Origin of the sequence: Blautia sp. HCN-1074, from assembly GCF_037890165.1 — a bacterium.
In the GTDB taxonomy this organism is placed as follows: Bacteria; Bacillota; Clostridia; order Lachnospirales; family Lachnospiraceae; genus Blautia_A.
In genome coordinates, this window is record NZ_JBBKBP010000003.1 from 1 (window position 1) to 57671 (window position 57671).

Sequence of the window (57671 nt, forward strand, 5' to 3'; positions counted from 1 at the left end):
GCATAAACTTTTAACTAAAACAAATCTGCCGTACTGTGACATTTTTCTTTTACCATCACACAGCTAAAGATTATTCAATATTCAATTCAATGTTTCCAGTAAATTCCTCACACTCAATGCCGACATAATTTCCACCATCAGGAAGTGTAATTGTGTCACTATAAGTTCCGGTTGTTTCAAGCAAAGTGACTACTTCATCAGCTCCAGAAATCCAAAATACTTTTGCAGTTCCCTCCGCAACCTCCAAAGTGCAATCAATAGACAAATACTTACCAGCTTCTCGCTTTATAGAAGTTCCTCCAAACAAATACTCTGAATCTGAAAAATTCTCATAATCAGCCGTATAAGTTCCCGTATAATCATCAATCCCTTTTTCTTTTGTTCCTTCCAAAGATAACTTTCCTGTAAGCTCTATGACTCCAGCCGACTGAACGATATTATTATAATGATTGAGAATTTCATCTTTTGAACAGCCAGAAATCATAAAACTTCCCAAAAGGACAAATGCCAATGCTAAAACTATTTTCTTAATAAAATCATCACCAGCCTTTCTTTGGTGCTACCTTTTTGGCCTTTTTCTTTGTTTGGGTTGCTTCTCGCTCTTTCATGCACAAAATCAAGATGGCAGAAATAACGACAGCAAGCACAAGACTGCAAGAACAGCTTCCGATATTCCAGTTGACTGCGGTATCATAGCTGCGGTAGCCTACCATTCCAAGACTTGCGGTAATCGGATAAAGGTTTGCTAATGTCATATTTCCTGCGGCAAACATCCCTCCATATCCATAGACAAAAGCAATGATTACACCGACTAAAAAGCTACCTGTCCTCCGACAAGTAAGAGCGATAATCGGCAGAACCGCAAGATATAAAAAGAAATTAACCGCAGTAATCTGCAAGGCTGCTTTTAGAGCTAAGGAAATCTCAAAGCCTGGAAATCCCACAATCATTTCCGCTATGATTGTAAACAAGCTGCATATCAGCCCGAAAGTAATAGACAATACGCCGCACACAATCAATTTTCCGGTCAGCAGCTTCTTAAAAGAAATCGGCACAGTCAGAATATTTTTCAGTGTGTCATCCGTCTGCTCACGAGAAATCATATATCCAGCAATTAGGCTGATACACATCGGAAAAATCATGGACATATTGTTTTTGATGACCTGTTCTGTAAGATAGGCGAAATCCCAAACGGAACCATCATTCGCCATAGAGGTAAACAAGGTCAGCAGGACGGATAGGAGCATGAGTGCAACGCCCGCCCAAAGGATATGATACCTTTTCAATTTATAAAATTCTGTTTTTACAATGCGAACCATGTTTATTCCCCCCTCTGCTTATATAATCTGTCAATCAGTAAGAACGAAACGAATGCCATGATTCCAAGAATGAATACAACTTGAAATGTTGAAGGAATTAGCCCTGTCATTTGCTCCAAGTCCATTTTTATTCCATGAGCCGCCATATCTCCCGCACTCCAAAATGTAGTCAGTGGCGTGGGCAGAAGCCATAACATGGTTTTAGGCAGTGTGTCAAACAATGCCGTAGCACTCATGTTCAGAACGCTGTAAAAGACACACAGCAAAATGGAAAAAACATAGGTCTTACTGAAAAAGACAACAAGGACAATCAACGGGAGTGTTCCTGCTGTAATGAAGATCCCCGTTTCAACCGCCAAAAACAGCTTATAACCAATTCCATAAACTTCTAATGTTCCAATTCCGCAAAGAATTGTTGCAATAGTAGAAGCCACGCAAAAAACAATTCCAAAGATAAAAAGGACAATGATCTTTGCAAGTACCATTTGCGTGCTGGTTACTGGAATTGTACGCAAATTTTTGAATGTATCGTTGTCGCGTTCCATAAAAAACAGGATGGCGGCAATCACTCCGATAATGCAGGGCAGTAAAAACTGGATACCATATCCCAACACCATGTTAAATAGTCCATCGAAAGCATCTGCCCGATCCGTATATCGCTCCATCATAGAGGGCGTTATCATCAGATAAGTCAGCGGGATTGGAAACAGGAACGCAGCCAGAATAATCAGCGGAATAAATTTCTTCCGTTTCAATTTCAAAAATTCGCATTTGATTAGTTTAAGCAATTCCTTCGCCCCCTGTCACACGCTTGAAGTAATCTTCAAGACTTTCTTCACAGGTATGTGCTTCTGATACCTCCAATCCGTTTTCTACAAAAGCAGTTACAATTTTCCCCACAGGCAGCTCCATATTGTGTAGACGCAGATTGTGGTCGTCTTGTATGGAAAAATGGGTTTCATGGAAATTGCGTTCCAAAATTCTTGCCGCCTGTGCAGTATCAGAGATCGTAAACCGGATATGTTTACTGCTTTTTTGCTCCAACTCAGCAAGGCTTTCTTCTTCCAGCAGTGCACCGTGGTCAATAATTCCAATATCGTCAGCCAGCAAGGAAATCTCCGAAAGAATGTGACTGGAGATTAAAATGGTTTTTCCTCTTGCGTCACAAAGCTCACGGATAAAAGAGCGTACTTCTGCAATACCGATAGGGTCAAGCCCGTTGATAGGCTCGTCCAAAATTAAAAGTTCCGGATCGTGCATGACTGCAAGGGCAATCGCCAACCGCTGCTTCATACCAAGAGAGTATTGCGAAAACAGCTTTTTATCCTTGTAAGGAAGTCCGACTAAATCCAGAGCGTCTTTGATGGCATGGTTGTTTGGTACTCCACGCAGGGTAGCAAAGATACGCAGATTCTCCGTACCGGTCAGATTGGGATAAAAACCAGGGGACTCAATCAAACTTCCAATGCGGGGCAGCAATTTCTTTTCATTTCCCTGCAAAGACTTTCCCCAGATTTTGACCTCACCGGAAGTCGGCTTCGTTAGCCCCAACAGCATTTTCATGGTTGTGGTTTTTCCGGCTCCGTTTCTACCCAACAGACCATAAATTCTCCCACGCTTGACATGGATATTTAAGTCCGCCACACTCTTTTGTGAGCCGTATTGCTTTGTCAGATTTTTTGTTTCAATAATATAATTTGAATCCATATTCAAAACCTCCTGTTCTGTAAGGTATTCTATCACGCCAACCTTGCATTAACCTTGCCACAACCTTGCATTAACCTTGCAATTTGAAATCCGACAAAATAAACAAAAGTTCCCGTCACAAGGACGGGAACCCGCTTAAATCTCCAAGGGAAAACGCAAAGAAAATTCAGTTCCTTTTCCCGGTATACTTTCAACAGCTATGCTTCCGCCCATTTTTTCTACAAGTTGATGGACAATGGAAAGACCAAGACCGCTACCTTTCTCAGACCGACCTTTATCGCACTTATAAAGCCGTTCAAAAATGTGTTTCAAATCTTCTTTCTCAATTCCAACTCCATTATCTGCCAGCAGCAACTCCATGCTGTTTTCCTTCTTCGATAGGGAGATTTTAATTTTGTCCGCATGGCTATGAGCGATGACATTTTGAATGAGATTATTGATGATTCTCATATAGCTGTCTATATCCAATCTTACCCGGACAGGCTGTTCGGAAATATCAATGTCATAATCAACCTGTTTATCCTCAAAAATCGGTATCCAGTCAATCAGGATATTCCTTGTAAACTCTGCGGCCTCAATGCTCTGGATTTCCAAAGCAAACTCGTTGGAATTTAACTTGAACCAGTCAAAAAGCACATCAATATATTCTTTCAGATCGTGGGCTTTCCGGCGAGCAGTTTCAATATAATCATCCCGGTCTTTTCCCGTGACAATACCTTTGTGTGCAGCATCAAGATACCCGATCAGAGTGGTAAGAGGCGTCCGAACATCGTGAGAAAGGCTCGTCATAAGCTGGCGGTTGGTTTCTTCCGTCTGTCGCACAGCAGAAAGCCTGCTTTCATAAGCCACAACGATCTCATTGATTTCATAGGCAAGAGGGGCTGTTAGTTCATTTGTTGCAGACAAAATACGCCGATTGCCATTTCCATTTTTCACATCAACCAATGCATCGGTCATTTCTGCTATTTGTTTTTTTATACGCCGAACGAGAACGATGGAAGTCAATACAGCCACAACAGCAATCACAATGGACAAGAATACGATGATTTCCATGCTGACTACACCTCCTTGTTAAAGCGATAACCGATCCCTTTGACAGTTTGGATGTACTTTGGATTGGAGGGGTTGACTTCTAATTTTTTACGAAGCCGACTGATAATCGCCATAATGTTACTGTCATCATAGAAATATTCTTCACCCCATACTTCTTCATAAATCTGCTGCTTTGTTAAAATCCTTCCTTGATTTTTTACACAATAGAGCAGCAAATCAAATTCCTTTGGTGGAAGTTCAAAAGTGCCGTTTCCCGTAGTAACGGAACGATTTTCAAGGTCAATTTGTAATCCATCAAAATTCAGCTTTTGCACCGTTCCGGCTTGCTGATTAAAGCGAGTGTAACGGCGAATGAGGGACACAATACGGGCAATCAGCTCATCCATATCAAACGGCTTTGTCAGATAATCGTCCGCTCCGGCCCGTAACCCCCGCACCTTAGAAATGCTGTCATTTTTGGATGTGAACATTAAAATTGGCAAACTATGCTCTTTACGGATTTCTTCCAGTGTTTCAAACCCATCCATACCGGGCATCATCACATCCAGTATTACAAGCTGATATTCCTGCTCTTTTAATTTCTGCAAGCCCTCTTTTCCGGTATTACAAAAATCGGCTGCTATATTTTCCGTTTGTACGCTGCGCTTAATTAAGGCACACAGTTCTCTGTCATCATCTATAATCAAAATTCTATTCATGGTACAATTCTCTCCCTTGTTTTGTCCGACCATCCACAGGTTTTTATGCTGATTTTGGTATCAGCCAAACCATTCCCATCTTTACAGGTCCTGGAATACGTCCACCAGAGCAAAAATAATTTATCCAACGAGGTGTTACTCCCCATTTTGCACTAGCTTCTTTTAATATCATATAATCCATATCAATTCCTCCGAATATTATTATAATTCGTTCTTTCGAATAATACAATCATATGCCTTCTACATTGGCACATCCTTCGGGAGTGCATGAAAGGATACTTAGCAAACACTTCCTATGTCATGACACAGACGAAATTTCCCACACTTTCCTAACATCTGTACGATTAAATTTCCATAGGAAAGTCTTCCTGCATTCTTCTGATTTTCTTCAATTTTCCGCTAGAATATCTTGACTTTTCACGCCGTCTGTATCATTAGTTAAATTTTTTCATGTATCTTGTGAATATCTCTTGGGTGTTAAAAAGGAAAAATAAGCAGTGATCTGGAATATTTTCACAGATCACTGCTTAAATTTTTATTAAAGCGATACCCAACTCCCCACACTGTCTGTATGTACATTGGTTTACTTGGATCATCTTCAATCTTTTTTCTAATATTTCTAATGTGGCTCATAACAATATTGTGATCGCCGGAATAAGGCTCTTTCCACACAATGTCATATATCTGTTCCTTACTAAATACTCTGCCCGGATTTCTTGCTAATAAATGCAGAATTTGAAACTCTACACTCGTAACTTTAACTTCTTTTTTTCCTCGATATAGTATTCGTCTTGAAACATCTATTTCCATTCCTTCAAAAACTAATTTTGTGCAAAAATTTTCTTTTATCATCTGCGTTTTATTTTCAAAACCATCTAAAACTGAAATAACTGCATTTAATAGTTCGTCCTCATTTTCCTCAAGAGAAAGTAATAATAACTTAGCTATAATCTGCCCTCCTTCGTCAATTACTTATAATATTCTTCTATGTATATTCCCCCGTCCATCTTTTCGTTTTTTAGTTTGGATTTTATTTTTGGAAATAGGTCAATATACCCATTCCATATAAGAAATTCTATTCCAGCGTTTCTATATATTCTTCCAAACAAATTCCTTGAGAGTATATTGCCGACGCAGCTTCTTTCCCGACGTATCTGTAATGCCAAGGTTCATTTATAACACCTGTTATATCCGTCTTATTTGAAGGATAACGCTTTATAAAACCATATGTATGAGCATTTTCCTCAAGCCAGTTATAAACATCATCTCTTGAACTTTTTGTAGTATCTGCGTTTATATCGACTGCAATACCAAGCTGATGTTCACTTGTTCCAGGAATTGCCACCCATTGCTCTGCAAGTTTTTTCGCTTCGGACTTCGATTTTCCCTCATTTTCATATGCTTCTATTTTTTCGTTCATTAGTTGCTGCTGTTCTTCCTGTGTCCTATATCCCTCTCTAACAAACAAACCATATCCCTGCGCCCTTGCAGCATTAAACATTTCCTGCAACTCCGGGTAAATTCTGGAATCAACCTTTTTTCCATTTGATAATTCTGTAAGCTGTACTTCATAATCAGCAGGAATATAATTCTCACGATTTACAAGAATCAGATTCCAGCCATGATCTTCACTGGCCATATGGTGTGTTATATTTCCAAGAAAAGGCGTTGTTAAAGATGAATGAAGAACCTTTCCTGCCATCACACATAACATTACTGTAAATAACAGGATAAAAAGTTTTTTTACTTTAAATTTTTTTCGTCTTGCATATCGTTTCAATTATTTTATCTCCACCTTTTGGTATACCCTGTACAGTATCGGCTGAAAAATCAAGCATACCACTGCATATACAGGAACAATAACAGTTGCTATTGTGGTTACTTTACTTCCCAATGTTATAAGTCCAGCTTCTTTGATATCCAAATAAATTTCTAATAACTGGTCTGGAAAGAAAGAGCATAATCCAGGCAATGTAATAATTCTGCTTAAAAATGGAAATGCACATAGCACAATGAATGGTACAATAACGGCAGTTGGCGTAGAGTGTGTAAACGCTGATGCCAACATTCCGAGTGTAGCTGCAAATATCGTTCCTATATATCCACCCAGAACAATAAACAGATATGCCTGTAAAAAAGTAATATTATAAACACTTCTCCACAAATCCAACTGGATTGGACAGTTTGCACCGTCTGCACCTAATATAAAAAGTACAATAAACGTATATAGAAATACAAACATCAGATAAAATCCCGTAGCAATACAAAAACCTGCTCCTACCTTTGCGGAAATCCCCTTGCTTCTTCCAAATCGTGCAGAGAAAAAAATGGAATCTGCTTTTGTCTGAAATTCATCTGAAAATATCCCGGATACAAGAAAACCGATCACTAATGCCAGCATCAGAATAAAGGTTGATATATTTTGTAGTAATGCAGCCCAACCGTCCATATATTCATAGTAAAATGGAGTTTTCAGTTCTTTATATTTCTGAATCATAAAATCTTTTTCTGCCTGTGTAAATCTTTCTTCTCCAGATTCAAGCCAATTTTTTAAAGTAGAAATTCTTCTTTCATAGATTGTTCCAACTTCATCATCAGAAATCTGATCCGTTACATAATAATTATAATCTCTGTAATCGCTGAAAGCATAAATAATGACATCCATAATACCTGCTATGCCTTGCTTTTTTGCATATGCCTTATTTTGTTCTGTAATGTCATCCGACAATGCCTCTTTCGAACTGTTAATTGTCCTGTTCTCTTCCAATACCTTGCTTAATGTATCTGCTGTTAAATAACCTGCCCATTGGTTTTTGGCTTCTCTTAAATCTCTTGCAGCCGAAATTCCAACAGAAGAATTTCCATTTTCATCAACATACTCCACTCTGTTAATCGTTAATATACTGGTTATCGCAAGTATTACGAATAACACTATGACAGCAATTCTATTTTTTGATTTAGAAAACACTTTTTTAATTTCATAACGCAGCATTTTCATCACCTGCTTTCTCTCCAAAATAATATAAAAATACATCTTCCAGTGACGCTTCTACACGCATTGCATTCTCAACCGGTTTTTCGTGAGAAATAATTCGCAGCATAACCTGATTTATTTCTGATTTCATATTGGAAATTTTATATTTTTCCATAAAATCAGATACCCTGTTTTTCGGCACAAGACATTCCCATACTGTTTCTGTCATAGAATTTATCAGTTCGTCAATACTTCCTTTATGCAGAATTTCCCCGTCTTTCATCAACCAAATTTCATTCGCAATATACTCGATATCTGAAACGATATGTGTCGATAATAATACCAGTCTGTCTTCTGAAAGTTCGCTAATCAGATTGCGAAATCGGATTCTTTCATTTGGATCAAGTCCTGCTGTTGGTTCATCAAGTATTAAAATCTTAGGATTATTCAACATAGCCTGTGCAATTCCGGCTCTACGCTTCATACCACCAGATAATTTTTTCATTTTTTTATGAGCTACTTTTGAAAGACCAACCTTAGCAATCAACTCTTTCACACGTTTTTTTACGACAACAGGACGGATTCCTTTCAATGCAGCAATATAAAGTAAATAATCCTCTACCGTAAATTCAGGATAAAATCCAAAATCCTGTGGTAAATACCCCAACAGCTTGCGATATTCACTGTCCATGCTGAAAATATCTTTTCCATTACAGCATATCGTTCCGCTTGTTGGCTTTAAAAGGGTACACAACATTCTCATTAGAGTTGTTTTACCTGCTCCATTTACACCTAAAAGACCATATACCCCATTTGTCATAGTAAGATTTATATGATTGACTGCTGTAAAATCTCCAAATTCTTTTGTTAAACCATCAAGCTCTAATTTCATCAAATGACACCTCCAAATATTGATTACAATTCTTTAAAATACGATATATCGCAAAAGCAATAAAAAGTATTGTTACACCCAGCAGTGCTGACCAGATGGGAACAGTAACCATGATATATACATTTTCATTTAAAACAATAAAAAGCCATACTGCACTCCATATCACACACAGAACAATCGCAACTGTTTCACTGAAAGCGTGTTTACTGCATAAAATTCCAAAACAGATACAGGCCGTTACACAAAGCGGAAAAAGAAATTGGACAACTAATTCTGATAATTCATAATGCAAACCTGCTGAAGCGACTTCTAAAAATACAGTTATGAAAAAAATATCTGTAATACCAAATAACAGCATACGTGTAGCATATACCTGTTTTAATGAATAATAGGAAGCAGCTTCTATTTCCATACATTCACATGATCTGTTTTTCCACAGTTCCGGAATAATAAGGATTACAAATAGCGTGGCTACAACACCCATACTTCTTTTTAGATATATTTCATCATGAATAGAACTTAAAGCAATCCATAATGCCACTAAAATCATAAATTGAAGAACCCACCACCTTTTTTGTATCACACGAAGCTGTGTCCACAAAAAGTCATGATAAGAAAGCATTCGTTCTTGCTCTGCCATAAAAAAGGCATTTTTAGATTTACAAATTGTTTCCTGTATTTTTTCTTCGCTAGCTTCCACTTGTATGCTTTCCCTATATTTTTTTATCTTTTCTTTTTGATTCATCGAATTCCTCCTTCCCGAGAAGTTCCCTCAACTGTTTCCTTGCTTTTTGCAAACGATACTTTACCAGTGGAAGTCCAATTTGCAATGTATCAGAAATTTCTGTTAATTTTAGTTCTTGAAAATAATAAAGAGTAAGTACTTCTCTTGATTCATCTGGAAGTTGTTCTAAAACCTGTTCGATCAAAACTCTATTCAAAATTTGTTCTGTTTGATTTTCTTCCACAAGCTCAATTTCTTCCAGAAGCATTTCCTTTGTTTTCTTCAAATAATCTTTGCATAGGTTACCTGCTATCGTATATAAATAATTCAGTGTTTTCCCTTTATAATGATAGTCGGGTAATTTTGAAAAAAAACGTATAAAGGTTTCCTGCGTGAAATCCTCCGCATATGTTTGATCAAAACAATGATGATAACAGTAGCTTAAAATTTCTTGATAATACTTGTGGACAAACAAATCAAAAGCATTATCATCACCTTGCTTCATTTTTCTAATTAGTAGAAAATCATTATACACAAAATCCTCCTTTCTCATTATTAGAAGTTCAAAATATTTATTCCGTTCTATAAGGCATAACGATTGAGATATGCAAAAAGATAGTCCAAATAAAAATTTTATAAATTATGCACTCAACCTCAAGCATATTTTATTATTATAACTGTCTGAGTCACCAGCCTCAACTATACCACTACTTCTCAATACCTTTTTCCTCTGATTTTCTATGAAGTTAAATTTTTCATGTATCTTGAGAATATCTCCTGCGGAAAAAGCAAAAAATAAACAGTAATCTGGATTATTTTCACAGACCACTGCTTAAATTTTTATTAAAGCGATACCCAACTCCCCACACTGTCTGTATGTACATTGGTTTACTTGGATCATCTTCTATTTTCTCACGTAGGTTACGAATATGGCTCATGACAATGTTATGATTGCCAAAATAAGGTTCTTTCCAAACACGATTGTATATCTACTCCTTACTGAATACTATTCCGGCATTTTGTGCTAACAACAATAAGATTTCAAACTCTGTGTAAGTCAACTCAATCTCATTATCTTCCCGAACCACAATCCGCTTATATTCATCAATGCGAAGTCCATCAAATATCAGTTTTCGTTTATTGACAATCTGCTGTCGTAAGACTTCTGTTTCCTCATTCAAACATGATAAAATATTGTTGATAATATGTTCTTCGTTATCTTCAAAGGACAAAATCAGCAACTTCCCAAAAGCACCACCTTCCTTTATGCTTTCCTTTCTATGATTGTAAACACACTACACCACTTAATTCAAAGAAATCGGATAAAGTTGAAAATCAGCGAAGCAGCATTTATTAATTACTCCGCTGATTTACTGCTATTCTTCCCGTATGGCAGGCAAAATTTCCGCTTTCTTTAATTCAACTTTGGCATATGCTACAAAAATCAGATAAATACCTCCCATAACAGCAACAAGCGCTATGAGGAACAGCCACGGCAATTTCAACGAAATACAATGGTTTACTGCATCCAAGCGTTGACATGCTGCGATGCTGATAAGTCCTCCAAATGCAAGAGAAACCAACAGGGAGCCACCAAGGTAACTACCAATCTCTCGGTCTAACATTGATTTTAGCTGCTTCTGCGTTGCTCCAACGGCCTTCAGCAGGCCAAACTCTCGTTTCCTGTTCTGAAAATCAACCATAAGCATATTCATAAGACTGATACTTCCAAAGACAAACAGAATAGCAGAGGCCATATACAGAGCATTTATAGAAGCTCTATATTGATGCTGAATATTTTTTATCGTTTGCTCAATCATATTTACTTCTATTTTTCCATTTTCATCCGCAATCTCCTGAACTGCGGTCAAAACTTCGTCAAGATGTCCGTCTGAATTTTTGACTGCCAGAATACCCGTCTGCTCTGTTATTCCTGTCAGTTTCTTTGCTGTATCATAAGTCATAATGAAGTAGGGGCTTCCAGGAACGACTGGGCTATTCTCCATAATCAAATTTTATTCAAAAAACATTCTATATTTGAACTACTCTTTTCCTTTTTTTGTGTAAATTGGCTTATATATAAAGCAATCATTTTTAGAGCAAGTTTCGCAATGTAGCACAATAACCCCTTTCCGGGTTCTTAGCGACTTGCAACTTGATGGGGATTTCGTTTCCCCATACCCTCGACCACAATCACAGATATGTATATTGGTTTCCATTTACATGGTCACAGTGCGATAATTTTTCATCACTTACTTTCCCTGCAGGCCGCAAAATTTGGATTTTCTTATGAAACCACTACCACGAAGAAAGGAAGTTATCAATGACAAGACCTAAGAAAGAGGAAACTCTTGCAAAAACTAAAGATGTGCATTTACGCATGAATGAAACTGAATATGATCTTCTTGCAGAAAGAGCCAAGGCTAACAGCATGACGGTTTCTGATTTTATCCGAAATGCCTTGGTCAACCAGAAAGTCATCATCAAATACGAAATTACCGCAGATCTTCCCGAAATAAAAAAACTTATTAGCGAGTTTGGTAAAATTGGCAGCAACCTAAATCAGATTGCCCGATATTTTAATCAGGGTGGAATCCTCTCTTCTGAAATGAGAAATGAAATCCGAAAGTCTCTCCGGGATATTTATGAAATGAAATATGAAGTGATGAAAATGGCAGGTGATTTTCGTGGCAGTAATTAAACATATCGCAAACAAAAACTCTGACTATGGAGAATCGGAACGGTATCTTATCTTCCAGCACAACGAGTATACGCAAAAACCGATTCTTGATGAAGAAGGGCATATGATACTGAGAGAAGAATATTATCTGGACGGTCTGAACTGTGATCCATTCTCTTTTGCATCTGAATGTCAGGAACTGAACAGCTACTATCACAAGAACAAAAACTTCAATGAAATAAAATCCCATCACTATATCATCAGCTTCGACCCAAAAGACAGGGATGAATGTGGATTGACCGGTGAACGTGCCCAGCAACTCGGATTGACTTTTGCAAAGAAAAACTTTCCCGGTCATCAGGCTTTAGTCTGTACTCATACCGACGGTCATAACAAAAGTGGAAACATCCATGTGCATATCGTAATTAACAGTCTCCGTAAATATGATATACCACAAGAACCCTATATGGAATTTGACTGTGAAGCAAAAGCCGGTTATAAGCATCATCTAAGTGCTGCCTATCTTGCCCATCTAAAACAGGAAGTCATGGATATGTGCAAAAAAGAAGGGTTGCACCAAGTTGATCTGCTCACTCCTGCTGAAAGAAAAATCACCGAAAAAGAATACTGGGCACAACGCCGGGGACAGGAAAAATTAGATAAGCTGAATCTGAAAATGAAAGAAGATGGAATCACACCGAAAGAAACTCGTTACCAGACAGAAAAACAATTTCTCCGTGACGCTATTGATGATGCTGCAAGTATTGCCCGATCACCAGAAGAATTTTCAAAAATCCTTGACGAAAAATATCACATCATCCTCAAGATCAGTCGAAACCGGTACAGCTATCTTCACCCTGGCAGAAAAAAATTTATCACTGAAAGAACTCTTGGGACCAGATACACAGAAGATTTTCTCTTGAAAGCATTTGAAGAAAACACGAAATCCCGTAGAGAACTGAAAGAAGAAATTCTGGAACAGCAGGCTCCGAATACTTCCACAGATTTACCACCTGTTCCTTTCTCTGATACTTCTGCTATCCCTGCACCATTCATTTTCATAAAATCAAACCTCCGGCTTGTAATAGATCTGCAAACCTGTATTAAAGCCCAGCAGAGCAAAGCCTATGCTCAAAAAGTAAAGCTCACCAATTTGAAGCAGATGGCTCAGACTGTTGCCTACATACAAGAGCATGGATATGATTCTCTTGATGATTTCCATGCAGCACTCAATCAGGCATCAGACCAGACCAGTGCTTCCAGAAAATCTTTAAAAGATACTGAACAACAGCTCAAAGAAGTGAATGAACAGATTCATTTTACCGGACAATATCTGGCATACAAAAATGTGTATGCTGATTATCGTACAAGCCGAAACAAGAAAAAATTTTATGAAGAACATCGAGCAGAACTTTCCCTGTATGACACAGCTCTACGAACACTCAAAGAAAAATCTGGCGGGAATAAATTGCCTTCCATGAAAGCTCTCTATGCTGAAAAGGACCGGCTTGTTGAATTGAGGGATAGACAGCGTGAAGATTTTTCTAATCACCAGGATTATGAACGGGAGCTTCGCACTGTATCTGCAAATATTGATATGATTCTTGGGAAGAATCGTGGGCAGGAGCAACAGATTGAAAAAGAGCAGAATTTATAAACCTTTTCATCTCCAAGCACCCAAATATCATTTTCAAATCTATGCTAATGAATAAATTCCTGTTTGCATCTTTCCTAAAAAGATGTATGATATAGAAAAACACAGGGGACATCATTAAAATGAAGGCACATAAATATTGGTCACTCGGTGCATTGGCATCCATGATCGGAACTTTTTACTGCTTCTCAAGATATGAAATCTGCTCATAAATATTTTGCTTACAGCTCTCTTCTCTGTATGATTATGGCTATCTATTCTGGTCATAAAATGATTTCTGGAAAGTCCTTAAAAAAGAAAGACTCTGTTTCCGAAGAATCTGCTGAATAATCAAAGAAGGAGTTTCTCCATGTGTGGCGAAATAGAAAAATGCTATTAAAAAGTTCACATAAAATACATTGCTTATGTAAATGTACCGGTATTCTCAAACAGTTATAACGAAAATACCTATTGAAAAAGAACTCACAACCATAGTTCATTTCATAAATCAATACAAAAACATTGATGTTTTTCTTATTTACAGTATGATATAATTAAAAAGAAGATGCAGTATTAAAGGGAGAACTGCCCAGACAGCCTGGCCTCAGAAATATGCACCTTCCTCTATAAATATATTATGTGGTATCAACACCTTTTATACATAAATAAAAAGATACAGTAAACAAAATGGTACTACCCAGGTAGCCCGTTTCTTGCTCATGTATCTCAATCTATCTTAATCTTAGTCGATAAATTTTAATTTGTCAAGATAAATTTCAAATAAAAGAAAGGAAAAAAGGTCTCACTTATGTTAGAAAAGAACAAAGCAGATAGCAGAAAATATTTTATTTTCAAAATACGAGATTTGGTACATAATTCTTTCCACACACTTGAAGAAAAGCGAACAGAAAGTTTATTGCAATATATGGGTATCTGTATCAGCACCTATGATGAACTTAGGGCATCCCTTGACCCAACCAAACTAAAACGCTCATACGAAGGATTGTTAGAAGGACTGGATTACCAGATGCAAATACATCCTTTTCATAAGCTTGATTTATACCAAAATGATTTTTCTCACTTACATCAGCTCATAAATCTTGCAAACGAAGCTCGCGATAAAGAACTTCATAACATTCACCGTAGCATTGTAGCTTTAAAAAAGAAATTGGAAGCTGAAAATCTCATAAATTGTTATATTCAATGCTTACTCACAGAAACCACATTCAAAGGCATGGATTATTTAATGGAGGCTCTTATTAGTGATTTATTATATGCAGGACATTCTATGTCTCATATTTTAGATTTTTTCAAAAGACAGCAGCAAGAATTTCTAGAACATAATGATGCTGAAAAAACTATACAGAATCTTAACGAATTTGACAGAAAACCTATACCTTTTTCTATTCATATCTGTTTTAAAATTTCAAGCCAGACGCAGAAGGAACTGGCACTTAATCTTATAAAACAGCAATTTGAAATCCATACTAACCAAGAATTAGGGATACCTCATATAAATAACGATACCTTAATTGCCAGTAAAGAGTATCTAGCTTTAGATGAATTCAAAGCAATCGACTTAGCTCAAAAAGAATTCCAATCCGTTACAGAACTGTTTGATATGTGGCAAAGCACAACCAATTGTATTCGCGATGATTTATGGTATTATTGGAAAGAAGACACGGTTTTTCATAAAATCAGCTTAAACAGCATTGATCCCATAAAAATGCTTAACCATATTGACGCAAACTATAAAAAACAGTTGGAACGTTTTTTACAGTTGCGAAATGATCTTGGCAGCAACAATATTAGAACTTTGGAACGAATACTTTATACTCTTAATTCTGCCAAATCGCTGACTACTCAAAACCGTTTTCTTAACTTTTGGTCATCCCTTGAATATATTTTATATTCATTTCCACGCTTTACAATCATAGAAAAAGCACGCGTTGTTGTTCCAGAAGTTTTTGGATTGTTCTATCTAAAAAATAAACTTAATATATTTTGGGCACGACTTACTTATTGTATGTCTAACAAAAAGGATTATGCTGAGAAATATCCTACTTTACAAAATTTTATAATGAATTGTCAGGTCACTGAAAAAGATTATTCTACCCCAAAAGTAATTGCTTATCTAAGTGATGTAAATAAATATAGTGCTATTTTATCTGAGCTTTCTTTCCATATTGTCCTTGAGCGAGAATGTCGTGAAATAATTATGCTTTTAACTGAGCCAGAAAAAACAAGCAAGGCAATTCAAGAATATTTTGACGGTATTAAGCATGATTTAAATTATATTTATCGTCTCCGAAATCAACTAATTCATTCTACAAAGGATATTGACGATTCCCTGGAGTATATCAGCTTTCGATTGTATCGCTATGTTAACTCTGTACTTTCCACGATATTATACTATCAGGAAAAAAACAATTTATATAGCATTACAGATATATTAATTTCTGTAGATGCCACCTACCAAGACTATAATAAAAAATTATCGCCAGATATCAAAAAGAAAAAGAAGAAATCTTCTTCCGAGATTGCTTCAGAAACCCTTTCTCCTGAAGACATCTATCGCATTGTACGACCAAAATATTTATTCATTGAATAGTATTTTAATATTAAGATTCATCTTTAAAATACATTATCTAAAAAGTGGATGCTACTTTAACTAAAAGTTACAGTAACATCCACTTCTTAAAAACTATTTCTTCTTCCTCTCCATTTCTTCTTCGATTTCCTTCTGTGGCTGTCCTTTTCTCTGACTGGCTATCTTCTTCTGATGATTACGGAGTCGTTTCAGTACCGATCTTCGTGGAGCATTTTTATCTTTTTTCCTTGGAATGTTGTTCATCAGTCCATCAATCATATTGTAGTTGGCTTCTTCTGCCATCTCTGCACTGCGAAGATATTCTCCATTATCCATGACCTTCTGCCAGTTTGCCAGCTCTGGTTTCTTCTTTTGTGTTTCTCCAGATTGTTGCTGTCTGATCTGGGATTGTGCCTGCATTTCCTGTTGTTTTTGCTGTGCCTGCTCTGCCTGTTGCTGCATGAAGTTCTGGATGTTCCGTCTGGCTTCTTCATCAAAGCCATTGTAACAGTCATTCATGACTACGGCACCTTCCTCACTGAGAATCACATAGGCTGCTCTTGTTCCATACTCCTCATGCTCCATCAGAAACCATTTCTTCTCGTTCATCAGGATGTAATCCTGTGCAAGCCATGTTCCTTTCTTTCCTTCGATTTCGTACCCGGTTGTATCAATGGAAAGTCTGGTATCGGAAGAACTTTTGATTGTGAGAAATTCTGGAATGATGATAAAACCATCTTTGTTGACATAGTAAGCTGTGGTTTTTCCATCGTCGGTGATGACGATCACATCACTGCAACCAATGGAATGACCTTTGAAGTTCTTCGGTCGCTGCTTCTGTAAACGGAGTTTAATATCAGCCGGAGTTTCCCCCGGCTGGATTCTTCCAATATACACCTGCTGATAGTTTTCTACCTGGACTGTTCTTCCTTCGCTTTTCAGTTTCTCGTAAGAACGGAAACGGACATCCCGGTACTCTGGGGTATCTTTTACCTGATATACTGCACACTGACTTGTATTCATTCTTCATCCTCCTCTTCCAGTTCCATTTTATATTCTTCCAGATCCATAAGAAAAACCTCATATCCTTCATCGCTCATGCAGAACAGTTTTCTTATGGTATTGCAGACAAGCCCAATCATATCTGCATCGCCTTTCAGAAAAGGAATGATATGATCGATTGCCTCCATCGTGTCATTTCTGTTTCCTTTATCAAACATTGCTGTTACTAAACATTCATCCGCATCAAAGTTCATCGCCAGATCCATCATAATTCCACTTCTCCCTTCTTATGTGTCTTGGATTTCTCCGTTGTCTTATTCTGCTCCTGTGCTTTTGCCCTTGCCTGAAAATCTTTTAAAGACTGCAGCACAGATTTCTTCACTTCACCTTTTGCTCTGCTTGCAGGTTCTGCCTTTTGTGGCTGGCTCCGATTTACAGATACCGGTTCCTGCTCTGCCCTTCTGTCTGCCGCAACCGCAGAAGGTTTCTGTCCACTTCCTATTACTGTTTCTGTCGTATGTTCCGTTTCCTTTACCCTTCCATGCTTTTCATCCAGATACTTTTCCATGTCTGCGATTGCTTTCTGCACCAGAGGGCTTTCTTTATAGTGTGGAATCATATCTATCAGATCACGCCGTATCCGGTCTGCACTCATCAACTCATATTCTCCGGAATAATTTTCATCACCATCTTGCAGATCAAATCCGATTCCTTTAATCCCATGCAGTCTCTCTGCTGGGATACTCTCATATATTTTAATGGCTTCTTCTAAAGTGAGGTTGTTATGGTACTCTCCCATGACCGGAAACTCCATGCACTCTGCGACATAAAAACTGATCGTGGCTTCTGGCTGTTCCTGCTCCGGCTGTTTGTCAAAAATAGAAAATCGCTCTGTATCTTCCAGACGGGAAAGTAAAGAACGGGCAGTTATAACATCGCTGTCTATATCGGATTCCTCGGATACCTCAAGCAGCCAGTCCTTGATAGTTTCTGTTTTCTTATTCAAAATATCCTCCGTGAGTTTTTCCACCTGTTCTTCTCTATTTTCAACTGTATCGTTATACTCATAGGTATCAACGTCATAGCTAAAATTATCCAGGTCCACAGCGAGCTTTTTAATCTCCTGCTGGTCAAGATATTTTTCGGATTCTTTTATATACTCTGCCAGAGTGATTCGCTCCTCTGCAATCGGGTTAATATCCACCTTAATTCCTGCCATCGCTATACCAGATTCATTTAAGGCATTGAAAAAGCTATCTTCTCGAATATCACCTTTATAGGAAAGAACCACATCAAGGTCAGAATCTTCCCGGTAAAGGTCTTGTCTGCTTCTGGAACCATACACTCTTGCAGCAAGCAGCTCTACCTCCTGTTCCATTCCCATATCTTCTAATACTGCCTGTGCATGATACAAGACACCTCTTTCAACATCTGCCCTGCTCAGACTGTTTAATGCCAGTTCATTTCTTCCAATCTCAGAAGTCGCACGAAGTTCCCCCTCCTGCAATAAATCTTTAGAGTGCTGGATCGTCATTTCTTCAAATTCTTTATAATCCACTTTGACACATTCCATATCATCCATTCTTTCACTTTTAAGGATTTCATAAGCAGCTTCCTGAATGGATGCGTCTGGATTATCATAATCACCACCCTGGATTTCATGCAGATCAGAGTCATAAAAAATAAACGAATATCCTTCTTCTGTTGCCTGTATGGTCAGATACCCTTTACTCCTGGTAAACTGCATTGCGATTCCTTCATAGGTTTGCATTGCTTCTTCCCTGCGAAATCCTTCAAAAATACTTGCCGGGCAGTTCTTTTCTAATTGTATCCGCTGCATCTGTTCTTCCTGAACTTCTTCCACATCTGCCATCAGATCTTCGTAATCCACTACTTTTGCATCTTCCAGTGAGTACCCTTTATCTTCTAAAATATCACTGGCAGCTTCATCTACATAGATTGTCGGATTGTCATAGATTCCTCCATCATCCTCCTGATAATCTTCATTATAAAATGTATAGTCATAACCATCTTCTGCGGTCTGGATTGTAAAGTATTGTTTTCCAATCTGATATGCAATCTGTACCTCATTCCAGTCCAGCATGTTTTCCATTTTATTTACCACTTCATATATTTCTGGATTCAGCCACCCTCCGATCTGTTTATACGCATGGGTCAGCCGATCTATCCCGTTTTCACATCGGATAAAATCCATGCTTTCCTGCATCGTTTCCGTATTCTGGATACCAAGCACTTTTTTCTGATGATTTGGCAGACGTAAATATTCCTGCATCGCTTCATCCAGTGATTCATACCGGTTTACTTTTACTACACCCTCTGCATTTACATCTTCCATCACATAAAAATTATCAACGTAATGAATCTCTGGCATTTTTAACTTTATGCCTTCCGGCAGCTGCACCTCACTGACTGCATGAAAATTAAACCGGACATCCGTTCCAGATTCATTTTTTCCTGCCATCGTTTCTTCCCAGGTATCTTTCTGTACTGCCTGTATTTCTTCGATTGTAAGTGTCTGTCCACTCCGCAGGGTTACAACAGAATCTTTCGGGAATTCCGTCAAGTCATAAAGTGTTGTTCCATTTTCCTGCAAATATTCTGAAACTGCTTCCAATGCTCCTGCGTCAAACCCGTTCCATAAGTCCTCCGCTACAAGCTGTCCATTTTCTGCTACGATAATGCCTGCCACATCGGAGCCAAATTCATCCTGTTCCATTAAGAAAAACTTCTCCCCGGCATATTCCTTTTCATCAACCGTATGCCATGTTCCGTTATGTCCTTCTGCTTCATACCCTCTTGTCTCTGCCGTAATCGTCACTTCGTTTTCTCCTATCGCCTGTTCTATCCTCTGCATCCGGATCTCAGCTCTTGCCATGTCGATAAACCCATCTAAAACTGCCGGGTGGCTTTCGATCACATAATCCAGGTTCAGATTTCTGCCCCGGCTGATATTTTCCGGGACTTCGATATGCTCCGCCCAGTCTTTGTTCTGTCTGGAGAATCTTCCATCATGGGAAAGTTCCTGGATGGTATTTGCCATAACAAAATTCATACGTTCTTCCCCAAAGCGTTCCACGACTTCTTTTGCTGCATTCTGCTTTAAGTGCAGCCCGTCAAAATTCTCCCGGATAGCTTCTTCGATTGCTTTCTTGCAGTCCAGGTTTAACTTTCTCGAATCCAGATAAGCATCCACATCCCGTTCTCCCATTGCCTGTTCCAATGTTCCTTTATAAACTGGCGGATATGCCCTGACGGAATTATGTTCCAGTATGTTCATTCTCTGCTGGACAAACTCCGGAAGTTCCTGAAATCCAAAAGAATCTACATAATAGGCTGTGATCTCTGCACCCCTGTTTATCACGATCACATCACTTACCGATAAAGAATGACCACGGAAATCTTCCGGTCGGTCAATGTTAAAGCGTTCAAATATATTTTCTAACGTGATTGTTGGCATCCATGGTGCTGCATAAACCATCCGGTAATCCTTTCCGTCAATGGTATATCCCAGACTCTTTGCGGATTCCATTCCCATAAACTGATAAGTATGCTCATCCCCACTATCCATCTGATAAATGGCAAACCTTCCGCTTTCTCCATGCAGAAGAAGTGTCTCATCAATCTTTTCTGCACTCTGCTGTTCCAGTGCTTCCTGTTTTGTAGCAGATATTTCTCTTTCTTTCTGCACTTCCCATTCTGTTTCTGTGATTCCAAAGATACCGTCATATCCAAGAATTGCATCTTCTGTGTCTACAAGTGTTGATTCTGCCAGCTGTGGATTCTCTTGATTTCCATGTAACACATAAATTTCTGCCCCTCCACGGTACAATTCATATGCACGGTCTTTCGTAAGCGGAAGCATATGGTCTAACTGGATTCCTGCCTCGTGCATTTCTGTAAAACCAACCATGCCATCCGGGAAATTGTCAATCTGTGCCTGTATTTCATTCATAAGGCTTCTCGTATATTCACTTCCCGGTCTGCGGATTGCAGTCATCATACGGTTCACCAGTCCAAGCACTTCGTCTTTATCATCCATCTTATATGCAAAATTCACAATAAGATTTCTCTGGGAATCTGTGAAATCTCCCGTATTGGCAGCTTCTGCTGTTTCAATCAGACGGTGGGCATACTGCATGGCTGTTTCTTCTGCAATTTCCGGCTCTTTCGCTGGGAAGTTCGCCCTTGCTGCCTGGATCACTTCATACACCAGCTTTGAACCGGCTTCATCGTAAGATTCCCTCATATCCCATACCAGGTCATTCAGTCTTTCCACCTGTCCAGGGAAGGTTTCTGCATATTCATTTACAAATGCCTTTTCATTTTCCGAAAAAATATTTCTTGGAAACTCTGCTTTTTGCACCAGCATCTCTGCCTGATCTTTCGGAGAAAGGTCAGAAAAATAAGTAACGCCTGTGTCAGCATCATATTCCACATCATAAAAATCAATCGGATAGTTCTCTCCGTGCCCACTGCTGTCATAGAGTGGTGTGACGGCAGCACCTTTTTCTTCCAGAAAACTTTCCAGTGGTTTCTCATTTTCCTCTATCTCACCACTTTCCAGAAGGCGGACGTATTCCCCCACATTCTGCTCTAACTGTTCCCTGCTCATGTTTTCGATCAGATCATAAGTAAACTCGGAACCCATACTGCCTGAAAGATGCAGAATTAAATCTTCCTTATGAAAAGTATCCCGAACTGGTCTTTCCATTTCCAGCTCGTGCATCTGTGTCTCGATATTCTCAATGACTTCCGCAGACGTTTTCCGGATGGTATCCATAGATGCCCGGAGTGCTTTCATATCCTTGCTTTCACACCAGCTGGCAATATAGGTAAAAGAGTATTCGGAAGTATCCAGACCAAAGTGGTTGCAGACAATATAGGCAATACTTTCTGCTTCCACTTCTTTGGTTATCCGGTCTTTTAAAATCCCTTCCGCATCCATTACCTCCCGGTCATGCAGCAATGCATGGCTTACTTCGTGTACTCCGGTTTTCATGGTCTGGAGATTACTCATATCTTCCTGAATTGCGATATACTTTTCTGTCTGATGATAATACCCCTTTGCTTCCCCTTCTATTTCCATCATGCGGATTGGCACAGGGGAAATGTTCTGCAATGCTTCCATAAACGTGTCATAAAACTGTACACTCCCGGTAAGTTCCGGTACTTCCAACTCTACAATCGGCTCTCCCTCTGTCTGGCTGACATCAAATACCGTTGTCACACGAAACCTTGGAATGACCATCTCCACGATCTCTGTTTCCGGCTGACCGTCATCCCCGATCACCGGCTCTTTTGTTACAGGGTCAATCTTTTCAATCTCCTGTTTCTCACGGATGGGTGCCGGTGCGATGATCTGGATTCCTTTTTCCCCTCTCTTTACATGGCGGTTAAATTTCTTCTGCCACGCCTGATACCCTGCCACCAGAGTAGCCTCCGGTTTCTGCATGGTGATCAGAAGGGTGTTATTAAAACTGTAATTATGGAACTTGGACATGGTATTCAAATATTCCGTATATCGTTCCGAAGTAAAAATCTCCTTTACGCCCTGTTCCAGCCGTTCCGATATTTCCTTTAACTGTTTCTCTATATTATTTGCCATAAACAAACCCTCCATTTTATGTCCCCGCCAGAGAAAACTCTGACGGGAAATCTTTTATAACTCCTGTTCGTGTTTTTTCTTTGCAGTTTTCTGTACAGGTGGCTGTTCCGCTGTATTCTGCTGTGCCTTCTCCTGCTTTAAGCGTTCCAGAATAGATGGCTTATGGATTCTGTCTGCTGTTTCCGGAAGTTCTTTTTCTTCTACAGCATCCCTGCTATCTGTGCTACTTCCTTCTCTGCCAATATCCTCATCTGCCATAATCGTCTCATTGCCCTTTTCATCCATGTTCAGCAACGCATTTAACTCGGATAACCGTTCCATCTTTTCATTCAGCTCTGCTTCTTTCGGGAATGGTTTCTTTACCTCTTCCTGTGCAGTCGCAAGCTGCTGTTGTACGGTTTCCAATTTCTGCTCACTTTCCGTCAGCTTCCTGTCAATGGAAAAAAGGGTGTTATGGATACGCTGCATATTTCCTACCGGGTCTTTTCCGATCTCCAGCTTATAAGAACATTTCCCTTTGACCGTCAGTTCAAATGCATTGGAGAACATATTGTAGGAAGCAGATAACGTAAACCCATGATATTCCCCGACCTTTCCACCGGTGCTAACGGTTTTTAGTCCTGCACAGGCAGCGATCAATGCCTCGCCTGCTTCTTTCTTATCTTCATAAAGGACATTTCCTACTGTCATGGCAAACGTGTCATTATCCTGTAAATCCACGCTTTTTACTACCTGGGAATCTATCTGCATCCCGGCAATCCGCTCTTTCAATGCACTGATCTGTACCGGGAAATTCTTTGCAATATCGGATTCCAGACGGTAAATCTGACTGGTATGGTTTGCCTTTAAGAGTTTCAGTTTACTCACCTGCACATCCAGATCCATTTTTTCCTTAATGTACGGATTGCCTGTAGCAAGTGCCTTGATCTCTGCATAGGACAGTGCCGTATCATCCACATCTTCACAGGCCCTGACCGGGGATTTACTGGTCATGATCTGACTGATGAACTTCTGCTTATTCTCCAAAATCTGCCACATATACGCATCAAAAGTGTTCTCCGTCACATACCGGAATATCTTTACTTTGTCATTCTGGTTTCCCTGTCTTAAAATACGTCCTTCCTGCTGTTCCAGATCAGACGGCTTCCACGGACAGTCAAGGTGATGGAGGGCAATGAGCCTGTCCTGTACGTTTGTACCAGCACCGAGTTTTGGAGTGGAACCCATAAGGATTCTCACCTGCCCGGCCCGTACCTTTGCAAACAAATCTGCTTTCTTTGTCTCCGTGTTGTATTCATGGATAAACGCAATCTCTTCTTTCGGGATTCCCCTGGCAACCAGTTTGTTTCGGACATCATCATATACATTGAAAGTCCCATCCCCTTTTGGAGTAGACAAGTCACAGAAGATCAGCTGTGTTGTCCGATCTGCTTTTCCCTCGTCCCATACCTGAAAAGCATTTTCCACACAGGTATTGACCTTGCTTTTTTCTGCATCCGGAAGGAGTTCATTTAATAGCCTCTGATCCAATGCACATTTTCTTCCGTCATTGGTAATCTTGAGCATGTTGTCCACCGTTGGATTCACAAGACCGGCTCTTACTTCTTCCGCACGTTCCGAAAAGGCACTGACCATTTCCTGCTGTTCTTCACTTGGTTTTAAGACTTCATTGATAAACTCTGCTTCCGGTACAGGAAGATTCAGCATATCCGATGTCTGAATATCCGCAGCTTCCTTAAAAATGGAGATCAGCTCTGGAAGATTAAAAAAACGGGCAAACCGTGTTTTCGCACGATAGCCCGTTCCTTCCGGTGATAATTCGATTGCGGTTACTGTCTCCCCAAACGTTGCCGCCCAGGAATCAAAGTGTCCCATACCCATACGCATGAGTGTGTCATACTGGAGATAACGCATGATAGTGTAAAGCTCGGTCATACTATTTGATACAGGAGTACCTGTAGCAAAGGTGATTCCTCTGCCGCCTGTCAGTTCATCCATATACCGGCATTTCATAAACATATCCGAACTTTTCTGTGCATCCGTCTGTGAGATACCCGCCACATTCCGCATTTTTGTATACAAAAAAAGGTTCTTAAAACTATGGCTCTCATCCACAAACAGCCGGTCTACACCCAACTGCTCAAAAGTTACCACATCATCCTTTCTGGTCTGGTCATTGAGTTTCTTCATCCTCGCCTGCAGACTCTTCTTTGTTTTTTCCAACTGCTTGATGGTATAATTCTGCCCTGCCTGATGTGCCGCTTCTTCAATGGAAAACGTAAGATCTGCGATCTGATCTTCCAGCATGGCAATCTGCCGTTCTCTTGAAAGAGGGATTTTCTCAAACTGCGTATGGCCGATGATCACGGCATCATAATCCCCTGTCGCAATACGGGAACAGAACCGTTTTCGGTTTGCCGGCTCAAAGTCTTTCTTCGTTGCCACCAGGATATTTGCTCCCGGATAGAGACGTAGGAAATCACTGCCCCACTGCTCGGTCAGATGGTTTGGCACAACATAAAGATTCTTTTGTGAGAGTCCCAGCCGTTTTGATTCCATACCGGCTGCGATCATCTGGAACGTCTTTCCTGCTCCTACGCAATGAGCCAGTAACGTATTATTTCCATACAGCACATGAGCCACTGCGTTTTTCTGATGCGGCATCAAGGTGATCTCCGGGTTCATGCCGACAAACTGAATATGGCTTCCATCATATTCCCGTGGACGGATGCTGTTAAATCGTTCATTATAAATTTTACAGAGATCTTCCCGTCGGTGCAGGTCTTTAAATATCCACTCCTTAAATTCCTCTTTGATCAGCTCCTGCTTCTGCTGTGCCAGCATCGTTTCCTTCCGATTTAATTCCCGGTGTTCCCCATCGGCATCCTGTACCGTGTCATAAATCTTGGTATCTCTAAGGTTTAAGGCATCTTCCAAAAGGCGGTAGGCATTGGCTCTCTGTGTTCCATATGTGGAAGTAACAAGGGCATTTCCGTAGCTGTCCACATTTTTTCCCATAACATTCCACTGTCCGGTCACTTCGGCATACTGGACTTTGACCTTGCTCCCTACATAATATCTTGGTGTATGGAATGTTTCTGCCATGAACCGTGTAATGTAATCCTCGGAGATCCAGGTTGCCCCAAGTCTTGCTTCAATCTCTGATGCATCCAGATCTTTTGGCTGTACCTGCTCCAAATACTGCACATTCACCTGATATTCCGGGTGATCTTCTGCAAACTGTTTTGCGATCTGCAGTTTCTCCCTCACATTTCCAGAAAGATATTCATCCGACGGCTCCCATTTTTCACCGATCGGATTCTTAAAGATCACCCCTGCCAGTTCTTCTGTAAGCTCCTCTTCTGTTTTCCCTGAAAGCTGTGCCATATAGGAAAGGTCAACGCCTGCCCTCTCACCAATGCAAACCGCAAGTGCTTCACTGGCAGTATCCACGGAAGTTACCGTTTCTGCCCTGCGGATCGTCCTTTTGGTAAAAATATCCGCTTTCCGTTTCAGTTCTCCCTTATCATCCAGAAATTCCAGAGAAGTCAAAAGACAATAGCTGCTGTCCTGACTGAATGCCCTCTTATTGGCATTGCTGCTGATAAGACCATATTTTGCTGTAAAGATATCATATTCTTCATTGAGTTTTTCCTGCAGCTTTGTGATCTGCTCATCGCTTCCCTCTTCCATCTGACACCGGATCAGTTCATTCGTAACATCACGGATCTTCACCATCCCTTTGACACGTTCCGCTGTCATTGCCGGAAGCTCCATGCAGTTCATCACAGAATTTTCCCGGTAATAGACTTCCTCATTCACTACGGTAAAACTGAAATTCTTTACATCCGGGTCTGCCGGTATAAAGACAACATCCTCCTCCAGCTCTGTATCCGAAAGTTCCAGTTCCGTGATCGTGCCATGGATATTCTGGACAGCTTCTTTTAATTGTTCTTCTAAGGTAATTCCTTCTTTTGGTTTTACGGTCACTTCCTGCTTTCCATACTGGGTACTTTCTGTAGTAAACTCACCAAGCACCATTTCCGGATGCTCTGCAAAATAAGCATTGACTGAATAGCCTTCTGGTGTTTCCTTTAAATTTAACCATTCCGGTTCCTCAATGGATGCCCTGTCCCTTTTCTGGAAAAACAGAATATCAGAAACAACGCTGGTATTGGCATTTCTCTGGAACGCATTATTCGGTAATCGGATGGCTCCAAGCAGTTCTGCCCGGTTTGCGATATACTGTCTCACTGCCGGGTTCTGCTTATCCATCGTTCCACTGGAAGTTACCACTGCAACTACACCGCCCGGACGGACCAGATCAAGGGATTTTGCAATAAAATAATCATGGATCATAAAATGATGCCGGTCATATCTGCGGTCACTGACCTGATACGCCCCAAATGGAACATTGCCTATCACACAGTCAAAAAAGCTGTCCGGATAACTGGTTTCCTCAAATCCCTGTACTGCAATCTTGTTTTTCTGGTAAAGCTGTTTTGCGATTCTTCCCGAAACCGGGTCGAGTTCCACACCGTACATATTGGCTTTGCCCATACTCTCCGGGATCAGTCCCATAAAGTTACCGACACCACAGGACGGCTCCAGAATATTTCCCTGTTTCAGTCCCATATTTTCCAGTACTTCATACATACTTCGGATCACGGTCGGGGACGTATAAAAAGCATTTAAGGTCGATGCCCTTGCTGCACTGTATTCTTCCGGCGATAAAGTATTCTTTAATTCCAGATACTCATTCGCCCAGCTGCTGTTACTCTCCTCAAATGCCTGTGGGATACCACCCCAGCCAACATAACGGGATAAGATTTCCTGTTCTTCGGGTGTTGCCAGACGTTCTTCTTTCTCCAAAGTCTGTAACAAATGGATGGCTTCCATATTTGCTTTATACTTTGCTTTCGGACCGCCTGCTCCAAGGTCATTATCCTGAATCCGAAAGTTATGCGGTTCTGTTACAATCTTTTCTGCTTCCGGTTTCAAATATGGCTGGAATTCTCCTTCATATCCAAACAGTTCATTTTCTCCGGGAATATAATTGCGTCCGGTTTCCAGGCACCGGAACACATCGGCAGTTGGTGCATTGCTGACTGCATAAAACTCATCATACGAATATTTAGGGAAATCTTCTGTATGATAGGTCGACAGATGAAGTTCTGTATTGGAACGGGTCTGTGCAACCAGATCTTTTCCCTCTAGTCCTTCCGGCAATACCCCTACTGCTTCAAAGTGATACCCCTGATACTCAAAAACACCCTCATCCCAGGACTCTGCCAGTTCTTCTGCGGTTTTAGCTGTTGTCTCTTCTTCTGGTTCAGTTGGTTCCTGTCCCTCAGAATCTTTCGTTGTTTCCTGTTCCTGACTTTCCAGAATAGATTCTTCGGCAGTAACCTCTTCCTCTTCTATTTCCTCCACATCTGACATATCGACTACGGTCGGTTCTGCCACTGCCTTCGTATCCAAGAAATCAAACATGGTCATCTGGTGCCCTGACGGTTCTGTAAAGAATGGTTCTGCTTCTGGTGTCGGGAATATCGTATAGGTTCCTTCTGCATACTGATGAAGTTCCGAAAGAAGTTCTGTTTTTTGCTGATAGTTTGTCCCATACGCTTCAAAATCCAATGGAAGAGCTGCCAATGCTGCATCCATATTCTGTAACAGTTCTTCTGTCTGCTCTGGATTCTCTAAAACTGCCATCATTTCTTTTCTTGGTTTTTCCCAGAAGAAGTCCTCCGTAAATGGTCTGTCCATCTCTTCCGGAAGACGGTCATAAAAACGGAGTACCTTATTTGCCATCTGCTCCCGTTCATATTCCGGCATACGAGCATAATCTTCTGCCTGCAGGAACTGGTCATTCTTTATCAGATAAGCTACTCTATTTGCAACTTTATTCCAGGATAATAAAATTGACGTATATGGATTCCCATAAGCACCTCTTGCAAGAAATAATCCTTTTCCATCATAGTTTGCGTGTGAATCATCGGCACCAGACAGTGCATGACTGCTTCCACCGATCCCATACTGTTCCTTGATAAAACCTGTCCTCGATCTTTCATCTTCATGCAGCAGATAAAAGGAATACGTCCTAAGCCTGCCCTGCGAATACGCTCCACCTCCTGCAAGATAAGCATCAATCTCATCCTGTGTAATGAACATCGGATGTTCTTTCCAGGCAAAGCCATCCCTAGCCTGATAAGGAATCACCTCATCCGCAAACTTCTGAAACTGCTTTGAGATATTTATAGGATTATAATGATGGAAACGCATAATAGAATGATTTTCTTCATAGGCTTCTGCCAGTGCATCCAGTCTTTCATTCAGTTCCGAAAGCCACTGTGGATCTTCCAGCTTTTCTTCCAGATAATCCGTGATCTCCGGATAGATACTGTGAAGATGTGGTAAATCCTCCTCATCAAAAACAATCTCGGCTACCCCTTCTGCCATATCCCCTTTCATATAGGCAAGAGCCTGTGCATGTTCTTTTACTGCATTGTTTCTTGCTGCATCCAATACAGACTGCGGTGCATATTCACCCTGGTCTAAAAGCTGATGGATACGTCCGCTGACATCTTCCCATGATAAAAATGCCTTATCTAAAATCTGGTCTGTGACCGTATGCCCCACTACGATCTGCATCCCGGTTTCATCAAACCAGACCGAATATTCACTTCCATCAATCTGAAAGCCTTTTCCACCTTTGCGGTATTCACGCTTCACAAACTCCGTATATTCCTCCGGGGCCTGTTCGCTCATAAAATTATAGATGATACGAAGTTGACTGCCCGCCCGGTTTCCTCCTGTCCGTAAAATATCATCGACAACGCTTTCTGGAATCGGGATTTCTCCGGCATAAAGGGCTGCTGCTCTTTCCTCGATCTGCCGTCTTTGTTCATTTGCAGTTGGATATTCGGGCAAAGATAAAGCAGAGGCAATTTCTTCCTCTGCTTTACTCAGTCCATCTTCTCTTGTATCTTCAACTAGCTGTATACCAATTCCGTCAAGATGCTCTCTTCCGCTGTTGCCATCAGTGCGTTCATATGTGCTGTCCAGGCCATCGGGTCTGCTTCCTTGTCCGGTGCCGGATGGTTCTTCAGCAATTTCTCCATCTGGCTGTCCATCCTCTCCTGTGCTGCCTTCTCGATTTCTGCCAGATGGCTGTTCAGCTTTCCTGTCAGGAACAGGCTCTGATACAGGCTGTTCTTGTGTTCCTTCAGGAATCTCCTCCGAAGCATCCCGTATTTCCCTATCGTCACTTCTTCCTCCTCTACGGTCAGGTTCGGAAACAGGTAATCCCCCTTGCGATGATATGTCAGTTCCATAGTCGGTTCCTCCTTCATTCTCGATATTTTCTTCTTTGTTGTTTTCTACGTCCTGATTTTTATTTTCACGCATTAACGTGTTGAAGTTATTATAATTCCTTTCACTGGAAATTTCAACCTCTTTTCTGGCTTCTTCCAGAGAAATTTTATGTACCGTCCTTCCAATGTCAATCAGAACACTCTCACTGATCTGGCTTGCTGCATTTCCAAGAAAGGTCAGTACAGACAGCCGGTTATAATCGGTAATATGCATAAAATCCTCTTCTTCCAGAAGCTCCATCGGTTCCAGACCACACCGTCTGCAAAGCATGTAATATACACTGTCCGTTGCAAGCTGGCGGAAATCACTGCGGATCGTAACTTCATCCAGATCTTCTAGATACGTTCCTTCCGCTGCATATTTCAAGCCGTCCAGATATTCTTCCAGACTGTCTGCGACCATTTCCCTTGCAACCGCCATCAACGCATCCGATAAAGTCCCTGTATCTTTTTCTTCCAGACCATACGCTTCTGCCAGATGGGTAAGGATCTCTTCCTGCTGATGTTCCTGCATCTGCCACAGGTAAGGGCTTCTTCCGCCTGCCACCATGTGCGTATCTGAAATATCAAACACATACCGGAGTCTGGTATTATGACCATTCTCGTCAAGCAGGGCGATTCCCCTAGCTCCCCGGTTTACCCAGCGGAACATTTTCTCATTCCACAGTTCCAGGGACGCACAGGCGGTTGCCTGTGGATGCTGTGCGTGGATCAGTAACTGGTCTGTAAAAGGATACCGGTATAGTCTCGCTGCGGTATCCATATAACCCATCCAGTCCCTTGGCGAACTGCTCACCAATGTCGCATGTTCCTGTGCCAGTTCCCGGATGTCCTGTAATTTCGACATACTGCCTACCTCCTTGCCTTATTTCTTTTTCTTCTTTGGAAATTCCAGATGGAACCTTGGCTTTCCGTCCTCCAGTGTCAGTAAAAGATCTGCGTCAAACTTTATATCTTTTTTTCTGGAATACAGCCCTTTTACATGGGTGCAGGCTTTATCAAGAAGCTCCACTGCCATCTTTTTATCCAGTGTTTTCTCCATGCTTCCTAAGAAACGGTTTTCTTTCCAAAGGGCAAAATCACACTGCCTGTTGGAGCAGTAAAAATTTTGCTTTCCTTCGTAGACATCAGAGCCGCAGACCGGACACTTACCGATCACTTCCCTTGCTTTCTGGGACCTTCTCCTTTCCGTTTCCGGTATTTCCCTGCACACAGAAAGAATCTTATCGACTAAAGAAGTGATCTCACCCATAAACTGTGTATCGGTGATCTGCCCTTTTTCCATCATTAAAAGCTGATTTTCCCATTCGGCAGTCATTGCGGCAGATTTCAGATAAGCCGGCATGACATTCACCAGTTCCCTGCCCTCTGTGCTTGGCAAGATCTGCTTTCCTTTTCTGACTGCATAGCCGGAAGAAACCAGTTTTTCAATGATACCTGCCCTGGTTGCCGGAGTCCCCAGTCCTTTCTTCTCTGTCTCCGAATCAAAGTCTTTATTCCCTGCGGTTTCCATAGCGGCAAGGAGGGTATCTTCATTGAATGGTTTTGGCGGGGAAGTAAAATGCACTGTCTTTTCTGCCTTTACCGGAGAAAGCGTCATTCCTTCTTCATATCCATATGGGATGGAAGTTTCTTTTTCCGTTTCTTCTTCCGGCTTGGCTTTCACGCACTGGTTCTTAAAGGCATTCCCCGCCGCTTTAAATCCCATCTGCACCGGCACTTTTCCTCTGGCAGTAAAATCATGTCCCTGACATTTGACCATAATATCCGTCTGCTCATACTGATACTCTTCCCCTGTTGCCTGCACCAGCTGCTGGCAGACCAGCATCATCAGGTTCTTTTTGTCCGCTGTCAGATCAGAGATTACTTTTTCTACGGCTTCTTTTGTTGGAAGAATCGCATGATGGTCGGATACTTTTGCATTGTTAATCACTCTGGTGATGTTATGTCCCAGCTGTCCATAATCCAAGAACGGAAGTAAGACTGGCATTTTCCCTACCAGTTCCTCTACGGTATCCCTCATATCCTCCGTCACGAACTGGCTGTCCGTTCTTGGATAAGTGACCAGCTTTTCTTCATATAATTCCTGCAGCATATCCAGTGTTTTCTTTGCCGTATAGCCAAAGTAACGGTTTGCTTCCCTTTGCAGACTGGTCAGATCATAAAGTTTGGGAGGAAACGCTTTCTTTTGTTCCCTCTTTATCTGTGTAATCACTGCTTCCGAATCCATACATAAGGAAGCAAGGAGATCGGCTGCTTCCTCATTTGCAATATTTTCAGAAACTACCGTAAGCCTTCCGTCTGTCAGTGCTACTTTATAAAAGGCTTCTTTCTGAAAATGCTCAATCTTATCCTGACGTTCCGCAAGCATGGCAAGCGTTGGCGTCTGCACTCTGCCCACAACCAGACGTTTAAAATAACAGGTCGTATATGCCCTAGTTCCGTTCATTCCGATCAGCCAGTCTGCCTGTGCCCTGCATACCGCAGCCATGCAGATATTCCGGTATTCCTCTGCTCCTTTCATTGTCTGAAAACCTGTCCGGATTGCCGTATCTTCCATGGAACTGATCCATAAACGCTTCACCGGTTTCCTGCATCCGGCAAGGTCATACACTCTCTGGAAGATCAGTTCCCCTTCCCTTCCTGCATCACAGCCATTTACCAGATAGTCCACATCTGCCCGGTTCATCAGGCTTTTTAACACATCAAACTGTTTCTTTTTATCTCTGGAAACTTTCAACTTCCAGACCTGCGGGAGAATCGGAAGGTCATCAAACTGCCATTTCTCATATTTCGGGTCATATTCCTCCGGCTGTGCATACTCTGCCAGATGCCCAAGGCACCAGCTGACAATACAGCTCTCCCCTTCTAAATATCCGTCCTCTTTTTTATAAGCTGACAGGTTTTTGGCATAACTCTGTGCCACACTTGGTTTCTCTGCGATCACTAAAAATTTTGACATACGTTTTTCTGTCCTTTCTACTGAAAAAGGGCAGCCAAACTACTCTGGCTGCCCCCTGTCCTTATTTTGGTTGCTTCTTTGAAGATGGAAGTTTATTCTTCCTCATCCTCTTCTTCATTTACATACGGTCCATCAGAAAACTCCAGCTGTTCGCTTACATAGTCCTCCTCTTTGCCACGTCCATGCTTTTTATAAACGGCAATCCCTGCCACTCCAAGAATCACTGCAAGTACGATTGCTCCAAGTCCTTTTACATTCATTCCCGTCTTTTCTTCTTTCTTCACTTCGGTTTCCTCCTCTACTGCCGGGATAGTTTCCGGTGTGGTTTCCGGAATCACTACGGTTGATTCTTCGGTTTCTTTGCTCTTTTCTGTCTCATCCAGAAATTCTGCCAGGTCATTCTCATCGACCAGGGACATCATGTACACGTTTTCTGTATTGCTGGAACGGTCAATGACCATATAAAATGTATTTCCCTTCTTGGTCTGGATGGTAAGGAACTGTTTCGTATCATCATTTTCCTTATCATCCACCAGCTGGGCATTTCCCGGAGTAGAAAAAGCCGAATTATCCCCTTCCCCGGTGACCCTTCCGGTATCCTCTTTCTTCTCCGTATCTTCTGTTGATTCTGTTGCCGTTTCTTCTACTACCTGTGTCGTTGTCTCCTCCGCCGGTGGGTTTGCGTTTGCATAAACCGTAGCAATGGATGTCCCGGAGATCATGGTGACTGCCATGGCAATCATAAGCAGTTTCTTTACCACTTTATTCCTCATCGTCTAAAACCTCTCTTTCTGTCATCTGACCAACAGGTGGTCTGTGAACTTCTTCGTTGTTTTCCTTTTTCTGCGGAGCTTTTGCATCCTCCACCGTGATACCGCCGTCCTCATCCATCTGAATCGTAACGGTTCCTTTCTGAATCCCGTCAAGCAGGACAAGCAGGCTGCGGCTGTCCAGCTTCATGGAACGGAACGACTTAACGATCTCTATATCTTCCATCTGCTGTCTCAATGTATTCTGCCGCTTCAGGTGTTCCTGTAATTCAGCGATCTTATCCTCTGTTTTCTGAATATCATTCAGAAGTTTTTTTAATTTCATGTTCATCTGCCCTGTCACCTCCTCTAATGCAGACGACCAAACGCCATAAAATGTTCCTGCCAGTAAGCACTTGCAATGCTGGTATACTGGACAGGCTTGCCACAGTGAATCATCATGTTATTGCCGACATAGATTCCCACATGGCTTGCTCCCGGTGTGTCATAGGTTCCCTGGAAGAAGATCAGATCTCCCGGTTTTGCCTCCGATGGTGATACCTGCGAACAGTGTGACCGCAGCTCATCGGCAGTACATCTTCCGACATTCCATCCATTTCCACAGTTATTGATAACCCAGCTTACAAAGCCGGAACAGTCAAAACCACTTGGGGAATAACCGCCCCATACATATGGAACACCCAGATATTTTTCTGCTTCCTGTATCATTTTTGCAAACTGTGGATCAGATAAAGCATCTGCCGGTATGTCGTAACCAAATCCACTGCTTCCGGTGGGTATGCTGTTTAGATCAAACAGATAATCACGGTTGCCATAATATTTGTTATACGCATCGTAGCGTTCCTGTTCTTCCTCTGTCATACGGCTCCTTAACACGGCATCCAGGCTGTGGTTTGTCATCGTCACATCCAGACGGTTCACCTCTTTTGTAGTCGTGACCTGCACTTCCTGGTTTCCATTGCTGTCTGCTATGTAGGCTTCCCATGTCTGGTGTCCATGTGCGGATGCCGCCGCATGATTGTCATAGTAAACATCGAACTGTACCCCATATCTTGCGAACGCTCCGGTATCTTCTACTACATATTCCACACCGTTCATGACTACATGGGTTCCGATCGGCACAAATGGATTCGCCGCATCCACGGCAATCGTATGGTTTGCTGTCGGCATTGCCCCACTGGCTGTCGGTCCGCCACTCCACTGGCCACAGCAGATCGGGCAGTTACAGTACCCACTTGTCACAACCAGTCCCAAGGACTCCCCTACCCGGACAGTCTTGGTTTCTGTAACTGTTTCTCTGGTAGAGTCTGTGGTGATTCCATACTGCTGTCGGAAGATCTCCTTAATCTCCTCTGCCACTTCATCGTAAGTGAAGCCGCCGTATTTTACCGTAAGATAAGAGATCAACTGATATGGGTTATGACCGATCTCATCAATCTGGTACCGGTATTCGTCATAATCCGGATGGGTGGATTCCATCTGATTGATCTGTGTATTCAGTGCTTCTTCCAAGGCACGGTACGCATTTTCAGCGGCATAAATATCTTCATCCGTACTGGAATAGCTGGTAGAGATGATTGCGGAAGAAGCTCCCTGCAAAGATGCCGTACAGCTGGTAAAACTGGCTGCGATCAGCACAAAGATCAGAGCAAAGACAGCTACCGTGGCAAAAATCCCCCGGTTCTGTGCCGCCACCATCTTGACGGCATCTTTCGCTTTTTCCGTAAACTTCTGTGCGGAAGTGATCGCTGCATCCTTTACTTTTTTACTCTGTCTGGCTGCCTGATACTGCTTCTGGTAACGCTTCTTCTGAAAGAGTTTCTGCAGGGCAGATTTCTTTTTCTTCTCTGCTTCTCTTTTCACTGCGTCCTTCGCTTCATTTCCATAGGCAGTCTCAAATATCAGCCTGCTCCTTTCTGCTTCATCCAGGACGCTTTCTTTTAATCTCCGAGATTCTTCCCTTCGCCCTTTCAGCCGTTCCCGCATGTAGATGGATTTCCTTGCAAGGCTTTCCCCGACAAGCTCTGCCCGGTGTGCCCCTTCCACTGCCGCATTTTCATCCTCTTCTTCGTGCGTTTTCCAGTGTGCTGCTGTGACTGCCGCATCTTTGACTGCCGATGCCGGATTCCGGATACCGATCCCGGCACCATGTACCATGCCGTCACCCTCATCACCAAAAGACAGACGGGAAACTTTTTTCCGCTGTTCCTTCAGCACCCGTTCCCTTTTGGACTTGCCTTTGATCTCCTCGTGGAACTTATCCAGGGAATCTTCCATCACTTCGGAAGTTTCCCGGTAACGGGCAGATTCTCTTTTGGCTGCTTTTTCTTCTCTGGAAGTCTCCTTTTCCTTCCTTCTTTCCTTTGCAGCATAATCCCTGACCATCTTTTTCTTCCGAAGATCCCGGCTGTCTGCAACTGTCTCCAGATATGCCCGTTCCCCTCTTGGCTGTCCACGGATACTCTCTGTGCGAAAGGCAGATTTGGGATTTTCTCCATTTTCAACGGAAATATCTCCCTCTATTTCTACCTCTTCACCCATATCTGAGTTTATATCCTGGTCGGATACATGTTCCCTGCTATATCTGGGTTTTCTGGAACTCTGCTCCGGCTGCTCCATCTCCCGTTCTTCTTTAAGCCGTTCATGTCTGCGTTTACTAAAATCCAGTTCCTCTTTCTTCTCACTGCGGGAAATCTCGGTATCCGTATCCCGTCCGGTGATCCTTTTTTCTTCCTTGTTCCGGAGGTTTTCTTCCCGCAGACCATCCCGGCTCATTTTCTGGACGGTTTTATCTCTCGCCTTATACTCATGCTCCTGCAACTTTGACCATCCCCTTTACTGTTTTGTACCGGTTATTCTGTCTTATCCTGATAGTCCTCCCATTTTTCCAACACTTCATCTGCCATCCCTGCAATGGAATCCGTCAGCTTGTCTGTCATTCGCTCACTTAAAGTCCCCCTTACAGCCAGACAAGATACAATTCCCGTAAAGTCAATCAGTTCTGCCAGATAGATAAGGTCATCCACCATCTCATCAGCCATTACTTTTTCCTTTCTGTCCTTTTCCATTTTCAAAATCTCCTTTTCATTGTCTGCACAGATTCTTTCTGCAAATACGCAGCAAGGCTCACCGCTGCATCTCTCCATGTTTCTGTAATCTTCCATCTTGTAATCCTCCATGATTTCCGGGCAGAAAAATTGCCGGAAGTATCTCCCGGCTCATCCTCTACTCTGTTTTATTTTGTTTCGTTTATTTCTTTAATCGTTCCGTTCTCCAATACCAAGTTTCTTCCGTTTCTCCACCTCGTCCGGCTTGGAAGTCATCAGGGCATACAACATCAGGGAATTATCAAACTTATCCTTGAACGGGATAATGGTACTGCCATAAAAGACCAGTCCCTCACCTTCCCCGCTGTTCGTTACATAAGAAAGCTGGTGTGGGGAAATGTTGAGCTGCTTTGCAAGGATCTGTCTGTCACCGGATGCCTGATTGAGCATCAGTATAAAGTCAGAGTTTTCAAAGATGTTCTCAATCTCCCGGCTGGCTAACAGGTCTTTTACGTTCTGTGTGATACCCGTCGGGATACCACCCCATTTACGGAATCGCTTCCAGATCTCCACGCTGTATGCTGCTGTCTGCTCCTCTTTTAAGAGCAGATGGAACTCATCAATGTAATATCTGGTACTCTTATTCGCAGAACGGTTGATCGTTACCCTGTTCCACACCTGGTCCTGTACGATCAGCATCCCCAGTTTTTTCAGCTGTTTTCCCAGATCCTTAATGTCAAAACATACGATACGGTTACTCAGTTCCACGTTGGTTCTATGGTTAAACACTTTTAAGGAACCATTGACGTAAATCTCAAGTGCCGTTGCCAGACGCTGTGCTTCCTGCTCTTTCTGATTACGGAGAAGATTATATAGATCCTCTAAGATCGGCATTTTTTCCGGTACCGGGTCAGAAAGGAAATCCTGATAGACCAGCCTTACGCATCGGTCAATGACGGTCTTTTCAACCGGCTCCAGTCCGTTCTTTCCGCCTACTACCAGCTCACAAAGAGACAGGATGAAGTCCGATTTTAAGGAAAGCGGGTCATCATCGTCAGCGTAATCCAGGTTAATATCCATCGGATTGATATAATCGTGGCTGGTCGGGGAAATACGGATCACCTGTCCATGAAATGCCCGGACTAACGGATAATATTCACCTTCCGGATCACAGACGATAATGTCATCTTTCGTCACGATAAATGCGTTTGCAATCTCTCGTTTTGCCGCAAACGACTTACCGGAACCCGGTGTACCAAGAATCAGTCCGTTCGGGTTTTTCAGCTTCTTCCTGTCTGCCATGATAAGGTTATTGGACAGGGCATTTAATCCATAATAAATAGATTCCCCAGCCATAAATAATTCCTGTGTGGTAAACGGAACAAAAATTGCTGTGGATGTCGTTGTCAGTGCCCGTTTGATTGGCACAAAATTCATCGCAAGCGGCAGGCAGCTCATCAGTCCCGGCTCCTGCTGGTAATCCAGCCGTTTCAATGCACAATTATATTTCTGTGCGATGCCGGCAGTCTGGAACACCACATTTTCCAATTCCTGTTTGGTCGGTGCGGTATTTAAAAACAACGCTGTCACAAGGAACATTCGCTCATTTCTGGACTGCAGATCTTCCAGAAGCCTTTTTGCTTCCCCACCGTATGTATTTAAGTCCGAAGGGATAATGTCCATGTCATAACCTGCCCGGACCGCTTTTTTCTGTTCCTCGATCTTCATACGGTTAATATCCGTCACCTTGCTTTTCACCAGTTTGATCGCCTTCATCTGGTCGATGGACTGGATATGGAAATTTACCATCAGGTTACTGTCCATCTCCAGAAACTCTGCCAGCATCTTGTCGGTAAGTTCCGGTGCAAGGATCTGTAAATAGGAAACAGCTCCCATCGTGCCGCCCATCTCAAAATCTTTTCCATTCTTAAATACAAAACTGGTCGGTGCGACATAATCCTTGGTACTAAGCCCTGTCCGAAGTACATCGTCATAAGAGAAATGGAACGGAACTTTGCTGTCCTGGTTAAAGGTTTCATACATGATCTGTAACCGTTCCTCTCCGTTCAGCGGATAGGCAGATACCCCAAGGATCTTAAAGTTATTCAGAATATCCGACTCGATACGTTCCAGTTTTGGCCGTGCTTCCCGGATATTCTCCGCTTCAATCCCAAATGTGATATATTTGGTACGCATCAGCCCGTTATTTCCTTTTGCCAGCTGGTTATTGAGCATCTGGGCAAACTCCATACGCAGGTCATCAAATGCATCCTCCTGCGGATTGATATGGATGACCTTCTCATACTCTGCCATGTTGCTGTGCTGGTTGATAAAAGACAGCTGAAAATGAATCGTGCTGTCAAAGTAATTCAGGAAATCACACCAGTTTTCAAAGATGGCGTTCTTATCTTCATTCTGTGCCAGCTGATAGTTGATGTCATAAAAATGGATCGTCTTGGAATAAAACTTGTCCTGCACCCGGCAGATACCGTCCCTTCCCATCTCATGGTATGGAATCGACTGCTGTGCAGTGATCCTCTTATCTCTGGCACTATCCGGTGTTTTCTTTCCTGTCCCACTGCCTTTCGTTCCGGAAACCACTTTTCCTGCCGGACGCTGCCCCGACGGTGCTGCGACAGGTCTGCTCTTTTTCTTTTTTGCGTTTTTCTTTGCGTCACGCACTGCCTGCTTTTCTGCTCTGGCTGCCAGCTTTGCTTCCCTTTTTGCATTTTTCTTATCCGCTTTTTCATGTTCCTTATGCAGTTTTTCTTCATATTTCTGTGCCCTTTTGAGGGCTTTCTTTTCCCTGCGTGTCAGTTTCCGGTTCGGTCTGCGGACACCTCTTTGCCGTTCCAGTGCTTCATACCCTGTCACCATCGGCTCATCATGCAGTCTGCCGCTTACTGGTCTTCTTTTCATTGCGGGGTCTGGAAGTTCTTCTTCTCCATCCTCCTCATCCAGCCAGTAATCATCCGGATATAATTCGTCTAAACTCTGTGGCGGCTGTCTATCGTTTTTTCTTTTTAACACTCTTCGTTCCCCCTTTCTTCTTTCTGACCACGGTATATTTTTTCTCGTACATATTTTCCATCTGGTACTTGCGTACCGGAGGACGGATAAATTTTACGGTGATCATATTTTTTAAGACCTTTTCTAACGGAAGCCCATCCTTCTCATACATGGCAAACAAAAATGCCGGAAGCATCAGAAGGCACATCCCGGTCGCTGCGTTACTGGAACCAATAATTCCCCTGCTTAAGAAATAAAACGGAAGCCCTACCGCCGCCGCAATCCCAAAGCAGATCAGCTGCCGTTTCGTCAGATTGAAAATGATCTTATTCTTGACCTTGGTTAAGTCTTTAGGCACAGATACAAATGCCATTGCCAATTCCTCCTTTCTTAATGGGCGTTAAAGATACTGCGGGCGAAGTTTCCTGTTTTCATCAGACTGAAACACAGGATCACCGTGTATGCCATCACGCCGAACAATGCAGAATGTATGTTATCTGACATTTGGATGTTTGCGACCAGGACCGCATAGATTCCCACGCAGACCATCATAAAAAATCCCTGGAATGCCAGTGCAAACAATCCACGAAGATAGTTGTTCCCGATCTGCCCCCATTCCCGGTTGGACATGGTTGCGAACGGGATCGCTCCAACGGACGAATAGAGATAAATCTCAATCATACGTCCATACAAAATCACTGTAATAAAGACTGAGATAATCTTCATACACAGGCTTACAAGCATCGTTTCCAGTGCCAGTATGACAAGTTCACCAATCTCCATAGATTCCATCGCCGTTTCCATTGTAGAGATCATCGTATCTATATTGATCGCTGTATCAGAACTGATAACTCCAGCTGCCCGGCTGACTACGGACTGCCCGACATCAAATACCGCCATCGTGATCGTAAAGGTATGGCTGACGATCCAGACTGCCACCCACATCTTGAAAAAGTATTTAAAGAACATCCAGGTGTCGATGTCGTGCATGTTGTTCTTTTCCGTCAACATGGAGATCAGCTCATAACAAAGTACAAATGTGATAATCATACCGGCAATCGGTACAATGACCGACTCGGAAAGATTCTGTATCATGCTGTAAATGCTGCCATTCCAGCCCTGCGGTGTCTGCCCAACCTGAGCAGCAATCTGACCGGTCTTTTCATTGACATCGGTATACATTGTTGTCAGGTTGGAACTTACCATGCCTGTCAGAAGATTCCTCATCCATTCTTCAATCGCTTCAAATATCCGATCCATGAGTCATCTCCCTCCTGCTTCTCTCAGCTGAACAATCCGGACAGTAACGGTACCAGCTGGGTGCCAATCAGAACGACACCGCCTCCTGCCATCAGCTGTTTTATCCCCAATTAGGTGTAAAACTCTGCTCGATGGCGGGCGGCGGCGTACAAAAATCTATATGGTGTTTTTAAGAGAACCGTCCCGGCAGGACAGGTCAGGCAGTGACCTGTTCCACCTCCGGGATGGGTTTGAGATTAAAATGAATTTCGATAGAAATGTGTCTTATTTTATCTTCGTCAATGCGCTCATGCACGACGATTTCTTTGATTAAGCGGTTAAGGGTGGCTGCGTCCAGCTCTGTGATGTTGGCGTATTCCTGAATGGCTTCCACCCATTGTTTTGCGTCATTGGCAAGCTGGACTTCATCGGACAGCCGCTTCCTGCCCTCTGACACTTTTGTTTTAAGCTCCGTCTGCTCGGTCTGTGTCTTTTCCAGCATGGTGTTGAAATTCTGCTCACTGATACGCCCTGCAATCATATCCTCATAAAGCCGCATTACCATTTTGTCCAGAACCTCAATCCGTTCCTCGTCCCTTGTAAGGGAGCGTTCCATTGCTTCCCGCTGTTCCCGCTGCTCTGCTTCACAGGTATTGGTCAGGCGGTCGGCAACCGCTTCCCCGTCCATCAGGGCAGTTCTGGCACATTCCCGGATTTTCCGCAGCACATGGCTGTAAAGGGTGTCATAATCAATCCGGTGCTGGGTGCAGTGGTTCTTTCCAAAGGCGTTGTAGGTCTTGCAGGAATAAATCCGCTGGGGATGTTTTGCGTTTGTGTAGCGTATCGTCAGCGACTTCCCACACTCGCCGCATTTTACCAGTCCGGCAAACAGGCTGATTTCATTGGTCTGTCCCGGACGCTGGCGGGATTTCAACTTATTCTGCACAATGTCAAAGCTCATGCTGTCAATCAGCGGTTCATGCTGTCCCTCCACCACAATCCAGTCCTCCGGCTTCTTTTCCCCAATCGTGCCGATTTTGAAACGGTAGTCTTTTTTCTGAGAAGCAATCGCCCCGGTGTAGACGGGATTCATCAAAAGGTCTTTGATAACGGAGAAGTCCCACATATACCGCCCGTTTTCCGGGTCTTTCTTTTCCCATTTGGTGCGGGTATTGCGAAGTCCCCGTTCCCGGTTCCACCATGTGGGACAGGGGATTTTTTCTTCTTCCAGCCGTCTGCGGATATAGTTCGGACCATGACCGTTCAGGGCATATCCGAAAATCAGCCGCACAATCGGGGCGGTTTCCTCGTCAATGAGCAGATGGTTTTTGTCCTCCGGGTCTTTCCGATACCCAAACGGGGCAAGACACCCGGTAAACTGTCCTTTCTGCGCTTTCAGAAGATAAGAGGAATGGACTTTCTTGGAAATATCCTTGCTGTACATCTCATTCAGGATATTCTTGAACGGGGCAATGTCGTTGTTATCTCGCAGGGTGTCGATACCGTCATTCATGGCGATATAGCGGACACCGTTTCTTGGGAAAAAGTCCTCAATCAAATGCCCGGTTTGCAGATAGTTACGCCCCAGTCGGCTGAGGTCTTTCGTGATGACAAGGTTGATCTGCCTGCGCTCAATGGCTCTCAACATTCTCTGTAAATCAGGACGCTCCATATTAAGACCTGTGAAGCCATCGTCCTGATAGACTGCCACAACCTCCCATCCCTGCTTTTCGCAGTATTTTTCCAGCATATCACGCTGGTTTGCGATACTGGCACTTTCGCCTTGCAGGTCATCGTCCTTTGACAGCCTGCAATAGACCGCCGCACGATAGCCCCCGGCAAGTGCCTTTCCGATTGTTCTGTATTCCATTTCGTTCATCATAGCCATTTACCCACACAATCCAGACGGTATCTGGCTCTTTTGAACCTCATCTTCATTATACTTCATATCTTTCTTTTTAGCAAGATATTCTTTTGTATTTGTTTTTCCGTATTTCTGGGAAATCAGGCTGACGAATACATCGGTTGCGTCAAGCTCCCCGTCAAACACAGTAGTCACATGAATCTCTGTTTTGTTTTTTGCCATAGGCAGTTATCCTCCATACATGAAAATAGCCAGACAGAGGGTGTCGGCAACGAAGTCCGGCAACGGGCTTCAAAAGACCTTGCAAACAATCTCAATCTGGCGATGGTTACTATTTATACTTTTCTTTTATTTTTCTGTTGTTTTGGTTGTTATAAGGGAGAAAAGCCCGGAAATAAGGGTTTTTCCCCGGCAACCGGCTCGGCAACGGGATAGCAACAGGGGGTGCAACGGGCTGTCATTTTCAGAATGGAAGCTCCATCTGTTCTGTGACCTCCACAAAACCGTCCATTGTTTTTTCAGACGGATTGCCGGAGTCCGTTGCCGGGTTTTCACGCTCCCAGCCCTTTTGCCTGCCATATTCGGAAAACATTCTTGGGTTTTGGAAGTACCGCCAGCCGGAAATGCACTGGTTCATAATCTCGTTGATTTCCCGGATTTCCCATTGCTTCGGCTCGTCAAAAGCATGGTTCAAGGCTTCCTTATAGAGCTGCTTGGAACAGACCATGCTCCCGGTGTACTTATCAAGATACGCCTGTATCATTCCGGCTTTGGTGTCCTCCGGCATAAAATCCCGCTGGTATTCTTTGAGATACCGCTGCATGGCGGGGCTGAAAGCCAGCTTGAACCTGCCGCTTCGGTAAATCTCCATCGCTTCCGCCCACATCTGCTCGATATAGGCTCTGGAAGCAGCTTCGTCCTCCAAAACGTGAACCTCGGCTTGCTCCGGGTACACCATGACGGGGATAAAGCGGCGGTTGCCGGAACGGTCAAGGGGCAGGAAGTCAAGGGCATTGGAAGTGCCGCCAAACACGCACTGACGGGGGCGGTCTGCCGGGTGGGTTTCATAGGGTATCTTGTAAACCTCTTTCTGTCGGCTTAAAAACGACTTGATTTCCTCAATGCTCTTGGCGTTGGCGGTTGCCATCATTTCCGACATTTCGATAATCCAGTGACCTTGCAGCTTGCGGTACACATTGTCATCGTCCAGCTTCCGCAAATCATCGGAGAACCACTCGTCCCGGACTGCCAGCAGACGGAAGAAGGTGGACTTGCCAGCCCCCTGACCGCCTACCAGACAGAGCATGATTTCAAATTTGCACCCCGGCTGAAAGGCTCGTGAGATTGCGCCCAGCAGGAACAGCTTCAACGCTTCATAGGTGTAATCGTCTGCGTCAGCCCCCAGAAAGTGCCGCAGGCAGAAACGGATTCGCTCTGTCCCGTCCCACACAAGGGTATTGAGATAGTCCCGGATGGGATGGTACTTGTTTTCATTCGCCACAATCCCGATGGCGTTATCAATCTTCTTCTCATTGGTAAGCCCGTAGGTTTCTTCCAGATAGAGAAGCAGATACTTCATGTCCGTATCGTTCAGGGCGGTGCTTTCCCTGTGGAAGCCGATGGGCTTTATGATGTCCTTGCGGTCGGTCAGGATGTTGTATGCGATAGCCCCGGAAAGCAGCGGGTCACGCTGGAATACGGTCAGGCAGTTCCGTATGCTCTGACGGACACCGCCTTTCTCGGTAGTTTCCAGCCCCGCCTTGATTTCCTCAATGCTCTGGGGCGGCTGCATGGCGTTCATGGTGTTTTTTAGTTCTTGCTGCGTTTGCGGCGGCAAGCTCTGCCATTCGCTTTTCAAGCTGTATCACATCCTTCCCGTAGTCCGTAATCAAAGCTGCTTTTTCCTCTGTCTCCCCAAAGAGCAGCACATCCAGCAGATATTCCACTTGGTCTTGCTTCTGTAAGGCTTCCACAAACCGTGGATGAAAGGCTTCCTCCGGGGAGTGCGGGGCATAATCCTTTCTCCATGCCCGAAGCAAGTGAAGATAATCGGCAAGAATACGGAAGCAGCGGCTCTTTGCTTCCTGAAACTGTTCCTCCTGGGATTTCTGCCGGGGCTTGGGCTTTTTTACCTTCCCCGGCGGTTTCCAGTCCTCATAGGAAAGCCCGAAGTCCTGTGCCAGCTGTACGGCGGCTTCTTTCTTTCCCAGCCCATACAGGGCGGCGGCAAAATCAATCACATCCCCATCCGCACCGCAGCCGAAGCAGTGGTAACGCCGATCCAGCTTCATGCTTGGGGTTTTATCGTTATGGAACGGGCAACAAGCCATCCCGTTCCGGCCTACACGGATTCCATAATGCTCCGCAGCCTGTCTTGTTGTGACGGACTGCTTCACAGCTTCAAATACATTCAAATCTATCCCTCCTTGAAAAAAAGAAAAGCACCTGACATTCTCAATCTGAAAATGGCAAGTGCCTGTTAAAGTTCCATATCCTGTTGTTTGTGTTTTGTCTGCACCGGGGCAGTTCTTTGTGCTTTTTTCTCGTCCGCCTTATCCTGCAAGACTTCTTTGAGGGGCTGCTTCTTGGGCGGCTCTTTGCTTTCTTCTGTGCCGGGGGTGGCTTTCCGTACCCAGTAGCGGATGTCCCGCAGCTTCTTCAAATCCTCCTGTACCTCGGTCAACGGTATTTTCAGGGCTGCAATTTCTTCCAGAAGCGTTTCCTGCTCCTCTTGCAGTTCCTTTTGGGTGCTGTCCTTATCGTCCGGGTGCTTGGCAAGGTAGGCGGTGGCTTTCGCATACCGGGCAACCTCCGGGTGTTCCTGTTTGAATTTTTCCTTTGTTTTCTTAAAAAATATCTTCTGGTACTTCTCATAGACAGCCTTACATTCTTTGCAGTCTGTCCGGCTGGCAAGAATCCCGTCAATCACTTTGCTTCGGGCTTCCTTTGGCTTCATCTGATTGCGGTAATCTGCGGCTGATTTCCCGGAGGATTCCAGAAATGCTTCTAAGTCCTCCACAGTGGAAAGCCCCTTTTGCCGGAGATAGGACAGGGCTTCGCTGACTGCCTTTAAGTCCTGTGAAGTCCCCCGGTTCTGTCCAGCCCTTGTCCAGTCCTTCCGTTCTTCCTTTCGTATCGCCATATACTTCATCAGCAGATTGGGAAGAAGTGTTGCTTCCTCCGCCGCCTTTTGTGCAAGCAGCTCTTTCCGTTTTTCGCCCAGCTCGGTAATCCAGCCTTTGAGGTTTTGGATAAGCTGCCGGATGGACTTCATCAGATTGTTGGCAGCTCTGATTTCCCGGTTCAGGTTTCCGATATTCGTCTGGATACCCCGCTTTTCCATCTGCCGGACAGCAGCTCCCTCATGGACAGTAGGGACTATATCAAGCCCCTGTCTGGCATAGGAACGCAAGTCCACACGCTCCGGGCGGTCATTGGCTTCCAGATAGCGGTTCTGGATGACCTCCCATTCATGCCGCCAGATTTCACAATACTTCTGGTCGTTCCAGTCAACCGTATCCTCCTTGTGGCTTTTCCATCTGCCGGACGGAAGTTTGATCCGTTCCCCATTCTCGTCAAGGTCATAAACCTTGCGGCTCTTGGGAAGCCATTTCCCATGTTCGTCCATTGCTCTCATAGTGAGCAGGACATGGGCGTGGGGATTGTGTCCCGGCGGATGGGGGTCATGGATTGCAAAATCAGCAATCATGCCTTTGGAAACAAACTGCTGCTCACAAAACTCCCGTACAAGGACAGCGTACTGGTCAGGCGGTATCTCTCTGGGGATGGTAAGCACCCACCGCCTTGCAAGCTGGGAGTTCCATTGTTTCTCCACCGCTTCGGCGGCGTTCCATAGGGTATTGCGGTCTGCATATTTCTGTGGGGCATTTGCCGGAAGAAGGATTTCATTGTGGACGATACCACGCTTTTCCGGGTAGTGCTTCACTTCCTGGTCGTATTCACAGAACAGCTTTTCGCCGCTCTGGTAGGCAGCGGCGGCAACCGCAGACTGCTGTTGGCTTCGCTGTACAATAGAAATTTCGTTGTGTGGACATGGCATTTTGTGTCCCTCCTTTCTATGCTTGGTGGATGGGGTGGAGTTTTACCACCTCATTTTTGGCAGAAAAAAAGCAGGAGATCTTTTTTAGATTTCCTGCTCGGTGTGCCGCTTTGTAGGTGGCGGGTATTTAGTTGTGAAAGTTCGGGACAAGTTGACCCGATGTATAAGAAATAATAAACCAGAAGTTTACAAGCTAAATTTGTTACAACAAAAATGTAAATACTCTTTAACCGATATTTCTTTGCTATTCAAAATTCCAATAACAACAAATATAACTTCTGCAACTGTAAGATAGCAGTCTTTCAAATCAAAAATAAAAAGGGTAGGTATCTGCAAAAAATCTAAACTTCCACCCCAAAACACCTTATCAATCAAGCTACATAAACATCCCGATATGCCACAAATCATTATCATTTTTACCCAAAAACTTGTATGTGCTCTTTTTGCCTGATATAGCATATATCCTGATAAAAAGAGGAACAAAACAAACACATTCAATAAAATGGTAACAAACGGACTTGATAATAATTCGAAGAAATTGCCAGCATAAGATAAACGAGTATTTAGTTCTGGATTAAATCTTAAAACTTTGGCTATTATATCAAATTCGTATTTCATAAATACTTTTGAAATTACTATTTTAACCATCTGGTCAATTAGAACCAATAATGCCACAGGTATAATAAACGGCTTAAACTTTTCCATCAGTAATACTTCCTCTCAAATTATTATTTTATTATTTCTTCTTTTTCGATTTAGGGGTAGGCAATTCTTCATACATAGCATTAAACAATCCTGTCAAAAACTCTTTATTATCAACTTCATCTACCAACAACATTTCTTTTGCTCCCTCGTAAGGTAACTCATACGAAACCGTTGGCATATAACTTATTGCTGATTTTACTGGTTTGACAAGTAATCTATCATCATAGATACCGCCTACAATCTTACCACAATAATAAATGACAAATTCGCCCATCATAGCTCGATAGGTAATTTCATTCAAGTCAGATAACTGACCTAAAATAAATTCTAAATATTCTTTGCTGGATGCCATAACTTTACCTCAATTTCTAAATTTATTACTGACTTCATTATACTTTATTGCTTATCGAAAAGATAGCATATTTTATGAAACTTGTCGGCTGGGAACAGCTTGCAACGCAAGGTGTCCCCAGATGGCAAGTCCACAAAAGGGTAGCTGGCGGCAGCCAGCGCAGGGGAAGCGTAGCGTCCCCTGTTTGATTTGGAGCAGACCATGACTGCGGAAAATCACAGCCCTCCGGCGAGGAGCCTTCGGAGAACGCAATGCACCAACCTCTGGGTGGTGTATAATTGCGCCCTTAGTAAACTAAGGGGGTTCCGGCATCTCCCGTTCCAGCAGTTTTTTCAATAGTTCCTGCGTGTCCTGTCTGTGAAAAATGAGTTTCAACAACAGCATGACATCATCATCTGTCAGGCGTTCCGGCTCTTGCAGAAAACTTTCCAGCATACCGCCACGGGTACAGAGCCGGTGCGTCCGTTCCTTTCGGGTAAGCTGTTTCAACTGGTGCTGCAATGCCTTTTCATCATTGATGGCTTTCCGCAGTTTCTTTTCGCTTTTTTCCAACTCCCGATTGAGTTTTTCCAGCTTTGAGGTATCAGGCAAGGGCAGCGTCCTCCTTTCCCGGTATCAGCACATAAATCCGGTTTGGTTCTCCAATGCCCTGACGCACCCGCATGATAAGTCCGGCAGTTTCCAGTTCATTCAGAGAACGCTTGACCGTCATGGAGCTGCGGGACAGGACTGCGGCAATGGCTGTGACAGGGAAGCAGACAAAGAGGATTCCGTTCTCGTCCTCCTGCCCTTTGGAGAGCATAGCGTCCAGCATCCGGCAGTACATGACCTTTGCGGTGCTGCTGACTGGAAATCCTGTCAACGCTCTGGGAAAAGGCATACAGGGCGGCAATGGTGTGTCTATCGTCATAAATTCAAAATTCATTCTGTGTGTTCCTCCTTTTTCTTTGCTCGTTTGGATAAATAACAGGGGCAGTCAATCACAACCGCCCGGAAGCTCTGCTTGCACCCATGCTGGCATTTCCGGCATAATTCGTTGTAAGTGACACGCCCCCGGTCATTGAGGTAAAAGGAAAGCTCATACTTCCTCTTTTTGCTCATTCTCGGCATATTGCGCTTCCTCCCGTTTTAGTGTATGGTTTCGGGGCGATTTTCGGTAAAATTACAGCCATAGAGCCGCTTAAAATCTCCCGAAGTATCAGCGATAGGGTAGACTGTCCCCCTATCAGATTGTTGTGTTTCGGTATCATTTCGGTGTCAGTTCGCCAGTTCTCCCCGGTGTCGTTCCTCCCCTGAATCTCACAGCGGCGTATCGCTCCCTTTGGTACGCTCGTTTTGGTCAGGGTTCCTCCATATCCCTGCCAAAATTCATGGCGCTACATCGCCGGGGAAGCATATCCCACACAGGCTGGTCATTCGATTGGAATAATCCATCGATGAACTACCTGTATCATAGAACATTTTTGTGCCCTGTGCCGTATGTCCACAAAGTAGGAATTAAGGGTAAAAATCAAAAATTTCCACGATTACGGAAAGTGTGATATAATCCAGATAAGCGGCAGCAATGAAACCGTTGGAAAGGAGCGTGTGCCCATGAAAGGAGCAACAAGCATACAGGAACGCCTTTGGGAACTCCGCAAGGACAAAGGCTTAAATCTGGAAGAACTATCAAAACTAACGGGTATTTCTAAATCAGCCCTTGGCAGTTATGAAAAAGAAGATTTTAAGGAAATCAATCATGGCAACCTTATCACGCTGGCAGACTTCTATGGGGTTTCCGTCGATTATCTGCTGTGCCGGACAGAGAACAGGGAGCAGATCAACACGCCACTGACGGAGCTGCATTTGAACGATGAAATGGTTGCACTTCTGAAAAGCGGTCGGATCAACAACCGTCTGCTCTGCGAACTTGCCACCCATAAGGACTTTATCAAGTTTCTTGCGGACATTGAGATTTATGTGGATGGGATTGCCACCATGCAGATTCAAAACCTCAACACCCTTGTCGATACTGTCCGACATGAAATCATAGAACGGTATCGCCCTGGCGAAGATGACCCACATTTGAAAGTGCTGCAAGCCGCCCATATCAGTGATGATGAATATTTCAGCCACATGGTTCTGGATGACCTAAACCTGATTATCCGGGATATTCGGGAAACCCATAAAAAGGATAGTGAGAGTGCGCCCCAGACCACTGTTGCCAATGAACTGAAAGAAAATCTGGAAGCGGTCGAAAATTTCAAGGGCAGCCGTTTGGAAAAACTGGCAGTGCTTTACTGCAAGCAGCTCGGTATCAACTATAAAAATCTGTCAGATGAAGAATTTCGCTGGCTTATTCGGATTCTCCAAAAATCAAAGAAAACGGGAACGCCTATCAACCAGAGGAAAAAACGGTAAAGGAAAACCGCTGTTGCATGGTTTGTTGGATTCCATGTAGCAGCGGTTTGTGCTGTGGTTATTACTTCATTCGTTTTCTTAATATTCGGCGATAATTTGTTTCTCCCTTTGGTGCGTCCTGTATAATTTCCAACACACCATCTTCAAGCATTTTATCAATGCGATTGGAAATCCATACATCACTAATTCCAAGTTGATATTTTCCTAAAACATTACCTATGACAATAGCCATTTTGAATTGCTCTGGCTGTTCCGCAATTTCACGAAGAATGAAACTATCATATATATCTTCTGAAACGCTTTGCAATTTACCATTTAACATTGCACGCAAAGGTGCATTTTCATTTTGAAGTTGATTCCATTTCATAGCACAAGCTGAAAGAAATACAGGATTAGCTTTCTCTTGTAGAGTTATATAGTTTCCCCATTCGCCAGGAGAGACCTCGCCCCATGCTATTTTGGATGTCATAGTATTTTCTTTTCCATATTCCCATGTAGGTAACTTAACCAAATAAATTGTTGTCTGGCAGTTTAAGGGTTGAAGTTGTTTCATAAGCCAATACATACCACAAAGCTCATCTGGATTATAGCTATACCAAATGCGAATTTCTTCCCCAGCTACATATCGTTCAATCACTGAGGTCAATGTAGTTTTAATTTTCTGTATTTTTTCTTCAACCTGATAATCTAAATCCTCTACAAAGCAGACAGACAGCATTTTCTTGAAAACATTTTTCCGCTGTTCGCCAATTCCATTATCAGAAATATCTCCCACACTAAGAGCCATATCAAAACAATAAACATCACAGCTCTTGCCTCCCAATGGAATAGCATTCTCCCAAGCAATGCGTTCTTGTTCCTGTGCTTGAAGCTTTGCTTTTTTCATTTCATCTGAAGATGGAACACTCCCGTCTTCATGCCTCATAAATATTGAAACAGCACTTCCTCTATACTTTCCCTTGCCGTAAGTTTGGGCAATTTTCAAACTTCCACAGGCACTTTCACCAAATACAATTTCAATCATCTTATATACCTCCGATTTAATTGCTCCCGTTATGAATAAATCATCTCATGCAAAACAATTTCTTCTGCCCGGTTATGAATGTTATTGCAACGCTGCACCCATTCCATTTGGTGGGTACGCTTCAATTCCTCGGTTACGCCCTCGGCAGTTTTCATCTGCTCCATGATGGTGTCTAACCGTTCCTGTGCCTGTTCGTTCAGGTCTGCAAGATATGTCCACAATTCCCCGGTCAGTATCAATGTATTCAATCTGGCTGGGTGGACTTCCCTTAAATATTCCCGGTGCATCCGTCCGTACTTTCCGATAGGGCGGTGTTCCTCCGGCAGTTTCAAGTCCGGGATGTAATAATCTCCGACAAGGATATAATCAATTCCGTTTTCCGTTATTCTTGGTTTCAATTCGCTCATGTTCCTTACCTCCTGTGGAAGCAGGCTCGTCTGGTACTAACTCAATCACATCGGTAATCTCACAATTCAGCGTTTCGCAGATACGGGCTAATGTATCCATGCTGATGTGCTTTCCCTCTTTGCTCATGTTGGCAATCATATTTGTTGTCATACCAGCGGCAAGCCTTAAATCCTCTTTTCTCATATCACGCTCTAACAGTGTGTGCCAGAGTGGCTTATAGCTGATGTGCATATTGTTTTCCTGCCTTTCTATCTATACCACCGGGGCGGCTGCCCCGGCAGGAACTTTTCTCTTATTATAGCACCAATCTTGTGAAATCACAATTTATTCTTGTAGCCTGCCGCTGATACCGTCTGGATTGTGCTTTTCCTTTCGTTTTTTGTTCCAACTAATTAGCCATGAACTGCTTGATCCCCTGGGACTTTGCTGATGTGCGATAAAGAAGTAATAGAAGTGTAAAAAATTTTGCCGTTCCTATCCGGCACTTAGCTCTTGTGTCGGATAGGTCGGACGGTTATTCGGGCAAGTCCACCTTGCCAACAAAAGAATAATAAATCTCAATGTCCTGTCTGCGGGTCTTGTTCTCGTCATAGCTGCACTCATGTACAACGATTTTCTCTACAAACTCCCGCAGCAGAGTAGGGGTAAGTTCTTCAAAGCTGGTATGCCGCCGAACAACATTCATAAACTTTTCTGCGTTCACGGTGGCTTCCTGTGCTTTGGAAAGCTCCGCTTGGATAGCGGCGGCTTTTTCTTTCAGTTCCCGTTGCTCTGCTTCATAGTCTGCCGACAGCTCTGTGAAACGCTCGTCTGATATGCGCCCGGTCACGCTGTCCTCATACAGCCGCTTGAAGATAGCGGATAACTCGGCTATGCGTTTCTCGGCGGCTTCCAGTTCCTTTTTCTTGGCGGCGTTCCTGCGCTTGCCCCCGTCCTCGTTCTGCTCAATCAAGAGCTTTATAAACCGGGCTTCATGCTTTGCCGCATAGCTGGTCACTTTCCGCAGATTGGATAGTACACCAGCGGTCAAGAGGTCGGTGCGGATAAAGTGCGCTGTACAGTCATGGGTGCGTTTCTTGTAGTTGCCGCAGATATAACAGTCCTGCTTGCGCTTGTCCGTCTGGTATCGCTGCTGATACATCACACTGCCGCAGTCTGCACAGAACAGTATGCCGGAGAACAAGCCCACTTCATCATAGCGGTTGGGGCGTTTGCGCTGCTTGCGAAGCTCCTGCACCCGTTCCCATGTTTGGGTGTCTATGATAGGCTCGTGGTGGTTCTCGAATATCGCTTGCTTTTCCTCCGGGTTTTCTACGCTGTGCTTGACTTTATAAGAGAGTTTTTCCGTCTTGAAGTTTACCAGGCAGCCCGTGTATTCCCGGTTTTCAAGGATATGCACAACGGTATTGGTTGCCCACTTGCACTCATAGCCGGGGTGGTAGCGGCGAGTGCTGCCCGTCCTGCGGTATTCCAGCGTCCCCGGCGTGGGGATTTGCTGCTCTGTGAGCATACGGGCTATCTTGGTCGGACCATTCCCGGCAAGGCAGAAATTGTATATCTGCTTGACTACGGGTGCAGCTTCCTCGTCAATGATGAAATTTTCGTCCTCGTCCATGAGGTAGCCATACACAGGCTTGCTTGTGATAGGCTTGCCACTCATGCCTTTTGAGCGTTTCACTGCTTTGATTTTCTTGCTCGTATCTCTCACCAGCCATTCGTTAAAGATATTCCGCAGCGGGGCAAAATCATTGTCGCCCTGTGCGCTGTCCACTCCGTCATTGATAGCGATGAAGCGGACACCTTTCTGTGGGAAAATCATTTCCGTGTACATTCCCACTTGCAGGTAGTTTCGCCCTAACCTCGACATATCCTTTACGATAACTGTCCCGACTTTTCCGGCTTCAATGTCCGCAAGCATGGCTTGAAAACCGGGTCTTTGAAAGTTCGCACCAGAATAACCGTCGTCCGTGTACCAGCGCAGATTGGAAAAGCCGTTCTGCTTTGCATAGGTTTCAAGGATACGCTTCTGATTGGAAATGGAATTGCTCTCGCCTTGCAGCTCGTCCTCATGGGAAAGTCTTGGGTAAAGGGCGGTAATTGGTTGTTGGTTGGTCTGTCTTAACATAAAATCCTCCGTTTCCGACAGCCAGCCCCACTATTCCGTACCTTGATTGTACCACATGGGGCGGCTGTCTGTATAGCGGCAAAAGCGTCAAATCTGCTTCTTTATGGTCGGTCAAATCGCCGTTTTTTGTGTAGTAGCTTCCGCTTCCAGCACTTTCATCATCTTGTCGGCTGCGGTGTCGGTTGCGCCCTGCTTGAAGAAGCCGGAAACGGTAAGGACGGAGTTGCCCATGCGGATTTCCGTTACACAGTCCGGGCGGCGGTCTGTTTTGGTGGTGCTTGTCTGTTTGGTTTCTGTCATAGGCTCTCCTTTCGCTGCTTCATCAGTTGCTTTAATCGTTCCAGCTTTTCCTGTGCGGTTTCCTTTCGGAAGTTGCTGCCCGTGAAGCGGACGGGGGCGCACATGGAAGTCAGCCTGTCATAGATACGGGCGTGGGGCGTGTCCTGCGGGTGCTGCAATTCCTCCAGCGTGAGGTTGGTCGTGGCGATCAGCGGCTTGCCGCTTCGGTAACGGCTGTCAATCACGCTATAAACCTGTTCCAGCCCGTATTCTGTCCCTCGCTCCATACCGAAATCATCAAGTATCAGCAGGGGGTAGCTGCAAAGGCGGGAATTATACTCATTCCTGCCCTCAAAGCTGGCGGCAAGGTCATTGAGTATTGTTGCAAAGTTTGTCATGCAGACGGCAACCTCTTTCTCCATAAGGGCGTTGGCGATACAGGCGGCAAGGTAGCTTTTTCCTGTCCCCACGCCGCCCCAGAACAGGTAGCCGATATTTTCAGCCTGCATGGTTTCCCAGCTCTCCACATAAAAACGGGCGGTTGCGGTCTGCGGGTTTCTGCCGTTGTCATGCTCAAATGTCCAGTTCCGCATAGCAGGGTCGGTAAAGCCCCGGCGTTTCAAGTCCTCCACTGTTTCAAGGTGCTTCTGTCGGCTTTCAGCGGCTTCCCGTTTTTCACGGGCTGCCCGCTGGCAGTCGCACTCTGTCGGGTGTCGGTCATGCCCTAACCATTGGGCGGTTTCTTTTGAAAAATAGGCTTCTTTGGGCGTATGGCACTTGCCGCAGTATAAAAGCCCGTCCTCGCCTGTGTAGTCCTCCGCTTCGGCGGTAGTGGCTGTAATGTCCGTAATCATAGCTTCAATCTCGTTTTTCATAAGCTCTCGCCCTCCTTGCATGAATAATCGGGTATGCCCTGTTTCGGGGCAGCCTTGCCTTTGGCAGCGTCCTCCTGCGCCCACTTGTAAATGGTGGCTGCATGGCTGTGGTACTGCTTCCCAGTGGAAGCGATATGGCAGGAAAGCCGGTCAATATAATACTCCCACTTGTCGGGCAGCTCTGTTTTCAGCCCGGAAAGCTCTGTATCGGTCAGTATCACATTGTTGTATCTGCCATAAGCAGCGGGGACGGGGTGTCCCGTTTCTCCCTCTCTCTCTTTTTCTATCTCTATCTCTTTCTCTAACTCTATCTCTGGTGGACGAATGTCGGACAAATGTCCGCCTTTTGTCCGGGGCGGTAAAAGTGCCTTGTTTTCCAGCCTTGCAGCCCGTTTTCTCTCGGCTTCGGTAGAGGACTGTCCTATCATCAGCTCAATGTCGGTCATATAGAAAGCCCCACTGTCAAGCTGCTCCACAAGCCCCAACTGCCGGAAAATCTCTAAAGCCCTCTCAACTGTCCCTATCTGATGGCGGGTCAGTGTCGCTATCATCTGTGCTGTGTAAGGGATATTCTCGTCAAGCTGCAACTTGCCGCCGTTTTTCAGCGATTTTAAGTACAGCTTCAAGAGAATATTGGAATATAAAATCCCGTCTTTCATATCTTCCAGCAGTACAATGGAGTCGCTGTCAAAAAAGTTCTCTTTCAGCTTGAGATAGTAATACTTGCGGTTATCTGCCATTGTCCCTGTCCTCCTTTTTCCGGCGTTTGGAGTAGTAGCGGGGGCAGAGTATGATAACCGCCCGGAAGCTCTGCTTGCAGCTATGGGTACAGCCCCGGCAGAGATCGTTATAGGTAATTCGTTTTCGGTGGTTGAGGAAAAAGCTCCATTCAAACCGCCGTTTGTTGCTCATGCGTGGCATTGGTACGCTCCTTTCTGCCGTTTCCGCTGGTGTGGCGGTATCGGCGGTAATTCTGTATCATCTCGGTATCATTTTCGGGGTTTTTCTGCCCTGTAAGCCCGTTAAAAAATCCTTTGGTATTGCGGATAGGGTACGGGGCAGCCCCCTTGTTCTGTATGGGTTCGGGTACATTTTGGGGCGGTTTTTATCGCTCCTGTTCCTGCTTTTTCACAGGATTGCGCTCCCGGCGTAAAATCTGGTCGATATTGCCCTTGACAGTCTGTAAGCGGCGGTATTCCTCCCGTTTTGCCCGGTAATCGTTGTAGCCGCTGTTTTTCTCTTTGATAAGGCTTTCAATCTCTGCTTGCAGGGCTTTATAGCTTGGCAGCTTGGAAATGCCGTTCTCCCTGAAATAACGGGCGGCTGCGTCTGCTATGATAAAGTCACTTTCGTGCTTCTGTCGGTAGGCTGCTTTTGCTTTGGCGTTTTTCTGCTGTTTCAGCCCGTCCCGGACAGGGCGGGTCTTGGAATAGGCAAGTACCTGCCGTTGCAGCTCCTTTTTCCCGTTCAGCGTCTTTTCCACCTGCTTCAGCTCTGTAAGGCTTTCCTGCATGGCGGCATAGGCGGCAGAACAGGCTTCGTCCAGTTCCTCCGGGGAAGAAAAGCCGTACTGCTGATAAGCGGTAACGGTAGCTGCCATTTGCTTTAGGTTGTGCTTTGCCGCCCAGCGGTCATAGCCCACGCCCTTGCCCTCGGCTCGCTTGGCTTCCCGGTCAACCATGCGCTGCAAGGTGTTGTCTGCCGGGGTGGTTTTTGCGGCTTTTTCCTCCCGCAAGCGTTCCTTTTGGGTGTGTGGGTATTCGGGTATGTCTGTGGTCTGTTCGGCGGCTCTGTGGGCGTTCTGCGTGAGCAGGGCAAGGACAGCAGCCTTGTCAAAATCGTCCCCCAGCTTCCGGGCTGTGATAGGCTTTGTCCTGTCCGGCGTGAGGTAGGAAAGCCGCCCCCGGCTCTCCTTGACGGTCACGCCCTCCCGCAGCAAAAGGGAAGAAAACTCGTCAAAGCTGGTAGCTTGGGAAAGTGCCTGCCGTATCGTCCGGCGCAGCTTCGCCTTGTCCGTTTCAAACTTGGTGGGCTTGGTCGGCTGTCCTGCGGCTTCTCTGGCAGCGTTCTCTTTATCAAGGGCAAGCTGCCCTTTCTTTGCCGCCCAGTATTCCCGTTCCGTTATCCGTTCCTTGCTGCCGTTCAAAAGATCGATTTGGTAAAGCCCCTCCCGGTGGCACATCTCCATGACTTCACTCTTGAAATATTCCATAGCGGCATTGGTGCAGCGGTGCTTGTAGCCCTCCCGTGTGTCGGCTGGTCTGTCCATGTAGGGCAG

Annotated in this window: 52 protein-coding genes and 3 pseudogenes (1 of these 55 running past the window's edge); 6 read left to right on the forward strand and 49 right to left on the reverse strand. The window is 43.8% G+C overall.

The genetic code is table 11. The features are described 5' to 3' along the window. Nucleotides 1–70 precede the first annotated feature (70 nt). The 16 genes from WKT11_RS03880 to WKT11_RS03955 form a co-directional block, all read right to left on the reverse strand. Entirely contained in the window at nucleotides 71–532 is a 462-nt protein-coding gene (locus WKT11_RS03880; protein WP_118741656.1) for a hypothetical protein, read from the reverse strand. Nucleotides 533–539: 7 nt separating this feature from the next. Beyond that, on the reverse strand, nucleotides 540–1319 hold the full coding sequence (locus tag WKT11_RS03885; RefSeq protein ID WP_117844629.1) for an ABC transporter permease: 780 nt from the start codon (nucleotides 1317–1319) through the stop codon (nucleotides 540–542). Nucleotides 1320–1321: 2 nt separating this feature from the next. Further along, entirely contained in the window at nucleotides 1322–2107 is a 786-nt protein-coding gene (locus tag WKT11_RS03890; RefSeq protein ID WP_117844631.1) for an ABC transporter permease, read from the reverse strand. Then, a complete protein-coding gene (locus WKT11_RS03895; RefSeq protein ID WP_015524607.1) occupies nucleotides 2100–3026 on the reverse strand; it encodes an ABC transporter ATP-binding protein in 927 nt (308 codons plus the stop codon). Before WKT11_RS03895 ends, WKT11_RS03890 begins: the two co-directional genes overlap by 8 nt. A gap of 135 nt (nucleotides 3027–3161) precedes the next feature. Then, nucleotides 3162–4079, reverse strand: coding sequence for a sensor histidine kinase (locus WKT11_RS03900; protein WP_002594770.1), 918 nt, complete (start codon nucleotides 4077–4079; stop codon nucleotides 3162–3164). Nucleotides 4080–4084: 5 nt separating this feature from the next. Further along, the gene (locus tag WKT11_RS03905) at nucleotides 4085–4777 is read right to left on the reverse strand and encodes a response regulator transcription factor (protein ID WP_002594771.1); all 693 of its coding nucleotides are present in this window, start codon (nucleotides 4775–4777) and stop codon (nucleotides 4085–4087) included. A 43-nt stretch (nucleotides 4778–4820) separates the two neighbouring features. Beyond that, the gene (locus tag WKT11_RS03910) at nucleotides 4821–4958 is read right to left on the reverse strand and encodes a DNA-binding protein (RefSeq protein ID WP_080633534.1); all 138 of its coding nucleotides are present in this window, start codon (nucleotides 4956–4958) and stop codon (nucleotides 4821–4823) included. Between the two features lie 332 nt (nucleotides 4959–5290). Continuing rightward, nucleotides 5291–5629 carry a winged helix-turn-helix domain-containing protein gene (locus WKT11_RS03915; protein ID WP_080633535.1) on the reverse strand — a complete coding sequence of 113 codons (339 nt, stop codon included), beginning with the start codon at nucleotides 5627–5629 and terminating at the stop codon, nucleotides 5291–5293. Between the two features lie 223 nt (nucleotides 5630–5852). Next, a complete protein-coding gene (locus tag WKT11_RS03920; RefSeq protein ID WP_002594772.1) occupies nucleotides 5853–6557 on the reverse strand; it encodes a M15 family metallopeptidase in 705 nt (234 codons plus the stop codon). Continuing rightward, a complete protein-coding gene (locus tag WKT11_RS03925; protein ID WP_002594773.1) occupies nucleotides 6558–7769 on the reverse strand; it encodes an ABC transporter permease in 1212 nt (403 codons plus the stop codon). Then, on the reverse strand, nucleotides 7756–8643 hold the full coding sequence (locus WKT11_RS03930; protein WP_002594774.1) for an ABC transporter ATP-binding protein: 888 nt from the start codon (nucleotides 8641–8643) through the stop codon (nucleotides 7756–7758). Before WKT11_RS03930 ends, WKT11_RS03925 begins: the two co-directional genes overlap by 14 nt. Next, on the reverse strand, nucleotides 8627–9388 hold the full coding sequence (locus tag WKT11_RS03935; RefSeq protein ID WP_118699249.1) for a hypothetical protein: 762 nt from the start codon (nucleotides 9386–9388) through the stop codon (nucleotides 8627–8629). The genes WKT11_RS03930 and WKT11_RS03935 overlap by 17 nt, the downstream gene beginning before the upstream one ends. Beyond that, nucleotides 9357–9920: an RNA polymerase sigma factor gene (locus WKT11_RS03940; RefSeq protein ID WP_038292689.1), complete on the reverse strand. Its 564-nt coding sequence runs from the start codon at nucleotides 9918–9920 to the stop codon at nucleotides 9357–9359. Before WKT11_RS03940 ends, WKT11_RS03935 begins: the two co-directional genes overlap by 32 nt. Nucleotides 9921–10185: 265 nt before the next feature. After that, nucleotides 10186–10356: a winged helix-turn-helix domain-containing protein gene (locus WKT11_RS03945; protein WP_330422673.1), complete on the reverse strand. Its 171-nt coding sequence runs from the start codon at nucleotides 10354–10356 to the stop codon at nucleotides 10186–10188. Then, the gene (locus tag WKT11_RS03950) at nucleotides 10357–10608 is read right to left on the reverse strand and encodes a hypothetical protein (protein WP_340282696.1); all 252 of its coding nucleotides are present in this window, start codon (nucleotides 10606–10608) and stop codon (nucleotides 10357–10359) included. It abuts the gene before it with no gap. A gap of 135 nt (nucleotides 10609–10743) precedes the next feature. Further along, a complete protein-coding gene (locus WKT11_RS03955) occupies nucleotides 10744–11331 on the reverse strand; it encodes an ABC transporter permease (protein ID WP_243009890.1) in 588 nt (195 codons plus the stop codon). A 359-nt stretch (nucleotides 11332–11690) separates the two neighbouring features. Here WKT11_RS03955 and WKT11_RS03960 point away from each other — a divergent pair, with 359 nt between their 5' ends. The 4 genes and pseudogenes from WKT11_RS03960 to WKT11_RS03975 all read left to right on the forward strand — a co-directional run bounded on the left by WKT11_RS03960 (nucleotide 11691) and on the right by WKT11_RS03975 (nucleotide 16291). Then, a complete protein-coding gene (locus WKT11_RS03960; protein ID WP_004613332.1) occupies nucleotides 11691–12068 on the forward strand; it encodes a plasmid mobilization protein in 378 nt (125 codons plus the stop codon). Continuing rightward, the gene (locus WKT11_RS03965; protein ID WP_004613331.1) at nucleotides 12055–13704 is read left to right on the forward strand and encodes a relaxase/mobilization nuclease domain-containing protein; all 1650 of its coding nucleotides are present in this window, start codon (nucleotides 12055–12057) and stop codon (nucleotides 13702–13704) included. The genes WKT11_RS03960 and WKT11_RS03965 overlap by 14 nt, the downstream gene beginning before the upstream one ends. A gap of 119 nt (nucleotides 13705–13823) precedes the next feature. Then, nucleotides 13824–14031 (forward strand): annotated as a pseudogene (locus WKT11_RS03970) (DUF6219 family protein). Between the two features lie 457 nt (nucleotides 14032–14488). After that, nucleotides 14489–16291, forward strand: coding sequence for a hypothetical protein (locus WKT11_RS03975; RefSeq protein WP_096241061.1), 1803 nt, complete (start codon nucleotides 14489–14491; stop codon nucleotides 16289–16291). 93 nt (nucleotides 16292–16384) lie between these two features. Here WKT11_RS03975 and WKT11_RS03980 read toward each other — a convergent pair whose 3' ends face one another. The 15 genes and pseudogenes from WKT11_RS03980 to WKT11_RS04055 form a co-directional block, all read right to left on the reverse strand. Next, a complete protein-coding gene (locus WKT11_RS03980; protein ID WP_004613328.1) occupies nucleotides 16385–17293 on the reverse strand; it encodes a YodL domain-containing protein in 909 nt (302 codons plus the stop codon). Further along, nucleotides 17290–17541 (reverse strand): transposon-transfer assisting family protein, encoded by a 252-nt coding sequence (locus tag WKT11_RS03985; RefSeq protein ID WP_004613327.1) that lies wholly within the window; start codon nucleotides 17539–17541, stop codon nucleotides 17290–17292. Before WKT11_RS03985 ends, WKT11_RS03980 begins: the two co-directional genes overlap by 4 nt. Continuing rightward, the gene (locus tag WKT11_RS03990; protein ID WP_340282710.1) at nucleotides 17538–22898 is read right to left on the reverse strand and encodes a DUF3849 domain-containing protein; all 5361 of its coding nucleotides are present in this window, start codon (nucleotides 22896–22898) and stop codon (nucleotides 17538–17540) included. The genes WKT11_RS03985 and WKT11_RS03990 overlap by 4 nt, the downstream gene beginning before the upstream one ends. Before the next feature lie 54 nt (nucleotides 22899–22952). Further along, nucleotides 22953–31121, reverse strand: a complete 8169-nt coding sequence (locus tag WKT11_RS03995) for a DNA methylase (protein WP_445291927.1) — start codon at nucleotides 31119–31121, stop codon at nucleotides 22953–22955. An 18-nt stretch (nucleotides 31122–31139) separates the two neighbouring features. Next, on the reverse strand, nucleotides 31140–33236 hold the full coding sequence (locus WKT11_RS04005) for a DNA topoisomerase 3 (RefSeq protein WP_340282712.1): 2097 nt from the start codon (nucleotides 33234–33236) through the stop codon (nucleotides 31140–31142). A gap of 92 nt (nucleotides 33237–33328) precedes the next feature. Then, complete coding sequence (locus WKT11_RS04010; RefSeq protein WP_340282714.1) at nucleotides 33329–34009, reverse strand: CD1107 family mobile element protein; 681 nt, start codon at nucleotides 34007–34009, stop codon at nucleotides 33329–33331. Next, the gene (locus tag WKT11_RS04015; protein ID WP_004612754.1) at nucleotides 33999–34337 is read right to left on the reverse strand and encodes a DUF4315 family protein; all 339 of its coding nucleotides are present in this window, start codon (nucleotides 34335–34337) and stop codon (nucleotides 33999–34001) included. The genes WKT11_RS04010 and WKT11_RS04015 overlap by 11 nt, the downstream gene beginning before the upstream one ends. A 17-nt stretch (nucleotides 34338–34354) precedes the next feature. Further along, nucleotides 34355–36826 (reverse strand): C40 family peptidase, encoded by a 2472-nt coding sequence (locus tag WKT11_RS04020; protein ID WP_117718949.1) that lies wholly within the window; start codon nucleotides 36824–36826, stop codon nucleotides 34355–34357. A 32-nt stretch (nucleotides 36827–36858) separates the two neighbouring features. Then, the gene (locus tag WKT11_RS04025; RefSeq protein ID WP_096241066.1) at nucleotides 36859–37170 is read right to left on the reverse strand and encodes a hypothetical protein; all 312 of its coding nucleotides are present in this window, start codon (nucleotides 37168–37170) and stop codon (nucleotides 36859–36861) included. A gap of 93 nt (nucleotides 37171–37263) precedes the next feature. Beyond that, nucleotides 37264–40083, reverse strand: coding sequence for a VirB4-like conjugal transfer ATPase, CD1110 family (locus WKT11_RS04030; RefSeq protein ID WP_340282722.1), 2820 nt, complete (start codon nucleotides 40081–40083; stop codon nucleotides 37264–37266). Further along, nucleotides 40061–40435: a PrgI family protein gene (locus WKT11_RS04035; RefSeq protein ID WP_096241069.1), complete on the reverse strand. Its 375-nt coding sequence runs from the start codon at nucleotides 40433–40435 to the stop codon at nucleotides 40061–40063. Before WKT11_RS04035 ends, WKT11_RS04030 begins: the two co-directional genes overlap by 23 nt. Before the next feature lie 17 nt (nucleotides 40436–40452). Continuing rightward, nucleotides 40453–41322: a VirB6/TrbL-like conjugal transfer protein, CD1112 family gene (locus WKT11_RS04040; protein WP_004612759.1), complete on the reverse strand. Its 870-nt coding sequence runs from the start codon at nucleotides 41320–41322 to the stop codon at nucleotides 40453–40455. 23 nt (nucleotides 41323–41345) lie between these two features. Then, a pseudogene (locus WKT11_RS04045) lies at nucleotides 41346–41429 on the reverse strand (Maff2 family mobile element protein); the annotation flags it as partial. Nucleotides 41430–41518: 89 nt separating this feature from the next. Continuing rightward, a complete protein-coding gene (locus WKT11_RS04050; protein ID WP_117505915.1) occupies nucleotides 41519–43189 on the reverse strand; it encodes a recombinase family protein in 1671 nt (556 codons plus the stop codon). Then, on the reverse strand, nucleotides 43190–43387 hold the full coding sequence (locus WKT11_RS04055; protein WP_054328110.1) for a hypothetical protein: 198 nt from the start codon (nucleotides 43385–43387) through the stop codon (nucleotides 43190–43192). On the opposite strand from WKT11_RS04055, the gene WKT11_RS04060 reads away from it, so the two are divergent. Next, nucleotides 43361–43600: a hypothetical protein gene (locus WKT11_RS04060; RefSeq protein WP_021682886.1), complete on the forward strand. Its 240-nt coding sequence runs from the start codon at nucleotides 43361–43363 to the stop codon at nucleotides 43598–43600. The two genes, WKT11_RS04055 and WKT11_RS04060, sit on opposite strands and share 27 nt — an antisense overlap. 28 nt (nucleotides 43601–43628) lie before the next feature. Here the strand turns inward: WKT11_RS04060 and WKT11_RS04065 are convergent, their stop codons facing one another. The 8 genes from WKT11_RS04065 to WKT11_RS04100 form a co-directional block, all read right to left on the reverse strand. Next, a complete protein-coding gene (locus WKT11_RS04065; RefSeq protein ID WP_117505914.1) occupies nucleotides 43629–44966 on the reverse strand; it encodes a virulence-associated E family protein in 1338 nt (445 codons plus the stop codon). Then, on the reverse strand, nucleotides 44935–45579 hold the full coding sequence (locus WKT11_RS04070) for a CHC2 zinc finger domain-containing protein (RefSeq protein ID WP_099323100.1): 645 nt from the start codon (nucleotides 45577–45579) through the stop codon (nucleotides 44935–44937). The genes WKT11_RS04065 and WKT11_RS04070 overlap by 32 nt, the downstream gene beginning before the upstream one ends. A gap of 65 nt (nucleotides 45580–45644) precedes the next feature. Beyond that, complete coding sequence (gene mobQ / locus WKT11_RS04075; protein WP_118392446.1) at nucleotides 45645–47225, reverse strand: MobQ family relaxase; 1581 nt, start codon at nucleotides 47223–47225, stop codon at nucleotides 45645–45647. A gap of 186 nt (nucleotides 47226–47411) precedes the next feature. Next, nucleotides 47412–47930, reverse strand: coding sequence for a signal peptidase II (locus WKT11_RS04080; RefSeq protein ID WP_109258347.1), 519 nt, complete (start codon nucleotides 47928–47930; stop codon nucleotides 47412–47414). Between the two features lie 31 nt (nucleotides 47931–47961). Further along, nucleotides 47962–48282: a TfoX/Sxy family protein gene (locus WKT11_RS04085; protein ID WP_109258346.1), complete on the reverse strand. Its 321-nt coding sequence runs from the start codon at nucleotides 48280–48282 to the stop codon at nucleotides 47962–47964. A gap of 294 nt (nucleotides 48283–48576) precedes the next feature. After that, nucleotides 48577–48873, reverse strand: coding sequence for a DUF3847 domain-containing protein (locus WKT11_RS04090; protein WP_005927679.1), 297 nt, complete (start codon nucleotides 48871–48873; stop codon nucleotides 48577–48579). Then, nucleotides 48866–49207 carry a DeoR family transcriptional regulator gene (locus WKT11_RS04095; RefSeq protein WP_005927681.1) on the reverse strand — a complete coding sequence of 114 codons (342 nt, stop codon included), beginning with the start codon at nucleotides 49205–49207 and terminating at the stop codon, nucleotides 48866–48868. Before WKT11_RS04095 ends, WKT11_RS04090 begins: the two co-directional genes overlap by 8 nt. After that, nucleotides 49204–49392, reverse strand: a complete 189-nt coding sequence (locus tag WKT11_RS04100) for a hypothetical protein (protein WP_005927683.1) — start codon at nucleotides 49390–49392, stop codon at nucleotides 49204–49206. The genes WKT11_RS04095 and WKT11_RS04100 overlap by 4 nt, the downstream gene beginning before the upstream one ends. 483 nt (nucleotides 49393–49875) lie before the next feature. Between WKT11_RS04100 and WKT11_RS04105 the strand changes: the two genes are divergently transcribed. Next, the gene (locus WKT11_RS04105; RefSeq protein ID WP_005924756.1) at nucleotides 49876–50682 is read left to right on the forward strand and encodes a helix-turn-helix domain-containing protein; all 807 of its coding nucleotides are present in this window, start codon (nucleotides 49876–49878) and stop codon (nucleotides 50680–50682) included. A gap of 61 nt (nucleotides 50683–50743) precedes the next feature. Here WKT11_RS04105 and WKT11_RS04110 read toward each other — a convergent pair whose 3' ends face one another. From WKT11_RS04110 to WKT11_RS04150, 10 genes and pseudogenes are all read right to left on the reverse strand, one after another. Further along, nucleotides 50744–51706, reverse strand: a complete 963-nt coding sequence (locus WKT11_RS04110; RefSeq protein ID WP_340282748.1) for a DUF3658 domain-containing protein — start codon at nucleotides 51704–51706, stop codon at nucleotides 50744–50746. A 29-nt stretch (nucleotides 51707–51735) separates the two neighbouring features. Next, nucleotides 51736–52113, reverse strand: coding sequence for a TnpV protein (locus WKT11_RS04115; RefSeq protein ID WP_005927690.1), 378 nt, complete (start codon nucleotides 52111–52113; stop codon nucleotides 51736–51738). Beyond that, nucleotides 52073–52345: a helix-turn-helix domain-containing protein gene (locus WKT11_RS04120; protein WP_002593556.1), complete on the reverse strand. Its 273-nt coding sequence runs from the start codon at nucleotides 52343–52345 to the stop codon at nucleotides 52073–52075. The genes WKT11_RS04115 and WKT11_RS04120 overlap by 41 nt, the downstream gene beginning before the upstream one ends. A 163-nt stretch (nucleotides 52346–52508) precedes the next feature. Beyond that, nucleotides 52509–52592: pseudogene (locus WKT11_RS19960) on the reverse strand (Maff2 family mobile element protein); the annotation flags it as partial. 36 nt (nucleotides 52593–52628) lie between these two features. After that, nucleotides 52629–54239 (reverse strand): recombinase family protein, encoded by a 1611-nt coding sequence (locus tag WKT11_RS04125; protein ID WP_055222985.1) that lies wholly within the window; start codon nucleotides 54237–54239, stop codon nucleotides 52629–52631. 111 nt (nucleotides 54240–54350) lie between these two features. Further along, a complete protein-coding gene (locus WKT11_RS04130; RefSeq protein ID WP_118411736.1) occupies nucleotides 54351–54539 on the reverse strand; it encodes a transposon-encoded TnpW family protein in 189 nt (62 codons plus the stop codon). Beyond that, nucleotides 54536–55393, reverse strand: a complete 858-nt coding sequence (locus tag WKT11_RS04135; RefSeq protein WP_118411737.1) for an ATP-binding protein — start codon at nucleotides 55391–55393, stop codon at nucleotides 54536–54538. The genes WKT11_RS04130 and WKT11_RS04135 overlap by 4 nt, the downstream gene beginning before the upstream one ends. Continuing rightward, nucleotides 55390–56133 (reverse strand): phage replisome organizer N-terminal domain-containing protein, encoded by a 744-nt coding sequence (locus WKT11_RS04140; RefSeq protein WP_340282752.1) that lies wholly within the window; start codon nucleotides 56131–56133, stop codon nucleotides 55390–55392. Before WKT11_RS04140 ends, WKT11_RS04135 begins: the two co-directional genes overlap by 4 nt. Then, nucleotides 56123–56314, reverse strand: coding sequence for a hypothetical protein (locus WKT11_RS04145; protein ID WP_340282754.1), 192 nt, complete (start codon nucleotides 56312–56314; stop codon nucleotides 56123–56125). Before WKT11_RS04145 ends, WKT11_RS04140 begins: the two co-directional genes overlap by 11 nt. Before the next feature lie 184 nt (nucleotides 56315–56498). Beyond that, nucleotides 56499–57671 carry the 3' portion of a relaxase/mobilization nuclease domain-containing protein gene (locus WKT11_RS04150; protein WP_340282756.1) on the reverse strand. 450 nt of this gene lie beyond the right edge of the window, so 1173 of the gene's 1623 nt are visible here — the last part of the coding sequence; its start codon lies off the right edge, out of view; the stop codon is at nucleotides 56499–56501.

Bases quoted from the DNA above. Each gene is read 5' to 3' on its own strand.
- WKT11_RS03985 (WP_004613327.1), bottom strand. From the start codon at position 17,541: ATGATGGATCTGGCGATGAACTTTGATGCGGATGAATGTTTAGTAACA.
- WKT11_RS04080 (WP_109258347.1), bottom strand. From the start codon at position 47,930: ATGGAAAAGTTTAAGCCGTTTATTATACCTGTGGCATTATTGGTTCTA.
- WKT11_RS04135 (WP_118411737.1), bottom strand. From the start codon at position 55,393: ATGAAAAACGAGATTGAAGCTATGATTACGGACATTACAGCCACTACC.
- WKT11_RS04125 (WP_055222985.1), bottom strand. From the start codon at position 54,239: ATGTTAAGACAGACCAACCAACAACCAATTACCGCCCTTTACCCAAGA.
- WKT11_RS03930 (WP_002594774.1), bottom strand. From the start codon at position 8,643: ATGAAATTAGAGCTTGATGGTTTAACAAAAGAATTTGGAGATTTTACA.
- WKT11_RS04035 (WP_096241069.1), bottom strand. From the start codon at position 40,435: ATGGCATTTGTATCTGTGCCTAAAGACTTAACCAAGGTCAAGAATAAG.
- WKT11_RS03975 (WP_096241061.1), top strand. From the start codon at position 14,489: ATGTTAGAAAAGAACAAAGCAGATAGCAGAAAATATTTTATTTTCAAA.
- WKT11_RS03980 (WP_004613328.1), bottom strand. From the start codon at position 17,293: ATGAATACAAGTCAGTGTGCAGTATATCAGGTAAAAGATACCCCAGAG.
- WKT11_RS03905 (WP_002594771.1), bottom strand. From the start codon at position 4,777: ATGAATAGAATTTTGATTATAGATGATGACAGAGAACTGTGTGCCTTA.
- WKT11_RS03900 (WP_002594770.1), bottom strand. From the start codon at position 4,079: ATGGAAATCATCGTATTCTTGTCCATTGTGATTGCTGTTGTGGCTGTA.
- WKT11_RS04060 (WP_021682886.1), top strand. From the start codon at position 43,361: ATGAATCTCTGTTTTGTTTTTTGCCATAGGCAGTTATCCTCCATACAT.
- WKT11_RS03910 (WP_080633534.1), bottom strand. From the start codon at position 4,958: ATGGATTATATGATATTAAAAGAAGCTAGTGCAAAATGGGGAGTAACA.
- WKT11_RS04100 (WP_005927683.1), bottom strand. From the start codon at position 49,392: ATGCCGAGAATGAGCAAAAAGAGGAAGTATGAGCTTTCCTTTTACCTC.
- WKT11_RS04025 (WP_096241066.1), bottom strand. From the start codon at position 37,170: ATGGAAGATTACAGAAACATGGAGAGATGCAGCGGTGAGCCTTGCTGC.
- WKT11_RS03995 (WP_445291927.1), bottom strand. From the start codon at position 31,121: ATGTCGAAATTACAGGACATCCGGGAACTGGCACAGGAACATGCGACA.
- WKT11_RS04110 (WP_340282748.1), bottom strand. From the start codon at position 51,706: ATGATTGAAATTGTATTTGGTGAAAGTGCCTGTGGAAGTTTGAAAATT.
- WKT11_RS03885 (WP_117844629.1), bottom strand. From the start codon at position 1,319: ATGGTTCGCATTGTAAAAACAGAATTTTATAAATTGAAAAGGTATCAT.
- WKT11_RS04065 (WP_117505914.1), bottom strand. From the start codon at position 44,966: ATGAACGCCATGCAGCCGCCCCAGAGCATTGAGGAAATCAAGGCGGGG.
- WKT11_RS04050 (WP_117505915.1), bottom strand. From the start codon at position 43,189: ATGGCTATGATGAACGAAATGGAATACAGAACAATCGGAAAGGCACTT.
- WKT11_RS03940 (WP_038292689.1), bottom strand. From the start codon at position 9,920: ATGAGAAAGGAGGATTTTGTGTATAATGATTTTCTACTAATTAGAAAA.
- WKT11_RS04055 (WP_054328110.1), bottom strand. From the start codon at position 43,387: ATGGCAAAAAACAAAACAGAGATTCATGTGACTACTGTGTTTGACGGG.
- WKT11_RS03925 (WP_002594773.1), bottom strand. From the start codon at position 7,769: ATGCTGCGTTATGAAATTAAAAAAGTGTTTTCTAAATCAAAAAATAGA.
- WKT11_RS04105 (WP_005924756.1), top strand. From the start codon at position 49,876: ATGAAAGGAGCAACAAGCATACAGGAACGCCTTTGGGAACTCCGCAAG.
- WKT11_RS04145 (WP_340282754.1), bottom strand. From the start codon at position 56,314: ATGCCACGCATGAGCAACAAACGGCGGTTTGAATGGAGCTTTTTCCTC.
- WKT11_RS03955 (WP_243009890.1), bottom strand. From the start codon at position 11,331: ATGACTTATGATACAGCAAAGAAACTGACAGGAATAACAGAGCAGACG.
- WKT11_RS04015 (WP_004612754.1), bottom strand. From the start codon at position 34,337: ATGAACATGAAATTAAAAAAACTTCTGAATGATATTCAGAAAACAGAG.
- WKT11_RS04115 (WP_005927690.1), bottom strand. From the start codon at position 52,113: ATGAGCGAATTGAAACCAAGAATAACGGAAAACGGAATTGATTATATC.
- WKT11_RS04120 (WP_002593556.1), bottom strand. From the start codon at position 52,345: ATGCACATCAGCTATAAGCCACTCTGGCACACACTGTTAGAGCGTGAT.
- WKT11_RS04010 (WP_340282714.1), bottom strand. From the start codon at position 34,009: ATGAGGAATAAAGTGGTAAAGAAACTGCTTATGATTGCCATGGCAGTC.
- WKT11_RS04085 (WP_109258346.1), bottom strand. From the start codon at position 48,282: ATGGCATCCAGCAAAGAATATTTAGAATTTATTTTAGGTCAGTTATCT.
- WKT11_RS04095 (WP_005927681.1), bottom strand. From the start codon at position 49,207: ATGAATTTTGAATTTATGACGATAGACACACCATTGCCGCCCTGTATG.
- WKT11_RS03990 (WP_340282710.1), bottom strand. From the start codon at position 22,898: ATGGCAAATAATATAGAGAAACAGTTAAAGGAAATATCGGAACGGCTG.
- mobQ (WP_118392446.1), bottom strand. From the start codon at position 47,225: ATGCCATGTCCACACAACGAAATTTCTATTGTACAGCGAAGCCAACAG.
- WKT11_RS04130 (WP_118411736.1), bottom strand. From the start codon at position 54,539: ATGACAGAAACCAAACAGACAAGCACCACCAAAACAGACCGCCGCCCG.
- WKT11_RS04140 (WP_340282752.1), bottom strand. From the start codon at position 56,133: ATGGCAGATAACCGCAAGTATTACTATCTCAAGCTGAAAGAGAACTTT.
- WKT11_RS03935 (WP_118699249.1), bottom strand. From the start codon at position 9,388: ATGAATCAAAAAGAAAAGATAAAAAAATATAGGGAAAGCATACAAGTG.
- WKT11_RS04040 (WP_004612759.1), bottom strand. From the start codon at position 41,322: ATGGATCGGATATTTGAAGCGATTGAAGAATGGATGAGGAATCTTCTG.
- WKT11_RS03960 (WP_004613332.1), top strand. From the start codon at position 11,691: ATGACAAGACCTAAGAAAGAGGAAACTCTTGCAAAAACTAAAGATGTG.
- WKT11_RS04005 (WP_340282712.1), bottom strand. From the start codon at position 33,236: ATGTCAAAATTTTTAGTGATCGCAGAGAAACCAAGTGTGGCACAGAGT.
- WKT11_RS03915 (WP_080633535.1), bottom strand. From the start codon at position 5,629: ATGATAAAAGAAAATTTTTGCACAAAATTAGTTTTTGAAGGAATGGAA.
- WKT11_RS03895 (WP_015524607.1), bottom strand. From the start codon at position 3,026: ATGGATTCAAATTATATTATTGAAACAAAAAATCTGACAAAGCAATAC.